General features: G+C 57.9%; 54 protein-coding genes (2 of these 54 running past the window's edge). 43 read left to right on the top strand and 11 right to left on the bottom strand.

All coding sequences use genetic code 11. The features are described from left to right. From VE23_RS08995 to VE23_RS08955, 10 genes are all read left to right on the top strand, one after another. Positions 1-26, top strand: the 3' portion of a protein-coding gene (locus VE23_RS08995) for a RelA/SpoT family protein (protein ID WP_049867815.1). The gene continues 2155 nt to the left of window position 1, outside the view; the window shows 26 of its 2181 coding nt (coding positions 2156-2181); its start codon lies off the left edge, out of view; the stop codon is at positions 24-26. Between the two features lie 20 nt (positions 27-46). Beyond that, a complete protein-coding gene (gene dtd, locus VE23_RS08990) occupies positions 47-490 on the top strand; it encodes a D-aminoacyl-tRNA deacylase (RefSeq protein ID WP_048745166.1) in 444 nt (147 codons plus the stop codon). Between the two features lie 105 nt (positions 491-595). After that, positions 596-766, top strand: coding sequence for a hypothetical protein (locus VE23_RS26430; RefSeq protein WP_157053934.1), 171 nt, complete (start codon positions 596-598; stop codon positions 764-766). A gap of 571 nt (positions 767-1337) precedes the next feature. Further along, a complete protein-coding gene (gene hisS / locus VE23_RS08985) occupies positions 1338-2585 on the top strand; it encodes a histidine--tRNA ligase (RefSeq protein WP_049867814.1) in 1248 nt (415 codons plus the stop codon). A gap of 136 nt (positions 2586-2721) precedes the next feature. Beyond that, on the top strand, positions 2722-4560 hold the full coding sequence (gene aspS / locus VE23_RS08980) for an aspartate--tRNA ligase (RefSeq protein ID WP_049867813.1): 1839 nt from the start codon (positions 2722-2724) through the stop codon (positions 4558-4560). 106 nt (positions 4561-4666) lie between these two features. Beyond that, positions 4667-5422 carry a tRNA threonylcarbamoyladenosine dehydratase gene (locus VE23_RS08975; protein WP_048745163.1) on the top strand — a complete coding sequence of 252 codons (756 nt, stop codon included), beginning with the start codon at positions 4667-4669 and terminating at the stop codon, positions 5420-5422. Between the two features lie 196 nt (positions 5423-5618). Further along, the gene (gene add / locus VE23_RS08970; RefSeq protein WP_049867812.1) at positions 5619-6662 is read left to right on the top strand and encodes an adenosine deaminase; all 1044 of its coding nucleotides are present in this window, start codon (positions 5619-5621) and stop codon (positions 6660-6662) included. Between the two features lie 389 nt (positions 6663-7051). Next, positions 7052-8359 carry a replication-associated recombination protein A gene (locus tag VE23_RS08965; protein ID WP_021878649.1) on the top strand — a complete coding sequence of 436 codons (1308 nt, stop codon included), beginning with the start codon at positions 7052-7054 and terminating at the stop codon, positions 8357-8359. A 297-nt stretch (positions 8360-8656) separates the two neighbouring features. Beyond that, a complete protein-coding gene (locus tag VE23_RS08960; RefSeq protein WP_083436296.1) occupies positions 8657-10012 on the top strand; it encodes an Nramp family divalent metal transporter in 1356 nt (451 codons plus the stop codon). Between the two features lie 298 nt (positions 10013-10310). Next, positions 10311-11699, top strand: a complete 1389-nt coding sequence (locus tag VE23_RS08955) for a hemolysin family protein (protein WP_049867811.1) — start codon at positions 10311-10313, stop codon at positions 11697-11699. Between the two features lie 72 nt (positions 11700-11771). Here the strand turns inward: VE23_RS08955 and mnmA are convergent, their stop codons facing one another. Further along, positions 11772-12905 carry a tRNA 2-thiouridine(34) synthase MnmA gene (gene mnmA / locus VE23_RS08950; protein WP_021878645.1) on the bottom strand — a complete coding sequence of 378 codons (1134 nt, stop codon included), beginning with the start codon at positions 12903-12905 and terminating at the stop codon, positions 11772-11774. Between the two features lie 391 nt (positions 12906-13296). On the opposite strand from mnmA, the gene cymR reads away from it, so the two are divergent. The 13 genes from cymR to VE23_RS08885 all read left to right on the top strand — a co-directional run bounded on the left by cymR (position 13297) and on the right by VE23_RS08885 (position 25054). Continuing rightward, complete coding sequence (cymR, locus tag VE23_RS08945) at positions 13297-13716, top strand: cysteine metabolism transcriptional regulator CymR (protein WP_048745159.1); 420 nt, start codon at positions 13297-13299, stop codon at positions 13714-13716. Between the two features lie 15 nt (positions 13717-13731). After that, positions 13732-14883: a cysteine desulfurase family protein gene (locus VE23_RS08940; protein WP_021878643.1), complete on the top strand. Its 1152-nt coding sequence runs from the start codon at positions 13732-13734 to the stop codon at positions 14881-14883. Between the two features lie 14 nt (positions 14884-14897). Further along, positions 14898-15455, top strand: a complete 558-nt coding sequence (locus VE23_RS08935) for a PRC-barrel domain-containing protein (protein WP_232316851.1) — start codon at positions 14898-14900, stop codon at positions 15453-15455. Between the two features lie 13 nt (positions 15456-15468). Further along, the gene (locus tag VE23_RS08930; protein ID WP_021878641.1) at positions 15469-15675 is read left to right on the top strand and encodes a hypothetical protein; all 207 of its coding nucleotides are present in this window, start codon (positions 15469-15471) and stop codon (positions 15673-15675) included. Positions 15676-15995: 320 nt separating this feature from the next. Beyond that, entirely contained in the window at positions 15996-17066 is a 1071-nt protein-coding gene (locus tag VE23_RS08925) for an AI-2E family transporter (RefSeq protein ID WP_048745158.1), read from the top strand. A 425-nt stretch (positions 17067-17491) separates the two neighbouring features. Continuing rightward, positions 17492-20128 carry an alanine--tRNA ligase gene (gene alaS, locus VE23_RS08920; protein ID WP_048745157.1) on the top strand — a complete coding sequence of 879 codons (2637 nt, stop codon included), beginning with the start codon at positions 17492-17494 and terminating at the stop codon, positions 20126-20128. A 141-nt stretch (positions 20129-20269) separates the two neighbouring features. Next, a complete protein-coding gene (locus VE23_RS08915) occupies positions 20270-20530 on the top strand; it encodes an IreB family regulatory phosphoprotein (protein WP_048745194.1) in 261 nt (86 codons plus the stop codon). Positions 20531-20568: 38 nt separating this feature from the next. Next, positions 20569-20982, top strand: a complete 414-nt coding sequence (ruvX, locus tag VE23_RS08910; protein WP_021878637.1) for a Holliday junction resolvase RuvX — start codon at positions 20569-20571, stop codon at positions 20980-20982. 8 nt (positions 20983-20990) lie between these two features. Further along, positions 20991-21299: a DUF1292 domain-containing protein gene (locus VE23_RS08905; RefSeq protein WP_048745156.1), complete on the top strand. Its 309-nt coding sequence runs from the start codon at positions 20991-20993 to the stop codon at positions 21297-21299. After that, the gene (locus VE23_RS08900) at positions 21299-21607 is read left to right on the top strand and encodes a DUF1292 domain-containing protein (RefSeq protein WP_049867810.1); all 309 of its coding nucleotides are present in this window, start codon (positions 21299-21301) and stop codon (positions 21605-21607) included. Before VE23_RS08905 ends, VE23_RS08900 begins: the two co-directional genes overlap by 1 nt. Positions 21608-21737: 130 nt before the next feature. Continuing rightward, on the top strand, positions 21738-22811 hold the full coding sequence (mltG, locus tag VE23_RS08895; RefSeq protein ID WP_049869671.1) for an endolytic transglycosylase MltG: 1074 nt from the start codon (positions 21738-21740) through the stop codon (positions 22809-22811). Between the two features lie 23 nt (positions 22812-22834). Next, positions 22835-23773, top strand: coding sequence for a peptidase U32 family protein (locus tag VE23_RS08890; RefSeq protein ID WP_049867809.1), 939 nt, complete (start codon positions 22835-22837; stop codon positions 23771-23773). 27 nt (positions 23774-23800) lie between these two features. Continuing rightward, positions 23801-25054, top strand: a complete 1254-nt coding sequence (locus VE23_RS08885; RefSeq protein WP_373864515.1) for a peptidase U32 family protein — start codon at positions 23801-23803, stop codon at positions 25052-25054. A 695-nt stretch (positions 25055-25749) separates the two neighbouring features. Here VE23_RS08885 and VE23_RS26975 read toward each other — a convergent pair. After that, a complete protein-coding gene (locus tag VE23_RS26975) occupies positions 25750-26079 on the bottom strand; it encodes a hypothetical protein (protein WP_164762951.1) in 330 nt (109 codons plus the stop codon). On the opposite strand from VE23_RS26975, the gene VE23_RS08880 reads away from it, so the two are divergent. The 3 genes from VE23_RS08880 (at position 26078) to VE23_RS08870 (ending at position 32353) form a co-directional block, all read left to right on the top strand. Next, positions 26078-28036, top strand: a complete 1959-nt coding sequence (locus tag VE23_RS08880; protein WP_232317064.1) for a methyl-accepting chemotaxis protein — start codon at positions 26078-26080, stop codon at positions 28034-28036. The two genes, VE23_RS26975 and VE23_RS08880, sit on opposite strands and share 2 nt — an antisense overlap. 173 nt (positions 28037-28209) lie before the next feature. Beyond that, positions 28210-30258 carry a methyl-accepting chemotaxis protein gene (locus VE23_RS08875; protein WP_069202445.1) on the top strand — a complete coding sequence of 683 codons (2049 nt, stop codon included), beginning with the start codon at positions 28210-28212 and terminating at the stop codon, positions 30256-30258. A 259-nt stretch (positions 30259-30517) separates the two neighbouring features. Then, complete coding sequence (locus VE23_RS08870; RefSeq protein WP_049867806.1) at positions 30518-32353, top strand: peptidoglycan D,D-transpeptidase FtsI family protein; 1836 nt, start codon at positions 30518-30520, stop codon at positions 32351-32353. A gap of 123 nt (positions 32354-32476) precedes the next feature. Here the strand turns inward: VE23_RS08870 and VE23_RS08865 are convergent, their stop codons facing one another. Next, positions 32477-33601: an AI-2E family transporter gene (locus tag VE23_RS08865; RefSeq protein ID WP_049867805.1), complete on the bottom strand. Its 1125-nt coding sequence runs from the start codon at positions 33599-33601 to the stop codon at positions 32477-32479. A gap of 189 nt (positions 33602-33790) precedes the next feature. Between VE23_RS08865 and VE23_RS08860 the strand changes: the two genes are divergently transcribed. The 3 genes from VE23_RS08860 (at position 33791) to VE23_RS08850 (ending at position 36908) form a co-directional block, all read left to right on the top strand. Next, positions 33791-35230, top strand: a complete 1440-nt coding sequence (locus tag VE23_RS08860; RefSeq protein WP_049867804.1) for a polysaccharide deacetylase family protein — start codon at positions 33791-33793, stop codon at positions 35228-35230. Between the two features lie 140 nt (positions 35231-35370). Further along, the gene (locus VE23_RS08855) at positions 35371-35949 is read left to right on the top strand and encodes an RNA polymerase sigma factor (RefSeq protein WP_021877850.1); all 579 of its coding nucleotides are present in this window, start codon (positions 35371-35373) and stop codon (positions 35947-35949) included. Then, on the top strand, positions 35946-36908 hold the full coding sequence (locus tag VE23_RS08850) for an anti-sigma factor domain-containing protein (protein WP_049867803.1): 963 nt from the start codon (positions 35946-35948) through the stop codon (positions 36906-36908). Before VE23_RS08855 ends, VE23_RS08850 begins: the two co-directional genes overlap by 4 nt. 75 nt (positions 36909-36983) lie before the next feature. On the opposite strand, the gene ilvD is transcribed toward VE23_RS08850, so the two are convergent. Further along, a complete protein-coding gene (ilvD, locus tag VE23_RS08845; RefSeq protein ID WP_232313321.1) occupies positions 36984-38669 on the bottom strand; it encodes a dihydroxy-acid dehydratase in 1686 nt (561 codons plus the stop codon). Between the two features lie 201 nt (positions 38670-38870). Between ilvD and VE23_RS08840 the strand changes: the two genes are divergently transcribed. The 11 genes from VE23_RS08840 to nfsA all read left to right on the top strand — a co-directional run bounded on the left by VE23_RS08840 (position 38871) and on the right by nfsA (position 48348). Beyond that, positions 38871-39377, top strand: a complete 507-nt coding sequence (locus tag VE23_RS08840) for a copper amine oxidase N-terminal domain-containing protein (RefSeq protein WP_049867802.1) — start codon at positions 38871-38873, stop codon at positions 39375-39377. Between the two features lie 183 nt (positions 39378-39560). Then, positions 39561-40271: a response regulator transcription factor gene (locus VE23_RS08835; RefSeq protein ID WP_048749621.1), complete on the top strand. Its 711-nt coding sequence runs from the start codon at positions 39561-39563 to the stop codon at positions 40269-40271. Further along, the gene (locus tag VE23_RS08830; RefSeq protein WP_021877856.1) at positions 40261-41406 is read left to right on the top strand and encodes a sensor histidine kinase; all 1146 of its coding nucleotides are present in this window, start codon (positions 40261-40263) and stop codon (positions 41404-41406) included. The genes VE23_RS08835 and VE23_RS08830 overlap by 11 nt, the downstream gene beginning before the upstream one ends. Before the next feature lie 415 nt (positions 41407-41821). After that, the gene (locus VE23_RS08825; RefSeq protein WP_048749618.1) at positions 41822-42127 is read left to right on the top strand and encodes an urease subunit gamma; all 306 of its coding nucleotides are present in this window, start codon (positions 41822-41824) and stop codon (positions 42125-42127) included. An 83-nt stretch (positions 42128-42210) separates the two neighbouring features. Then, positions 42211-42579, top strand: a complete 369-nt coding sequence (locus VE23_RS08820) for an urease subunit beta (protein WP_048749632.1) — start codon at positions 42211-42213, stop codon at positions 42577-42579. Then, positions 42576-44291, top strand: a complete 1716-nt coding sequence (ureC, locus tag VE23_RS08815; RefSeq protein WP_049867801.1) for an urease subunit alpha — start codon at positions 42576-42578, stop codon at positions 44289-44291. Before VE23_RS08820 ends, ureC begins: the two co-directional genes overlap by 4 nt. Positions 44292-44344: 53 nt before the next feature. Beyond that, the gene (locus VE23_RS08810; protein ID WP_307721775.1) at positions 44345-45013 is read left to right on the top strand and encodes an urease accessory protein UreF; all 669 of its coding nucleotides are present in this window, start codon (positions 44345-44347) and stop codon (positions 45011-45013) included. A gap of 232 nt (positions 45014-45245) precedes the next feature. Continuing rightward, positions 45246-46001: an urease accessory protein UreG gene (ureG, locus tag VE23_RS08805; protein WP_049867800.1), complete on the top strand. Its 756-nt coding sequence runs from the start codon at positions 45246-45248 to the stop codon at positions 45999-46001. Further along, complete coding sequence (locus VE23_RS08800) at positions 45998-46867, top strand: urease accessory protein UreD (RefSeq protein ID WP_048743751.1); 870 nt, start codon at positions 45998-46000, stop codon at positions 46865-46867. The genes ureG and VE23_RS08800 overlap by 4 nt, the downstream gene beginning before the upstream one ends. Before the next feature lie 183 nt (positions 46868-47050). Further along, positions 47051-47494 carry a MarR family winged helix-turn-helix transcriptional regulator gene (locus VE23_RS08795; RefSeq protein WP_048743753.1) on the top strand — a complete coding sequence of 148 codons (444 nt, stop codon included), beginning with the start codon at positions 47051-47053 and terminating at the stop codon, positions 47492-47494. Positions 47495-47598: 104 nt separating this feature from the next. Then, a complete protein-coding gene (gene nfsA, locus VE23_RS08790) occupies positions 47599-48348 on the top strand; it encodes an oxygen-insensitive NADPH nitroreductase (RefSeq protein ID WP_049867799.1) in 750 nt (249 codons plus the stop codon). Positions 48349-48428: 80 nt separating this feature from the next. Here the strand turns inward: nfsA and VE23_RS08785 are convergent, their stop codons facing one another. Continuing rightward, positions 48429-48869, bottom strand: coding sequence for a hypothetical protein (locus VE23_RS08785; protein WP_049867798.1), 441 nt, complete (start codon positions 48867-48869; stop codon positions 48429-48431). 246 nt (positions 48870-49115) lie between these two features. Here VE23_RS08785 and VE23_RS08780 point away from each other — a divergent pair, with 246 nt between their 5' ends. Beyond that, positions 49116-50072 (top strand): 3'-5' exoribonuclease YhaM family protein, encoded by a 957-nt coding sequence (locus tag VE23_RS08780; RefSeq protein WP_021877867.1) that lies wholly within the window; start codon positions 49116-49118, stop codon positions 50070-50072. 91 nt (positions 50073-50163) lie between these two features. After that, entirely contained in the window at positions 50164-50895 is a 732-nt protein-coding gene (locus VE23_RS08775; RefSeq protein ID WP_049867797.1) for an NAD-dependent protein deacylase, read from the top strand. A 97-nt stretch (positions 50896-50992) separates the two neighbouring features. On the opposite strand, the gene VE23_RS08770 is transcribed toward VE23_RS08775, so the two are convergent. Together VE23_RS08770 and VE23_RS08765 are read right to left on the bottom strand one after the other, a co-directional pair. Continuing rightward, the gene (locus VE23_RS08770; protein ID WP_021877869.1) at positions 50993-51238 is read right to left on the bottom strand and encodes a hypothetical protein; all 246 of its coding nucleotides are present in this window, start codon (positions 51236-51238) and stop codon (positions 50993-50995) included. A 13-nt stretch (positions 51239-51251) separates the two neighbouring features. After that, complete coding sequence (locus VE23_RS08765) at positions 51252-51569, bottom strand: hypothetical protein (RefSeq protein ID WP_021877870.1); 318 nt, start codon at positions 51567-51569, stop codon at positions 51252-51254. Between the two features lie 311 nt (positions 51570-51880). On the opposite strand from VE23_RS08765, the gene sigK reads away from it, so the two are divergent. Then, complete coding sequence (gene sigK / locus VE23_RS08760; RefSeq protein WP_048743760.1) at positions 51881-52582, top strand: RNA polymerase sporulation sigma factor SigK; 702 nt, start codon at positions 51881-51883, stop codon at positions 52580-52582. 209 nt (positions 52583-52791) lie between these two features. On the opposite strand, the gene VE23_RS08755 is transcribed toward sigK, so the two are convergent. The 4 genes from VE23_RS08755 to VE23_RS26425 form a co-directional block, all read right to left on the bottom strand. Continuing rightward, positions 52792-53661: an ATP-binding cassette domain-containing protein gene (locus tag VE23_RS08755; RefSeq protein ID WP_049867796.1), complete on the bottom strand. Its 870-nt coding sequence runs from the start codon at positions 53659-53661 to the stop codon at positions 52792-52794. Positions 53662-53663: 2 nt separating this feature from the next. Beyond that, positions 53664-56075: an ABC transporter permease gene (locus tag VE23_RS08750; protein ID WP_049867795.1), complete on the bottom strand. Its 2412-nt coding sequence runs from the start codon at positions 56073-56075 to the stop codon at positions 53664-53666. A gap of 11 nt (positions 56076-56086) precedes the next feature. After that, on the bottom strand, positions 56087-57295 hold the full coding sequence (locus VE23_RS08745) for a hypothetical protein (RefSeq protein WP_049867794.1): 1209 nt from the start codon (positions 57293-57295) through the stop codon (positions 56087-56089). 117 nt (positions 57296-57412) lie between these two features. Then, positions 57413-57671 carry the 3' portion of a hypothetical protein gene (locus tag VE23_RS26425; protein ID WP_127506324.1) on the bottom strand. Its footprint extends 158 nt past the window's final position, so 259 of the gene's 417 nt are visible here — the last part of the coding sequence; its start codon lies beyond the right edge, outside the window; the stop codon is at positions 57413-57415.

Raw genomic sequence — 57671 nt, 5'->3', positions numbered from 1 at the left:
ACTCGGTTCAGCGCATCATGCAATAGATAGAGGACGGTGGCCCATCGTGAAAGTCGTCGTTCAGCGCTGCTCCAGCGCATCGGTCTCTGTCGGGGGCGCAGTCGTCGGCAGCATCGGCCAGGGACTGATGCTGCTTGTCGGACTTACCCATGAGGACACCGAAGTCGATATCACCTGGATGGCGGACAAGGTCGCGAACCTGCGCATCTTCGAGGACGGGGACGGGAAGATGAACCTGAGCGTGCTCGACGCGGGCGGCGCCGTGCTTTCGGTGTCCCAGTTCACCCTGTACGGCGATTGCCGAAAGGGAAGGCGTCCCAACTTCATGTCCGCAGCCCGGCCGGAGCATGCCGAGCCGCTCTACGAAGCGTTCAACGGAGCGCTGCGCGCGCTGGGGCTCCAGGTGGAGACGGGCCGTTTCGGGGCCATGATGGATGTATCCCTCGTCAACGACGGTCCGGTTACGCTGATCGTGGACAGCCGCGATTAATCCCTGCTTCCCGGACTAACGAAGACGTTATGCGGCAACACTACTTACCGGAACCTCGACAGACGCTTCATAAGCGATTTGACGGCGAGAAAGGAAGTGGCCGCCATGCGGCAGGGACGCAAAATGCAGATGCTGAGCCGCGCTTCCAGCCGGATTCTCCAGGCGGACAGACGGGAAGCGCTGCTGCTGGACGATCTGGAGGACGATCTGGAGTTCGCGGAAGACTGGGCTGGGGGCGGACCCGCTCCCAAAAAGGAAGATCGGGAAGATAGCTGACCTTTCATGCCGGCAGAAGCGATTTTGTCATCCAATTGTAATCTGGGCAACATCATCGCTTAACACAGCCGGGCTATACTTGATCTCGACCCCCTTTTTAATATGGCAAGACTTCAGAGCCCGCTTGCCGGGCTCTTTTTTTTGTTCCTGCGAGGAGAGCGGCTTGACTTGATCCCTTTACAGCGGTAGAATGAATTTCAATTGAAACCAACCTTTGATGATGGGAAGAAGTACTCTGCGCGCACGTATCCAGAGAGGGACGCCGTTACGGCTGCAAGCGTCCTTATGGTGGCGGGAGGAATGACATCCCGGAGAACATCCGGCGAAGAAGGCTTTTGCGCGCATGACGGCGCAGCCTTTGCGTAGACGGCATGCGTGTGACGGGCGTTAACCGTTCTTTGAAGCGGATGGACCGGCCTTAGGCCTTTTGTCCGGAATCAGGGTGGCACCACGGGAGATCGAGCTCTCGTCCCTGACGACCTTACGGGGTCGTCAGCGGACGAGAGCTTTTTTTGTCGATGAACATAGGTTGGAATGCGATGATAGCGAGCAAAAGCAAGGAGGGGCGGTTATGGGATTTCAAAAAATGCCGGGAACGCAGGATCTGCTGCCCGGACAAGTCGAGAGATGGCAGTTCGTCGAAAGCAAGGCGAGGGAAATATGCCGCAGATTCAACTTTCGCGAAATTCGTACGCCGATGTTCGAGTCGACGGACTTGTTCCGGCGCGGCGTCGGGGAGACGACGGATATCGTCGAGAAGGAAATGTACACGTTCGAGGACCGCGGCGGGCGCAGCCTGACGCTGCGTCCGGAAGGAACGGCCGGCGTCGTGCGCGCTTATGTCGAAAACAAGATGTACGGCGAACCCGATCTGACGAAGCTGTATTACATCGGGCCGATGTTCCGCTATGAGCGCCAGCAGGCCGGACGTTACCGCCAGTTCCACCAATTCGGCGTGGAAGCGCTCGGGTCGGTCGATCCGGCGCTCGATGCGGAGGTCATCGCGCTTGGATATACCTTCTACACGGAGGTCGGCCTGAGAGACGTGCGCGTGGAGATCAACTCCGTCGGGACGCCCGAGGTGCGCGCGGCGTTCCGCGGCAAGCTGCTTGAGTTCCTGGAGCCCAAGCGCAGCGTTCTATGCAAGGACTGCCAGTCCCGCATGGACCGCAATCCGCTGCGGGTACTGGACTGCAAGCACGACCAGCATCACTTCGAAGGCGCTCCGTCGATTCTCGACAGCCTGGACGAAGCCAGCAGCCGGCATTTCGAAAAGGTGAAGCAGCATCTGAGCGATATGGACATCCCGTATGACATCAACTCCCGGCTCGTGCGCGGACTTGATTATTACACGAATACCGCCTTCGAGTTCAAGGCGGAGGGCATCGGCGCCATCGACACGATCGGCGGCGGAGGCCGCTACAACGGCCTCGTCGGCGAAATCGGCGGGGCGGACCCGCCCGGCGTCGGATTCGGCCTCGGAATCGAGCGCACCGTCATGATTCTGGAGCACCAGCAGGGCGGCGAGGCGGCCAAGCCGCGCATCGACGTGTATCTGGTCGCTCTCGGCGAAGCGGCGGAGCGTGAGACGGCCAAGCAGCTTCAGCTGCTTCGCCAAGCCGGCTTGTCCGCAGAACGCGACTATCAGGGACGCAAGATGAAGGCGCAGATGAAATCGGCCGACCGTTACGCCGCGCGTTATACGGCGATTCTGGGCGACGACGAGCTGGCGGCCGGCCAGATTTCCCTTAAGGAGATGGATACCGGAGAGCAGCGCATGGTTCCTCTCGCAAGCTTGGCTTCCGAAATCAAAGGCTGATCCGCATTCGGAATCCAACTGTCGACCGCATCCTTGAAAGTTCGGCCTTAGCCGCGGAATCGGAATTTCCAGCGATTTCAAGGCTCCTCAAATAGAGCATGGGAACCCGTGCCAATCATCCGAAGGAGTGACAGAAATGAGCGAACAAGCTTATCAATGCGGACGGCTGACCAAAGCCGACGTAGGCAAGACCGTGGAACTGAAAGGATGGGTGCAGCGCCGGCGCGACCTCGGCGGCGTGCTGTTCATCGACCTGCGCGACCGCACGGGCATCGTACAGATCGTCTTCAATCCGGCTTATTCGGGCGACGCGCTCGGCATCGCCGACCGCGCGCGCAGCGAGTATGTGCTCGCTGTGAAGGGAACCGTCGTTGAACGCGACGCGGAAACTCGCAATCCGAACCTGGCCACCGGCGAGATCGAAGTCCGCATCACCGAGATCGAGATTCTCAATGCCGCCAAAACGCCGCCGTTTCCGATCGAGGACGGCATCGAGGTCGACGAGCCTCTCCGCCTGAAGTACCGCTACCTGGACCTGCGCCGTCCGGAGATGCAGCGCACGCTGCTGCTCCGCTCCAAGGCGTCCAAAATCTTCCGCGACTTCCTCGACGGAGAGGAATTCGTCGAAGTGGAAACGCCGATCCTCACCAAGAGCACGCCGGAGGGAGCGCGCGACTATCTCGTGCCGAGCCGCGTGCATCCGGAGGAGTTCTACGCGCTGCCGCAATCGCCGCAGCTCTTCAAGCAGCTGCTCATGGTCGGCGGCGTCGAGCGCTACTACCAGATCGCCCGCTGCTTCCGCGATGAGGATCTTCGCGCCGACCGCCAGCCGGAATTCACCCAGGTCGACATCGAGACTTCCTTCCTGACGCAAGACCAGCTGCTCGCGATGATGGAGAAGCTGGCCCAGCGCCTGTTCAAGGAAACGGTAGGCGCCGACATAACTGCCCCGTTCCAGCGCATCACCTATGCGGATGCCATGGACAAATACGGCTCCGACAAGCCGGATCTGCGCTTCGGTCTGGAAATCGAAGATATTACGGACATCGTAAAGGACAGCGACGTGAAGGTGTTCGCGAGCGTAGCTGCTTCCGGCGGCGTCGTACGCGTCCTGAACGCCAAAGGCTGCGCAGGATGGAGCCGCAAGGAGCTTGACGACCTACAGCCGTTCGCGGCCCGCTACGGCGGCAAGGGACTTGCCTGGATTACGGTGAAGGAAGGCGAATGGCGCGGTCCGATCGTGAAATTCCTCAAGCCGGAGGAGATTCAGGCGCTGACCGGGCGTCTCGGCGTTGAAGAAGGGGATCTGCTGATGTTCTCCGCCGACAAGAAAAAGGTCGCAGCCGACGTTCTCGGCAACCTGCGGCTGAAGGTCGGACGCCAGCTGAACCTGATCGACGACTCCGTCTTCAAGTTCGCCTGGGTCGTGGACTTCCCGCTGCTCGGCTGGGACGAGGAAGCGAAGCGTTATGTCGCCGAGCATCATCCGTTCACGCGTCCGAAGGATGAGGATCTGCATCTGTTCGACACCGATCCCGGAGCGATCCGCGCTCAAGCCTACGATCTGGTGCTCAACGGATACGAGGTAGGCGGCGGTTCGATGCGGATCTACAAGCGGGATATCCAGGAGAAGATGTTCGCGGCGCTCGGCTTCAGCATGGAGGAGGCGCATGAGCAGTTCGGCTTCCTGCTGGACGCTTTCGAATACGGCACGCCTCCGCATGGCGGCATCGCTTTCGGCCTGGACCGCCTCATCATGCTGCTGGCCGGCCGCACCAACCTGCGCGAGACGATCGCCTTCCCGAAAACGGCGAGCGCGACCGACCTGCTGACGGCGGCTCCTTCTCCTGTGGATATCGCCCAGCTTCAGCAGCTGCATATCCGCACGGTTGCGAAAGCGGGCTCGAAGCCGGCTCCGGGAACGGCGCCGGCTCCGGGAACGGCGCCGGCTCCAGCCCCGGCCGTTCAATCGTAGTCGAGGGACCCCTGCAAATTACAGGCATGGAAGCAGGCCGCACCGGAACCGGTGCGGTTTTGCCCTGCCTGAAAGGATAACGAAAAGGATAAAGGAGGAAATGCCCATGCTCAATCAATTTTCCCGAACGGAGCTTGCCTTCGGGCCTGAAGGCATCGAAGCCATGAAGCGGAGCACCGTCGCCGTGCTCGGCATCGGCGGCGTCGGCTCGATCGCGGCCGAAGCTCTGGCCCGTACCGGCGTCGGCCGGATCATCCTGATCGACAAGGATGTCGTGGACATCACCAATATCAACCGGCAGATCCACGCCTTGACGACGACGGTCGGCGAGCCGAAGGCGGATCTCATGCGGGACCGCATCAAGCTGATCAATCCCGAGTGCGACGTCGTCAGCCTGAGAATGTTCTATACCGAGGAGACGTACGAGAAGCTATTCGAATACCCGCTCGATTATGTGCTCGACGCATCCGACACGATTTCCTACAAGGTCCACCTCATCAAGCAGTGCCTGGAGCGGAACATTCCGATCATCTCCAGCATGGGGGCTGCGAACAAGGTCGATCCGACCAAGTTTCAGGTGACGGATATTTCCAAGACCCATACGGATCCCGTCGCGCGCGTCGTCCGCCAGAAGCTGCGCCGCGAAGGCGTGAAGAAAGGGGTCCAGGTCGTCTTTTCGTCGGAAGAGCCTAAAAAGCCGCGCGAGGACGTCACCCAGCGGATCGTGCCGGACAACGCTCCGGAAATCCGCAAAGCCCAGCAGCCGCCTGCCAGCAATGCCTTCGTGCCGCCGGTAGCGGGACTGATCATGGTCAGCGTCGCCGTTCGGGAGCTGCTCGCCAAATCCGGAATTTCTCTGTAAGCTTTCCTGTTCAATAGACAAAGGCGGATCTCGATTAGAGGCCGCCTTTGTTTTATATCTATTCATAATATTACATATTAAGTTATGTATAGGGTAGATATACAATTGAAAAGGCCTATTTTGCGTAATCTATATTGACATAAAGCTTCAAATTGGATACCATCATCTCTAATTAATCTACGGGATGGTGCATATCATGGTCACGACGAATCTGATGAGGCGTTTGCCGAAAATCGAATTGCACTGCCATCTCGACGGAAGCGTCAGGCCGGCGACAGCCGCGGAGATCGCCGAGGAGGAAGGAATCGAGCTGAGCTGCCGCGATTTGCGGGATTTGACGGACCGCATGACCGCGCCTCCTTCCTGCAGCAGTCTGGTGGAATATTTGGAGCGGTTCGAGCTTCCGCTGCTGCTGATGCAGTCGGCATCCTCGCTGTCGCGCATCGCATTCGAGGCCGCAGAGGATGCGGCTCTGGACAACGTCCGCTACCTGGAAGTGCGCTTCGCGCCGCATCTTCATACCCGCCGGGGGCTGACGGTCGAGGAGGTCATCGAGTCCGTCGGCTCCGGCCTTCGCGCCGCGGAGCAGAAATACGGCCACTGCGTGCGCATGATTCTGATCTGCATGCGGCATCATGGACAGATGGACAACGAGGAGATCGTGAGGGCCGCCGCGCGCTATTATGGGCAAGGAGTTGTCGGGGTCGATTTGGCCGGCGACGAGGCCGGCTATCCGAACGAGCTGCATGCGGAAGTATTCGAGCTGGCCGACCGCCTCGGGCTGCCGATCACGATCCATGCCGGCGAGGCGGCGGGGGCATGCAGCATCCGCTGCGCGGTCGAGAAGCTCCGGGCGCGCCGGATCGGACACGGGGTCAGGCTGCAGGAGGATGCCGAGGTGACGGAGCTCATCCGCGTCAAGGGAATTCCCCTCGAGCTGTGCGTCATCAGCAATGTGCAGACGAAGGCGGTATCCTGCATGGAGGCGCATCCGATCCGCAGCTACCTGGACAGCGGCCTGCTGGTGACGGTCAATACGGATAATCCGACCGTCTCGGGAACGAACCAGACGCGGGAGTACGAAAATCTGACTCGCCGGTTCCGCTTCTCCGCCGGAGATATCCGCAAGGTCGCCGGCCATGCGATCAATGCGGCTTTTGTCGACGAGGACCGGAAGCGCCAGCTGCGGGAGTTGTTCGAGCGCGAATGGTCCGAGCTTGGGCTGGCGGCGGAGGCCTGAGATTGCCGGGCCGAGCCATCCGCAACCGGAGGATTTCCAGGCGAAGGAATTGATTGCCAAAGACCTGAATGGGATTGAAACAGCAGGCGTGAAGGAAAGGCAATTCCGGATTGAAAAGGGGACAGACTTTGTGTCTGTCCTTTTTCTCGTGCGTCGGAGGTTCAGCTGTCGGCCGCGCAGGGGAATCCCGGCTTCGCCGTAATGCTCCAGGAGCGGAACGGGCGGAGCCAGGTTCAGCTTCGGCTCAAGCGCGATGGATTTCATGGCGAACGTTTGTGCCCTATCCGCAGCTGTGATACACTTTTTCTAAAGGAATCCGGATGTCCGGGAACCGGCTGCGGCCTTCCCGGACATCCCTCAGTCCAGCATAGTACAGGGGATGTTGCGAGATGGACTTATTTGATTATAAAGAAGAAAAGGAGCAGCCGCGGGCGCGGCTGCTTGCGGACCGCATGCGTCCGCGGACGCTGGACGAATATATCGGCCAAGAGGATGTCGTCGGCCCCGGAACGCTGCTGAGGCGCGCGATCGAAGGCGACCAGGTCAGCTCGCTGCTCCTGTTCGGCCCTCCGGGCAGCGGCAAAACGACGCTGGCGAACATCATTTCCAACCGTACCGAGGGGGAGTTCGTGAAGCTCAATGCCGTCGATGCGTCGGTCAAGGATGTGCGGGACGTCATCGAGCGGGCAAAGAGCGCCAAGTCCCTGTACGGGCGCAAGACGATTCTCTTTCTCGACGAGGTGCACCGCTTCAACTCTTCGCGCCAGGATGCGCTGCTTCCGGCGGTCGAACAGGGAATCATCATCTTCATCGGGGCGACGACCGAGAACCCGTTCCATTCCGTCAACGGCGCCTTGCTGTCCCGCTCGACGCTGTTCCGTCTCCACGCGCTGGAGAGCAGGCATGCGCTGGAGGCGATGTCCCGGGCGATCGCGGACAAGGAGCGCGGGCTCGGATTCATGAAGCTGGATGTGGAGCACGAAGCTCTCGAGCATATCGCAGGCATGGCGGGAGGAGATATCCGCCGCGCGCTCAACGCCCTTGAGCTGGCGGCCGTGACAACCCCGTCGGAGCCGGACGGCACGGTCGTGGTCACGCTGGAGGTCGCCCAGGAATCGATCCGCAGCCGGGCGGTCCAAGCGGATGAATCGACCCAATACGACGTGCTGTCGGCTTTCCACAAAAGCATCCGGGGTTCGAGCGATGCGGCCTTGTTCTGGTTTCTGTACGCGGTGGAGAAGCTCGGGATGGACCCGATGGTGTTCATCCGCAGGCTGATCGTCGCTTGCAGCGAGGATATCGGACTTGCGAATCCGCAGGCGATGGTGCAGGCGGTGACGAGCATGGACGCCTATCACAAGATCGGCTGGCCGGAAGCCAAGTACAATGTGGCGCAGGCGATCCTTTTCGCTGTAGAGAGTCCCAAGTCCAACGCGGCCGCCATGGCGATATCCAGAGCGACGCAGAAGATCGAAGCGGTAGGAACGGCGGAGGTGCCGATGCACTTGAGGGATACCCACTACAAGGGCGCCGGGAAGCTCGGCCACGAAGGGTACAAATACCCGCATGATTTCCCCGGCCACTACGTCGTGCAGCAGTATTATCCGGATCGGCTGGCCGGCTCGTCCGTGTATGAAGCGACCCGCCAGGGCATGGAGGACAAGATCCGCCAGAACCAGGACCGGCGTCCCAAATAGACGGAGCGATATGTCCGGCAAGCGCCGTGCGGTCCGGTAAAATCAGGGCGGTTACAACGGAAAAGGAAAGATCGGAGGGACCGGTCCTTCCTTTTTTTGTTTCTTGTGTTTTGAAACGAGAAAAAAAGGCTATTCAAATAAAAAGGTTAGTGCTAAGATTTAAGCATAGGAACATTTGCGGAGATGGGTTCATATACAAGTAAGACAGGATCAAGATCGAATGGCTCTTTTTTTTGGTTCAAAAGTTTCCCTAGGTCAACATATATGGATGGATACAAGTTTAGGAGGAGAGACATCATGAACGAGGAAAGCGCCCTGATCACTACCCGGGATAAAGGCTGGAACCGCGCATCCGGCAGGCCTTCGCTCGCTGAAGTGAACGGCTCCCTGAGCGTTCCGACGAAAGGCGGATGGTTCCGGAAGCTGCTCGCCTTTATGGGACCGGGATATCTGGTTGCCGTCGGATACATGGATCCCGGCAACTGGGCGACGGATCTGGCCGGAGGCTCGCTGTTCGGCTACACGCTGCTGTCGGTCGTCCTGCTGTCCAATCTTATCGCGATCCTGCTGCAAGCGCTGGCCGGCAAGCTCGGCATCGTCACCGGCAGGGATTTGGCGCAAGCCTGCCGCGACCATTACAGCAAGCCTGTATCCGTCGCGCTGTGGGTGCTGTGCGAGCTGGCGATCGCGGCTTGCGATCTGGCGGAGCTGATCGGCACCGCCATCGCCCTCAATCTTCTATTCGGCATGCCGCTCCTGTGGGGCGTCATCCTGACGGCATTCGACGTCATCATCGTCCTGATGCTGCAGAACAAAGGCTTCCGCTACATGGAGGCGCTCGTCATCACGCTGATCGGCACGATCGGCCTCTGCTTCCTGATCGAGCTGTTGTGGGCGCAGCCGGTCATGGCCGATGTCATGAAGGGCTTCATTCCCCGGGCGGAAATCGTCTCCAACCCGGCCATGCTCTATATCGCGATCGGCATCCTCGGAGCAACCGTCATGCCGCATAATCTGTATCTGCATTCTTCCATCGTCCAGACGAGGAAATTCGAGCAGACTCCGCTCGGCAAGCGCGAAGCGATCCGCTACGCGACCTGGGATTCGACGATCGCCCTTTTTCTGGCCCTGTTCATCAATGCGGCCATCCTCATCGTAGCCGGAGCGGTCTTCCATACTTCCGGCCATACCGATATCGCGGATATCGGCGATGCGTACCATCTGCTGACGCCTCTCATGGGCGGGGCGCTCGCCAGCATCCTGTTCGGCGTCGCTCTGCTGGCGGCCGGACAGAACTCGACCTTGACGGGAACGCTGGCCGGACAGATCGTCATGGAAGGCTTTCTGAACATCCGCATGAAGGCTTGGCTGCGGAGGCTGATCACCCGTCTCATCGCAGTCGTGCCGGCCGTCATCGTGACCTTCATGTACGGGGAGAAAGGGACGACCGACCTGCTCATTTTCAGCCAGGTGGTGCTGAGCTTCCAACTGAGCTTTGCCGTATTCCCGCTCGTGCTGTTCACGGGAGACCGCAAGAAGATGGGCGAGTTCGCCAACAAGCCGGCAACCAAAGTTCTGGCTTGGACGTGCGGCTGCCTGATCGCCGTGCTCAACCTGTACCTGCTCGGCGCTACGATCTACAGCTGGATTTGAACGGAGATTCCAGGATAGGCAGGACTCTTCGCCGGACCACGGCGGAAGGGTCCTTTTTTCTTCTTCTTGCTTGTCCCAAACGAGCTTCAACTGTCATATGGGGCTTCTGAGAGCCATAGTAATGGAAATAATCAGACAAATCGTCCTCATGCCGCCGATAACGGACTTATCGTGAGCCGCAGGCGGTTTGACCGGGAATGCCGTCATGGACTACAGTACTTCTTAATAGATTTGATGCCGGGGAGGTGCGCCTGTCCTTGAGCTTGCCGAACATCGGCGCCGGGAGACAGGCAAATGAGTGAGTGACGACCCGTTACCGCTGAGTCTAAGCATTATCGTGGTTCTTGTATTGGTTTTCCTGAACGGTTTTTTCGTGGCGGCCGAATTCGCCATGGTGAAAGTCCGCGGCAGCCGGATCGGCTCCCTTGTCTCGGAGGGCAACGGCAGAGCCCGTTTCGCGATGCGCCTGACGGACAATCTCGATGCTTTCCTTTCGGCTTGCCAGCTCGGCATCACGCTTGCCTCCCTCGGTCTCGGGTGGGTCGGGGAGCCTGCCGTCGCCCGCCTGCTGGAGCCGCTTTTTTCCCGCTTCGGAATCGACGGCCTCGCCTTGAACACCGTCTCCTTCATCATCGCCTTCACCTTGATCACGCTGCTGCATATCGTCCTCGGCGAGCTGGCTCCCAAGACGATCGCCATCCGCAAGGCGGAGCAGGTGACGCTGTTGACGGCCGCTCCGCTCGTCCTGTTCCATCGGATCATGTACCCCTTTATCTGGGCGCTGAACGGCATGGCGAACCTGCTGCTGAAGTGGATCGGAATCGAGCCTGCTTCGGAGCATGAATCCGCCCATACGGAGGAAGAGATCCGCATCCTCATGAAGGAAAGCCACAAAAGCGGGCTGATCGACAACACCGAGCTGACTCTGGTCGACAACATCTTCGATTTTGCGGACACGCATGCCCATGAGATCATGATCCCCCGCACGGAGATGATCTGCCTTTCCATCCAAGCCCCCTTTGCCGAGAACAGGGACATCGCCCTGGAGCAGATGCATACCAGGTATCCCGTCTGCGACGGGGACAAGGACAACATCATCGGATTCGTCCATATCAAGGATCTGCTCAAGGCGGGTCCCGACCTTCACGATCTGCGGCAGATTCTGCGGCCCATGACGACGGTTCCGGAATCGATGCAGATCAGCTCGCTGCTGAAGCTGATGCAGAAGCGCAGAACTCAGATCGCGATTCTGATCGACGAGTACGGAGGCACTTCCGGCCTTGTGACGCTGGAGGACATCATGGAGGAGATCGTCGGAGAAATCCAGGATGAATTCGACGAGGAGAGGCCCGATGTCGAGCAGACGGGGGAGGCCGCCTATTCGCTCAGCGGGCTGATGCAGCTCGAAGAGGTCGCCGCCCGCTTCGGGCTGGAGCTGGACTCGGAGGATTACGATACGCTCGGCGGCTGGCTTTATTCCCGGATCGAGATTCCGCCGACGCGGGGACAGAGAGTCGCCATGTCGGATGAGGCTGAGTTCGTCATCGAGGAAACCGACCATTTGCGCATTTCCAGAGTGGCTCTCCGGATGCTGAGGCCCGCGGGAGCGGAAGAAGAGGCCGCTGCCGCGAAGCGTCAGACAGCTGCCAGCTCCGAGCCGAATGCCGGAGCGACCTGGCCTTCCTGAATAAGCAACGATGCGAAAAAGCCCTGCAGTGCCGGATAACCGGCGCTGCAGGGCTTTTTTGGAGGCTGCGGATCATCGGGCGGCAACGCCTTCCGGATAATCCGCCTCTCGGACGAGATGCACCTTGTCGATCGTGCCTCCGCCGAGGCAGGTGTCGCCGTCATAGAACACGACGGCTTGGCCTGGAGTGACCGCCTTCTGCGGTTCGTCGAAGACGACCTCCGCCGTCCCGTCGGCCGACAGCCTCAGCGTCACGCCTTGGTCGCGCTGGCGGTAGCGGAATTTGGCTGCGCAGCGGATCTCGCCGGCCGGCAGCTCGGGCGCGATCCAGTTGATGCCGCTTGCGGTTAGCGACGAGGAATAGAGGCGTGGATGCGATTCGCCCTGAACGACGTACAGGATATTGGATTCAAGATCCTTGTCGGCGACGAACCAAGGCTCTCCGTTGCCGGAGCCGCCGATGCCTAGTCCTTGGCGCTGACCAAGCGTGTAGTACATGAGTCCGTCATGGCGTCCTTTGGTCTCGCCGCTGCGCAGGTCGACCATCGGTCCGGGCTGCGCGGGAAGATAGCCGCTCAGGAACTGCTTGAAGTTCCGTTCGCCGATGAAGCAGACGCCGGTGCTGTCCTTTTTGCGGGCGGTCGCGAGGCCGTGCTCCTCGGCGATGCGGCGGACTTCCGGCTTCGGCAGATCGCCGATCGGGAACATCGCCGATGCCAGCTGTTCCTGGCTGAGCTGATGCAGGAAGTAGGTCTGGTCCTTGTTGGAATCGACTCCCCGCAGCAGACGGGTGACGCCGTTCCCGTCGCGCTCGACGCGGGCGTAATGGCCCGTGGCGAGATAATCCGCTCCGAGCGATTTGGCCTTGGCGAGGAATTCCCCGAACTTGATCTCGCGGTTGCACATCACGTCCGGGTTGGGCGTGCGGCCCCGGCGATACTCGTCCAGGAAATAGCTGAACACCTTGTCGAAATATTGGCGTTCAAAGTTCACCGTATAATAAGGGATTCCGATCTGCTCGCAGACCTTCCGCACATCCTCGGCGTCCTCGTCCGCGCTGCAGACGCCGTTTTCGTCGGTCTCGTCCCAATTTTTCATGAAAATGCCGATGACGTCGTATCCCTGCTGCTTGAGCAGCAGAGCCGTAACCGAGGAGTCGACTCCTCCGGACATGCCGACGACGACGCGTGCTCCCGTTTGTGCCATTTATCTCCACCACCTTGACAATCTTGCTCTTTCCCTGCTAATCTGACAACTTGTGTTCCATCCACTCAGGGCAAGGGGAGCGTAAAGCCCATTGTAGCATATTTCCTGCCCGCTTATCATGCATTCTGCGCGTATTTTAGCGGACGAATGGGGTGGAATATGTTAACATAGCAGTTAAATGGGAATACCTTGAATTAATCCACGCAGCCGTGAACCTGCAGAATAGAGATCGAGAGGCCGGAGGCCGCGGAGAAGACGGTGCTTTCCAGGCCCGTACTTTGGCAAATATCGCCTTGGACCGCATTTCAGAGGGCTAGAACGCGATATTAACGGCCATCCTGCCTCGAAGGTTAGTCTTCAACATCTGTCAAACAGGGAAAGAGGTGCAGCCTTGAAAATTTCAACCAAAGGCCGTTACGGCTTGACGATTATGATGGAGCTCGCCGCCAAATTCGGCGAAGGTCCGATTTCATTGAAGAGCATCGCGGAGAAGAACTCCCTCTCCGAGCATTATCTGGAGCAGCTGATCGCGCCCCTGCGCAACGCCGGGCTGGTCAAGAGCATCCGCGGAGCCTACGGCGGCTATATTCTGTCCAAGGATCCCGAGACGATCACCGCAGGCGACGTCATCCGCATCCTGGAGGGACCGATCTCGCCCGTCGACTTCACGGAGGAGGACGATCCGGCCAAGCGCAACCTGTGGCTGCGCATCCGCGACAGCATCGCGGAGGTGCTGGATTCCACGACGCTCCAGGATCTGATCCAGTATACGGAGAAGAGCGAGAACGACAGCTATATGTTCTATATCTGACCGGGAGAGAGGCCAATGGAACGCATCTATTACGACCATGCGGCGACGACCCCGCTGCATCCGCTTGCCGCTGAAGCGATGCTGGCCGTCATGCAGGGCCCGCCGGGCAATGCCTCCAGCATCCACAGCTTCGGCAGGGAGGCGCGGCGCCTCGTCAATGCTTCCCGCGAAGCCATCGCGGCTACGCTGGGCTGCAAGCCCGCCGAGATCGTCTTCACCTCCGGCGGCACGGAAGCCGACAATATGGCTGTCCGCGGCGTCATGGAGGCTCAGGCCGCGGCAGGCAGGCGCCATCTGATCACAAGCCGGGTGGAGCATCATGCCGTGCTCAGGGAATGCGAGCGCCTGGAGCGGACAGGCATCGAGGTGACGTATCTGCCCGTTGACGAATTCGGCCTCGTATCCGTGAACGACCTGAAGGAAGCGCTGCGGCCGGATACCGGACTCGTAAGCATCATCTATGCGAACAACGAGACGGGCACGGTGCAGCCGATCGCCGAGCTAGCCGCATTGGCGGGCGCGGCAGGAGTGCCTTTCCATACCGATGCGGTGCAAGCCTACGGCAAGCTGCCGATTGATCTGGCGGTCCTTCCCGTCCAGCTCCTCTCCGTCACGGCCCACAAGATCAACGGGCCGCATGGAGCGGGCGCCTTGTTCGTTCGCCAAGGAACCCTCATGCATCCGCTTCTCGTAGGCGGCTCGCAAGAGAAGAAGCGCCGCGGCGGCACGGAGAATCTGGCCGGCATCGCCGGGTTCGCCAAGGCCGCGAAGCTGGCTGCGGAGAAGCTGGAATCGGATGCGCTTCGTCTCGACGATCTTCGCCGGCAATGGATTTCTTTCATGGACGAGGCGGCCGAAGGGGGAGTCGTCGTCAACGGGCATGAGGAGAAGCGGGTGCCGGGAATCGTCAATCTGAGCTTTCCCGGCTTGGACAACGAAGCGCTGCTCATGAATCTCGACCTGGCGGGAATCGCCGCTTCGGCGGGCTCCGCCTGCACGGCTGGAGCGCTGGAGCCTTCCCATGTGCTGCAGGCGATGGGGCTTCCCCGGGAGCGTCTGCAGACCGCGATTAGATTCAGCTTCGGATTGGGCAATACTAAGGAGGAAATGGCGCTGGCCGCACGAAAGGTTGAAACTTTTCTGCGCCGTAATCGTAATTCTTCTTAGGAGGCGGATGCCGCATGGCGACTCCGGCCGTTCCCGTGATGAAGCTTCAGCATATCATCGGACTGCCTGTCCTGATCTCCCATACCGGCCGTATGGCCGGACGCATCAAGGATGCCTGGTTTGACGAGCATTGGAAGCTGAAGGGATTCGTCCTGGACGGCTGGTGCTGGAAGCCGCGTACCGTTCGGACCGTTCTCTGGGACGAGGTGCTGACCTGCGGTGAAGACTGCGTCTTCATCCGGGGCAAGGAATCCGTCCGCACGGCGAAAGTGTCCATCGCGCAGCGTTCATTCCTGAACGGATGCGTGAGGCTGAAGGATCTTCCGGTCGTCACGGCAGGCGGCAGCCAGCTTGGACGAGTGTCCGATGTTTATATCGACCCGTTCTTGGGTACACAGTTAGTAGGTTTTGAACTGACGGACGGTTTTGTCTCCGATCTCATGGATGGACGGAGATGGCTGAGAGCGCCCCGGGATTCCGACGTCTTCTTGCTTGGCGAAGATGCGATCATCGTCCCGACGATGGATGAGAGTTCCCTGGAGCGCGTCGCAGCTTCCGATCCGTACATGTAGGGAGAAATGACCAATGACATTGAAATGCCCCAACTGCAATTCCCGAGATATCGGCAAAATCGGCTCGCATCAGTTCTATTGCTGGAGCTGCTACATCGAGCTGACGGTGAACGGCGACAAGATGAGCGTCTACCAGGTGGAGGAAGACGGCACGCTGAGCTCGCTCGACGATCTGTTCTTCGAAGAGGATATCGCCTCCTCGGAGCTTCACGCCAACTGACGGCTGTCCAACCGGAATCCACGCCCCTGAGCGCTTTGCGCATCAGGGGCTTTTGCATTTAGGCGGCTTTCGGGAACTGCCCCAAGCTTGGAGCGGAATGCCTCGTTTCCCGCAGACGCCGGAATACGGACTGCCGACACGGGTGCAAGGTCAGGCGCGCATCCAGCCTGGGGCCGCGGAGCCGCCAAGCGGCTTGCTTGGCTGAGCGGGAAAGGTATGGAAGGCGGCAGAAGGACATATACTGTAACGACCTGCCGGGGAAGACAGGCCCTTTAGGCATCGCTCCCGGCCCGAGCAAGGCGCCAGGGGAGGACGGCAACATGGACAAGCTGAGGCAGAACCGCGTCCTGATGACGCTCATATACATCATTCTGGGGCTGCTGGCCCTGTTTTTGCTGCTTCTCATCAAGCCGATGCTGATGGATGCGTACCGGTTCGTCCGCGCGGTGCTGACCCCTTTCCTCATCGCGATGGTCATCTCGTACGTGCTTCATCCCGTCGTCAGCCTGCTCAGCGCCAGGCGGGTGCCGCGCACGATCGCCGTCCTGCTCATCTACGCCGTGTTCTGCACCGCTCTGACCGTCATCCTGATGAATCTCATCCCGATGGTGGCCGGCCAGGTGCAGGAGCTCGGAGAGCATGCGCCTGAGCTTACGATGAGAGCCAAAGGCATGATGGAGGATTTCAACAACACTTCCTTCCTGCCGGACAGCCTGCGCAGCGGCATCGAGCGCGCGCTGGTCACGATGGAGAAGAAGCTGACCGAGACGACCGCCGATTTCCTGAACAATATCGGCTCGATGCTGAATGTCGTTTTCCTGGCGTTCATCATTCCGTTTCTCGTTTTTTATATTCTGAAGGACTTCGACGTGATGGAGCGGACCGTCGTTACCTACATGCCCAAAGCGCACCGCAAACATCTGGTCCGGATGTTCAAGGACATAGACGAGGCGCTTGGAAGCTACATCCGCGGGCAGTTTCTCGTATGCGTCATCGTCGGGCTGCTGGCCTATGCCGGCTATCTGATCATCGGAATGCCCTATGCGCTGCTGCTGGCCTCGATTGTCGCCGTAACCAACATCATTCCGTATCTGGGCCCGTTCATCGGAGCGGCGCCGGCGCTGCTCATGGCATCCACCGTTTCGGTGAAAATGATGCTGCTCGTCGTCGTCGTCAACACGCTGTGCCAAATTCTGGAGGGCAACGTCATCTCTCCCCAGGTCGTGGGCAGGACGCTCCACATGCACCCGCTGTCGATTATTTTCGCCCTGCTGGTCGGAGGGGAGCTTGCCGGCATCGTCGGCATGATTTTGGCCGTTCCCGTCTTCGCTGCGCTGAAGGTCATCCTCCAGCATTTGTTCGCTTATTACATTCGGCGGCGCACCGTCTGAATCGAGGGGCGTCAATTTGACAAAAGGCTGTTTTTTTCTTATAATGCATGGCATATAGGTCTATTTTCAGCTTCCATACACACAGCGTTGATGAGATAACAAGTAAGCCGCAGCCCGGCATTCAGAGAGAGGATTCCTTCCGGCCTTGCGCCGGTCGGCTGCAAGAATCCCCGTGCCGAAGAGCGTGCCGAAGCTGGTCTCGGAGCGTGGATGAACTCCACCGGCAGCGGATCCGTTATCTTCCGCATCGAGGAGATTGCCCCCTTCGGTAGCCCAAGCGGCGGCTGGAGAGCGGCAGTAACCAGGGTGGTACCGCGATATGAATCGTCCCTGTCGGCTGACAGGGGCGTTTTTTACGTTTTTTCAGGCTTATCGACAAGCAAGACGAGTAGACCAAAATCCCTAGTGGAAGGCTGGAATTTTCGATGAAAGCTGCAGAAATCCGTTCCAAATGGCTGAAATTCTTTGAAAGCAAAGGCCACAAGGTCGAGCCGAGCGCTTCGCTCGTGCCGCATAACGATCCTTCCCTGCTGTGGATCAACGCGGGCATCGCTCCGCTCAAGCCTTACCTTGACGGACGCCAGATTCCGGACAATCCGCGCATCACGAACGCGCAGAAATGCATCCGTACGAACGATATCGAGAATGTCGGCAAAACCCGCCGCCACCATACGTTCTTCGAGATGCTCGGCAACTTCTCGATCGGCGACTACTTCAAGGACGAGGTCATCGTCTGGGCGTGGGAATTCCTGACCTCCAAGGAATGGATCGGCTTCGATCCGGAGCGTCTGTCGGTGACGGTCCATCCGGAGGATGAGGAAGCGTTCAAGCTCTGGAACGAAACCGTCGGACTGCCTGCCGAGCGCATCATCAAGCTGGAAGGAAACTTCTGGGAGATCGGCGAGGGGCCATGCGGACCTTGCACGGAGATCTTCTACGACCGCGGCGAGAAATACGGCAGCGATCCGTCCGATCCCGAGCTTTACCCCGGCGGCGAGAACGAGCGCTACCTGGAGGTTTGGAACCTCGTGTTCACCCAGTACAACCTGAACAAGGACGGCAGCTACACGCCGCTGCCGAACAAGAACATCGATACCGGAGCCGGGCTGGAGCGCTTCGCTTCCATCCTTCAGGATGTCGACTCCAACTTCGACACCGACCTGTTCGTGCCGATCATCGAGAAGGCCTGCTCCATCGCCGGCGTCAAATACAAGGAAAAAGAAGATACGGACGTTGCCCTCAAGGTCATCGCCGACCATGTCCGCACCGTCGTCTTCGCAGCCGGAGACGGCGTGCTGCCGTCCAATGAAGGACGCGGCTACGTCATCCGCCGCCTGCTCCGCCGCGCGGTGCGCTACGGCAAGTCGCTCGGCGTGGACCAGCCGTTCCTGTACCGCCTGACGGAGACGGTCGGTGACGTCATGGGCGTCTATTATCCGGAGATCGAGGCCAAGCGCGAATTCATCGAGAAGGTCATCCGCGGCGAGGAGGAGCAGTTCCACCGCACGCTCGACAGCGGCCTCGGCCTGCTCGGTCAGCTCGTGGAAGCGGCCAAAAAGGACGGACGCGCCGAAATCGGCGGCGAGGATGCCTTCAAGCTGTACGACACGTACGGCTTCCCGTTCGACCTTACGGAAGACTTTGCAGCCGAGAACGGCCTGTCGGTCGATCGAGGCGGCTTCGACCAGGCGATGGACGCCCAGCGCCAGCGCGCTCGCGCCGCGCGTCATGAAACGGGCGGAATGAGCGTTCAGGGCGGCGCTCTGTCCGAGTTCACCGAGCCGAGCAGCTTCATCGGCTATGACAGCCTGTCCGCTGAAGCGGTCGTGACGGGCATCTTCGTGGACGGAGAGACGGCGGACATCGCCGGCGAAGGCAGCCGCGTGCTGGTCGTTCTCGACCGCACGCCGTTTTACGCTGAAAGCGGCGGCCAGATCGGAGACAAGGGAATCATCAGCGCTCCGGGAATGAAGCTTGAGGTGGAGGATGTCACCAAAGCTCCTCACGGCCAATCGGTCCATCATGCCCTCGTCGTAGAGGGAACGCTCCATAAGGGCGCCAAGGTCCAGGCCGAAGTATCCGGAACGTCGCGCGGCGATACGGTGAAAAACCATACCGCGACCCATCTTCTGCACAAAGCGCTCAAAGACGTGCTCGGCGGCCATGTCAACCAGGCGGGCTCGCTGGTCGAGCCGGAGCGTCTGCGCTTCGACTTCTCCCATATCGGCTCCATTTCCGCGGAAGAGCTGGCCGATATCGAGCGCCGCGTCAACGAGCAGATCTGGAAGGGAACGGACGTCGTCATCGAAAGCAAGCCGATCGCCGAAGCGAAGGCGATGGGCGCGATGGCTCTCTTCGGAGAGAAATACGGCGACGTCGTGCGCGTCGTCCAGGTCGGCGACTACAGCCTTGAGCTGTGCGGCGGCTGCCATGTAGAGAACACGTCCCGGATCGGGCTGTTCAAGATCACCGGCGAGACGGGCATCGGCTCCGGCGTGCGCCGGATCGAGGCGGTCACCGGCCGGTTTGCCTACGCGTATACGGAAGGCCGGCTGGAGCTGCTGGAGCAGGCGGCCGGGCTCGTGAAGGCCGGCGTATCCGAGCTGCCGCGGCGCATCGAGGCGCTGCTCGGCCAGGTGCGCGAGCTGCAGCGGGACAACGAGTCGCTTCAAAGCAAGCTGTCCCGCATCGAGGCAGGCTCGCTGGAGAGCAAGGCCGTATCGGTCGGCGGCGTGACTGTGCTGGCCGCTCAGGTCAGCGCTCCGTCCATGGATGCGCTGCGCGGCATCGCCGACGAGCTGAAGCTCAAGCTGCCGGAAGCGGTCATCGCGCTCGGCGCGGCGGCCGAAGGCAAGGTCAATCTGGTCGTATCCGTGTCTCAGGATCTCGTGAAAAAGGGCTTCCATGCGGGCAAGCTCATCAAGGAAGCGGCGGCTGTATGCGGCGGCGGAGGCGGCGGAAGGCCCGATATGGCTCAAGCCGGCGGCAAGGATCCTTCCAAGCTGGAGGAAGCGCTCAAACTTGTCGAAGAACTGGTTCTCGCGCAGTCAAATGTGATATAGTAAGGATGTATCTCAAGCGGAGCCGGCTGTTCTGTCGAAGGACGGCCGGCGCTTGCGCAGGGAAGTAGAGAATTTCATTTAATTCTATACGACTCCGAAGAGCCTCCTGAGCGGGGGCGAGAGGAAAGCGAGGTGCTGGCGGTGAGCTCCATGGACAAGACAATGAAGTTTGACGTGGTTGCGGACGGTCCTGAGGCTTCCTCGAAGGATATCCTGCTGACGGTGTACGACGCGCTGGTGGACAAGGACTACAATCCGATCAACCAGATCGTCGGGTATCTCCTGTCCGGAGATCCCGCTTACATCCCGAGGCACAACAACGCAAGAAGCCTGATCCGCAAGAAGGAACGAGACGAGCTCATTGAGGAATTGGTGCGCTCCTATCTGGCCAATCACCGCTGATTGAACGGCAGGCTGGCGACTGGAGAGGGTAGCGGCAGATGAGATTGATGGGCTTGGATTACGGCGACCGCCGAATCGGCGTTGCCCTCAGCGACCCGATGGGCTGGACTGCCCAGGGGCTCGAAGTGGTGCAGCGCAGGGACGGCAGCGAGATGCAGCGTCTCGCCGCGCTTGCGGCTGAGCACGAAGTGGTTGGAATCGTTGTCGGGCTGCCCAAGAACATGAACGGCAGCATCGGTCCGCGTGGCGAAATTTGCATCGCATTTGCCGAGGAATTGGGGCAAGTACTGAACTTACCTGTACACCTATGGGACGAAAGACTTACGACGGTATCCGCAGAGCGGACGCTCATCGAGGCGGATGTCAGCCGCAAGAAACGAAAGCAGGTCGTGGATAAGATGGCGGCCGCGCTTATTTTGCAAAACTATCTCGACTCTAAGATGAAAAGGTGAGGGTAACGATGGCAAATGACGACATGCAGTACGAAGAGCCGGAAATCATCTATATTCCGGACGAAGACGGCAACGAAGAGGAATTCGAGGTAATCATGAAGTTCGAGGTTGACGGCTCGGACCAGAAATATATGATGGTCGTTCCCCTGAACTCCGAAGGCGGAGAAGAGGATGAAGAGGACGAGGTGTACGCCTTCCGTTACGAGGAGGATGGCGACGATCTCAAGCTGTACACGATCGAAGACGAAGAAGAGTGGAGCATGGTAGAGGAAACGTTCAATACCCTGCTCGGCGAACTGGAGGAAGAACAAGGTTAATGAGCACATCGCAGCCGGAGCGCATCACGCTCCTTAAAGAAACTTTCGGCCGGGAAGTTCTGCTCGTCGACGACAGCGGGCAGGAAATTCCTTATACGGTCCAAGCGGAATTCAGCCTCGGCGACCGCAGCTATGCGGCTCTCCAATCTCCTGCCCTGCGCAAGGAGGGCGAAGTGGAGATGTTCCTGATCGTGCTTGGCGAGGATGGAACTCCAGAGCTGGAGACGATCGAGGATGACGAAGAGTGGGAGCTTGCGGCCGAATCCTATGACGCCCTGCTTTTCGAAGGGTCGGACAACGAGGAATAGCAGTTGACGCAGGGGCGGCTGACACCGCCCCTTTTGGTTGTGTCATGAAAGCGCCGATGAAAGCGGAGTGCCGGCGACACTTGCGAAGCGGGGGACAGGGATAGAGATGCGGAACGAAGAAATGAGCGGCATGCCGGGCGGGCAGCCGTCCGGGCCGGCGAGAAGCCGGATTACGCTTTGGGTAGTACTTACGCTGCTTACCCTGCTGCTCGTGACGGCTGCAGGAATCGCAGGATATATATGGAACGGCCTGCGGCCTGCGGCTGCGGGCGATATGAAGCAAGTGCAGATCGCCCGGGGCATGTCGCCGTTTCAGGTGGCCGACCTTCTGGAGCGCGAAGGCATTATTCGGAATGCCTTCATTTTCAAATATTACCTGAAATTCAAGGAACAGGGCGGCAGCTTCCAGGCTGGAACCTATGAGCTCGCGCCGGGCATGGAGCATGAAGCGATCATCCAGAAGCTGAACAGCGGCTCCACGGTGAAGGAAGCGGTCATCCGGTTCACGATTCCGGAAGGCTATACGCTGCTGCAGATTGCGGACAAGCTGTCGAAGGAAGGCATCATCGACAAGAACCGCTTCCTTGAACGGGCCGATTCCAGTAGTACCTGGGGCGACGCCGAAGCCGTCAAGACGATTCCGGAGGATTCCCGGATCCGCCATCGTCTGGAAGGCTATTTGTTCCCGGATACGTACGAGCTCAAGAAGGGCAGCATCGAGGAGGATATCCTCACCCGCATGGTGGAGGAGACCGATCGCAAGCTTGCCGAGCTGCCTGACCTCGACGAGACGCTGCAGGAGCGGGGAATGTCGCTGCATGAGCTGCTTACCGTCGCCTCTCTGGTCGAGCGCGAGGTCGTCGTCGACGCGGAGCGGGCTGCCGTCGCCGGCGTCATCTACAACCGTCTGGCCAAGCCGATGCGGCTGCAGATCGACGCCACCGTGCAATACTTGCTGGACAAGCCCAAGGAAAGGCTCTACGAGAAGGATCTCGAGGTCGAGAGCCCCTACAACACGTACCGGAGCGACGGCCTGCCGCCGGGACCGATCAGCAGTCCGAGCTTGAAGTCCATCGAAGCTGCGCTGCATCCGGAGAAGAACGAATACTACTATTATGTGACGAAGAAGGACGGCAGCAGCCGTCACCTGTTCGCCGTCACCTACGAGCAGCATCTGAACAACATCAAGCAAAGCGAGAAGTAAAAGGCAAGGAGGAACGACGCAACTTGAATACCAAACCGGAACTATTGACAACAGCTGCTTCCTTGGGCGAGCTCCGCAAGCTCATGGAAGCCGGAGCGGATGCGTTCATTATCGGAGAATCCAAATACGGAGCGAGGCTGCCGGGCGAATTCGGACTTCAGGAGATGGCCGAGGCCGTCGAGGCGGCGCATGGCTTCGTCCGCCCCGTGCGGATCTATGCCGCCGTCAACAACCTGATGGACAATGCGGCCGCAGACTCATTGCCGGAGTATCTCGGCTCTCTGGCGCAAATCGGCGTGGATGCGATCGTCTTCGGCGATCCGTCCGTTCTCGTGACCGCGCGCGAGGCGGCACCGGGCGTGGCGCTGCACTGGAACGCCGAGATGACCTCGACAAGCTACGCCCAAGCCGATTACTGGGGCCGCAGGGGAGCGTCGCGCATCGTGCTCGCGCGCGAGCTGAACATGGAGCAGATCATCGAGATCAAGCAGCGGACCTCTCTGGAGGTTCAGGTGCAGGTGCATGGCATGACGAACATCTACCATTCCAAGCGCTCTCTGGTCGACAGCTATATGGGCCATCTCGGCAAGGAGCCTTCGGAGCTTGACAGCCGTCTCGGCCAAGGGCTCTATCTGATGGAGGAGGAGCGCAGGGACGAGCGCTATCCGATCTACCAGGATGCCCATGGGACTTACATGATGAGCTCCGATGACGTCTGCATGATCGAGAACCTGCATGAGCTGATGGAAGCGGGAATCGACAGCCTGCGGGTCGAAGGCTTGATGAAAACGACGGCGTACAACGAGACCGTCATCCGCGCTTACCGGGCAGCGATCGACGCCTATGCGGCCGACCCGGCCGGCTACGAGTTCAAGGAAGAATGGCTGGACGCCATCCGCGCGCTTCAGGATCCCAGCCGGGAGCTGAGCTACGGCTTCTTCTTCAAAGAGCAAGTCTATTAATCCAAGCAAGCAGGAGGTGAATACATCATGTCTATGACTTCAATTAAACCCCTTCTCAAAGGAAAAAGGCATCGCCTGGACAGGCCCGAGCTGCTGGCTCCGGCCGGCAACCTGGAGAAGCTCAAGTTCGCCGTCCATTACGGCGCCGACGCCGTTTATATCGGTGGACAGAAGTACGGGCTCCGCTCGGGAGCGGACAACTTCAGCTTCGAGGAAATGCGCGAAGGCGTCGAATTTGCCGCCCGTTACGGAGCGAAGGTATTCGTCGCGACCAATATCTATGCCCACAACGAAGATATTGAAGGCCTGGAGGACTATTTGCGCGGACTCGAAGCGGCCGGCATAGCCGCGATCATCGCGGCTGATCCCGCCATCGTCGAGACCGCCCAGCGGGTCGCGCCTGGACTGGAAGTCCATCTCAGCACCCAGCAGTCGGTGCTCAACTGGCGTACGGTCAAGTTCTGGAAGGACGAAGGGCTGCCGCGAGTCGTGCTTGCGCGGGAGACGAGCCTCGAGGAAATCGCGGAGATGAAAGCCCATGTCGACATCGAGATCGAGGCGTTCATCCACGGCGCGATGTGCTCCTCGTTCTCGGGCCGCTGCGTGCTCTCCAACCACTTCACCGACCGGGATTCCAACCGCGGCGGCTGCTGCCAGTCCTGCCGGTGGAAGTACGATCTGTACGTGGACGGCGATTCCGTCAACACCGAGCAGGACAGCCAGTTCACGATGGGCTCCAAGGATCTGTGCATGATCTCGCATCTGCCGGAGCTTATCGAGGTCGGGGTGGACAGCTTCAAGATCGAGGGCCGGATGAAAAGCCTTCATTATGTGGCTACCGTCGTCAACGCTTACCGCCAAGCCATCGACGCTTACTTTGCCGATCCCGAAGGGTATGAGCTGAAGCCGGAATGGGTGGATGAGATCAACAAGTCCGCCAACCGGCCGCTCAATACGGGCTTCTTCTTCGATACGCCGGGTACGGAAGACCATATTTACGAGCCGGAGCAAAAAGCCGCTCCGTACGACTTCGCCGGCGTTGTCCTCTCCTATGACGAGGCGACAGGCGAGGCGGTCATTCAGCAGCGCAACCATTTCAAGCCCGGAACCGAGGTGGAGTTCTTCGGGCCGGGAGGTACCTTCTTCAAACAGACGGTCGAGGAGATCCGCGACTTGGAAGGACAGCTGCTCGATGCCGCGCGGCATCCGCTGCAGCAGGTGCGGATCCGGACGGCTCAGCCTGTCCATCCGATGGATATGATGCGCAAGCGCATCCGCTAAAGCAATCGGCAAAAGCCTTCCATGAGCGTTTGGCGCCTGCGGCTGCCAATCTTTTCCGCAACATGGTTAAACGATATGAATTTAATCCCCCACTGGCCTCGGCTGGCGGGGGATTTTTTTGACATAAAAAACATAGTGCTCGAGTACAACCATAGTCCGAAAGACCCTCTGAAAGGCATGGTAAGGAGATCCTACCACTCGTTCCGCAAAGAGGTAAACATGGATTGTTTTCTTCCATATAGTTGATGCCAGAGGTCATCGAGTGAAGGTGGGCCATGTGATGCGGCGAACTGCTTGTTTGTGCCAAACGTCGCGGTCCTTTTTGCGGGAGCTTCGAATTCAGTCAGATCGTGAGCAAATCCATTGATGCCTGTTACTGGTTCAGGAGGTCCGTGAAGAAATCGAATATCTGCTTCTGCGGCAGAGTCTCAGGGAGAGCTCTGCTTCGCGGCTTATCGAGGAGGCGGACACGGTCTGCTTATGCGTTGAGACGGGTCCAAGACATTCTTGCGGATGGCAACAAAATCGGCTCGAATCATGAGAGATTGCGCCATGAAAAGGATAAAGGAGAAGCTAAAGAAGACTGAAAAGGCAATTTTAGTTTCATGTTGTTTTTTTGACAAAACGTCATTCCTTTCCATTGCGATTCAAATATCTTCCATAAACTGACTATTCTATTCTCAAATTTTGATTATTCAAGAGCTTAAAACGAATCGAATCGATCGATAAGCATTGTAAAGAAAATATTTATCTGACATGAGACTAAAGACCCGTGCCCAGCATTCCGATAAGGATAAGAAAGAGATTGCGACCACAGGATGGTGAACGGTGATGGGGAATCGTTTGGCACAATGGAAAGAAAAGCGGAAAAACAAGGACAACGCCAACAGCGGCGACACAGGCGGTGAACAAGCCGCAGCAAAGGCCGGGAGAACCGGCAGGCTCTCCTTGAACATCGTAAGATCGGTCGGATTAAAGCTCTTTCTTACTTTTTTTGCAGGCATTTTGGCATGCGTGCTGCTCATGGGGTATTTCTCCTACCAAATTTCAAAGAGCGTCATCGAGAGCAAGGTGTCGGAATCCTCACAGGCGACGCTCAAGCAGCTCTCGGACAAGCTTGATCTCGTCTTCGACAAATTCAATGATTTCTCGCTGCAGTTCGTCGCGGACGTTACGCTGCAGAACATGATCGGCTCTACGATGTACGCCTCGGATGACAGCGCCCGGACCAATGCGGAGCGCGAGCTGAACAACAAGCTTCAGAGCATGGTGCTCGGCACATCGGGAGTGGAGAACCTCAATCTGATTCCGGTCAGCTCCAAGCTGAGCGAGCGGGTTCTTGGAACGGGCAAGCTGGAGCTGGAGAAGGTTCAACAGGCTGCCTGGTATCAGGAAGCGCTGAAAGACCTCAATCAAGGCGTCTGGATCCCCACACAGCCGACAGGATTCCAGAATGGGGGAAATCCGACGCTGGGGTTGGCGCGTGCGCTCCGAGAGCCCGGGGGGACGGATCCGATCTATGTCGTGCTCATCGAGATCCAGGACCGGGCCATCCAGGACCAGCTACAGGGCGCCCAGCTTGGCGAAGGCGGCACGGTATCGATCCTCGACAGCCAGGACGGAATTCTGCTGGATGCTTCCGGCAGGGATATGATCGGAGGTAGGTCGGCGGTAGCCTTCAGCACCCAAGCCAAGGACGGCGATTCAGGCATGTTCGTCACAGACGAGAGCGGAACGAAGTCGCTTGCGATCTACAACCGATTCAAGTCCAACCCATGGATGGCGGCGGGAACGATACCGGTGGGCGAGCTGGTGAAGGACGCGCGGAAAATCTACAATCTGACCGTATATGTTTCCATCGGCGCGATTGTGGTGGCGATTCTGCTTGGGTTTATCGTCATGAGGATGGTCGGAATACCGCTGCGCCGTCTCCGCAATCTGATGAACGAAGGAAAAAAAGGCAATCTGACGATACGCTCTCACCATCGTTCGCAGGACGAGATCGGACAGCTGTCTTCAAGCTTCAATGAGATGATGGAGCAGATCACCGGCCTCGTGCAGCAGGCGAGGGAAAGCGCGGAGCATGTGCTGTCGACTGCGGGAGAGGTCGGGCAGTCGTCCCGCCGGACGGCCGGAGCGGCGCGGGAAATCGCGGCGGCGACGGAGGAGATCGCGGGCGGGGCGACCAGCCTGGCGATGGAGGCGGAGAAGGGCAGCGACCTGACGACCGGCATGGACGAGAGCATGCGCCGGGTGAAGCTGTCCAATGACGGCATGATCGCGGCTGCCGGCGAGATGGAGGCAGCCGGTGCGCAGGGAACCGGCCATATGGCGGCGCTGATCGACCAGACCGGCCTGGCGGAGAGCATGGTGCGCGGGATGGCGGAGAAGGTCGACCGGCTGAAGGACAGCACGCGCTCGATCCGCAAAATACTGGACGTGCTTGGAAGCGTGGCGAAGCAGACGAACATCCTGTCGCTGAACGCATCGATCGAGGCGGCGCGCGCGGGAGCGGCAGGCAAAGGGTTCATGGTCGTAGCCGGGGAAATTCGGCAGCTGGCCGAGCAGTCGCGGGAATCGATCAGCGTGGTGGAAGGCATCACCGATACGATCCAGCGCGAGATCGACGAGACGGTGTCGGTGCTGTCGGAGGCGCAGCCGATCTTCCAGGAGCAGATCGGATCGGTGCGGGAAGCGAACGGAATCTTCCTGGACGTGCAGACGAGGATGGCGGATCTGGCGAGAAGCCTGGACGGCGTGACGGAGGCGATCATGACGCTGGACGAGACGCAGGCGCAGCTGAGCGAGGCGATGGGCAGCGTAAGCGCCGTGGCGGAGCAGTCTTCGGCGACGTCGGAGGAGGTCGCGTCTTTGAGCAGCGAGCAGCTCGGCGTAAGCGAAGGGCTTGTGAACCTATCCTCCGAGCTGGAGGAAGTGTCGCGTTCGCTGCAGAAGGCTTTGGAGCGGTTCCGAATCGAATAATCGGCATGAGGCGGGTTTCCATCGGAAGCCCGCCTTTTGTTTACCTGAACGACGAAAAATAAGCTGTCAAGGTGCGCAGGGCACAGGTATTTATTTTAAATGTAAACTTCTCCGCATCAGAATCCGATATTAAGGAAACAAAACAACCGCTAAGCTGGAGGATGGAAAATGCCATGAAGCTGAACCCGCTGCGTTATGTAAGCGCCAAGCTGTTTTTGATCGTTTTTGTCAGTATTCTCGTTTGCGTTCTGTCCGTAGGTCAAATCTCTTACGGCATTTCCAAGAATGTGATCGAAAAAAAGGTTAGCGCTTCCACAGAAGAGACGGTCAGTCAGATCGCCGGCAAGCTGGATTTGATTTTGGACAACTACCTCAATTACTCGGTCCAATTCCTTACGGACAAGGAAATTCAGTCCAATGTAGGGGAATTCTTCAGCTCGACGGTCGATGAGTATGGAGTGTTCTCCGCTCAACGCGTCCTTACGGACAAGCTCTCGGGGATGGCCATGTCCAACAAGGGCGTGCTCAATGTCAACTTCGTCCCGATCGATCCCCATGCCAAGACGCAGGTTCTAGGCACAGGCAATCTCAACTACGAGAAGGTCAAGGAATCGGCCTGGGTCAAAGCGGCGATCGAGCAGAACGGACTTCCGATCTGGATTCCGACGCAGCCAAAGGGCTTCCAGGAAAATGGCGACAAGCCTTCGATCGGGCTCGCGCGCGTCATCAAATCTCCTTCGGGCACGAACGCTTTCGTCATGCTGATCGAGCTGCGGGAGTCGCTGATCTCGGATCAGCTCAATGCGATCAATCTCGGCAGCGACAGCCGGGTAGCCCTGTTGGGAGCGGACAAGGCCGTGCTCTCGGATTCGATGGCGGCAGAGGACGGCACAGAAGGCGGCGAAGCCAAAACCTTCAATTTCAATGCGCCATCGGACGCTGAAAGCGGTAGCTTCCGCGCGGATAGTCCGGCGGGTCAAGTGCTGACGATCTACAACAAGCTTCAAGTGAACGACTGGAAGGTCGTCGCGATGCTGCCTACCGCAGAGCTGGTGAAGGACGCCAAGCAAATATCGCGCACGACCTGGATTATTGCTGCAGCTGCAGCCGTTCTCGCCATGCTTGTCGGATTCTATGTCATCTTCTCCGTCGGACGTCCGCTGCGGCTGATGCGCAACCTGATGAACGAAGGGAAGAAGGGCAATCTGGCGATACGCTCTCACCATCGCTCGCAGGATGAGATCGGACAGCTGTCTTCAAGCTTCAACGAGATGATGGAGCAGATCACCGGCCTTGTGCAGCAGGCGAGGGAAAGCGCGGAGCTGGTGCTGTCAACCGCGGGAGAGGTCGGGCAGTCGTCCCGCCGGACGGCCGGAGCGGCGCGGGAAATCGCGGCGGCGACGGAGGAGATCGCGGGCGGGGCGACCAGCCTGGCGATGGAGGCGGAGAAGGGCAGCGACCTGACGACCGGCATGGACGAGAGCATGCGCCGGGTGAAGCTGTCCAATGACGGCATGATCGCGGCTGCCGGCGAGATGGAGGCAGCCGGTGCGCAGGGAACCGGCCATATGGCGGCGCTGATCGACCAGACCGGCCTGGCGGAGAGCATGGTGCGCGGGATGGCGGAGAAGGTCGACCGGCTGAAGGACAGCACGCGCTCGATCCGCAAAATACTGGACGTGCTTGGAAGCGTGGCGAAGCAGACGAACATCCTGTCGCTGAACGCATCGATCGAGGCGGCGCGCGCGGGAGCGGCAGGCAAAGGGTTCATGGTCGTAGCCGGGGAAATCCGGCAGCTGGCCGAGCAGTCGCGGGAATCGATCAGCGTGGTGGAAGGCATCACCGATACGATCCAGCGCGAGATCGACGAGACGGTGTCGGTGCTGTCGGAGGCGCAGCCGATCTTCCAGGAGCAGATCGGATCGGTGCGGGAAGCGAACGGAATCTTCCTGGACGTGCAGACGAGGATGGCGGATCTGGCGAGAAGCCTGGACGGCGTGACGGAGGCGATCATGACGCTGGACGAGACGCAGGCGCAGCTGAGCGAGGCGATGGGCAGCGTAAGCGCCGTGGCGGAGCAGTCTTCGGCGACGTCGGAGGAGGTCGCGTCTCTGAGCAGCGAGCAGCTCGGCGTAAGCGAAGGGCTTGTGAATCTATCCTCCAAGCTGGAGGAAGTGTCGCGTTCGCTGCAGAAATCTCTGGAGAGGTTCCGGACGGAATAGGAACACGGCCAAGCAAGAAGCAGAAGCAAGAAAGAAAAAGAAGCAAGAAGCAGAAGCAGAAGAAGCAGAAGCAGAAGCAGAAGCAGAAGCAGAAGCAGAAGCAGAAGCAGAAGCAGAAGCAGAAGCAAGAAAGAACATGAAGCCCCTTTGCCGAGAGCAAAGGGGCTTTGGCTTTGTTCGTTTTCCTGCTGTTAGCCGAACGGTCGATGGGGAATGCTGGAATACAGAATCAATCGATTTGATATTCGGAGGTCATCCTATGTCCGTACGCCGCTTGAGAACCGCTGCTTGCTTGATTACGTTCGTCATGCTTGTATGCATGGCCCGCCTTGCCTGGATTGATCTCCTTCCTTCCCGACACGCTTCCGGCAGTCCGGCTGGCGGGCAGCGCCGGCCCGCCGGCCCGCTGCAGCTGCACAGCCAAAGCCTCCGGCTTGATTCCGGGAGGGGAGACTTTCGCGACCGTTCGGGGCTGCCGCTGACGGGCTTCTCCTACCGCTCGCTTGCGCTGTTCCCCTTGCCTTCATCGGCGAGCAGAGGAACGGGCAGAGATCTCTCCGTCCTCGCGCGGATCATGGGCATCGGGAGGGAGGAGCTGACGAAGAAGCTGTCCGCCCTGAAGTCGCCTGAATTCTGGCAGGATGCCGGGTCGGGAATTCCGCGCCGGCTAAGCGCTGCGCAGGAGCGGGAGCTGGCCGGCCTGCGGATCGAAGGGGTGGCGGTGCTGCCGTTTCGGGCGCGGTATCCGGAAGGGGAAAGCGGAATCCAGGCGATCGGTTATGTCAGCGAAAATCCAGATCGGATTCGGGAATTGTACGCCAAGCAGCTGCAAAAGGGCAAGGCGGCCCTTTCCGATGTAACGGGTGGAGCGGGTCTGGAGCTGTCGCTGGATAAAGTGCTGAGAGGAACGGGTCCGTCCTACGCCCGATATTTCACGGACGGAGGAGGGGCTCCGCTCAAGGGGCTGGACATGACGCTCACGCGCCCGTCTACGCCTCTCTATCCGCTTCAAGCCGTTACCACCATCAGCCTTCCCTTGCAGCGGGAGCTGGAAAGGATGGCCCGTCTGGAAGGGCTCGCCAAAGGGGCTGTCGTCGTGCTGGATGTCCGCAATGCCGACATCGTTGCGATGGTATCGATGCCTTCCTTTAACCCGCTCAAGCTGGACGGCTCCCTGTCCGGGACGGAAAATCACGGTGTCAAAGCGTTCACGCCGGGCTCGATCTTCAAATTGGTTACGGAAGCGGCGGCGCTGGAGGCAGGCGTGACGAGCGAGGGAGAGAGGTTTTTCTGTCCCGGCCAATATGGCCGTTACGGACTGTCCTGCTGGAAAGAGGGTGGCCATGGACTCGTTACGCTGCGGCAAGGACTGGCGCAATCCTGCAATATCGTTTTTGCCGGGCTCGCCGAGCGGCTGACCCCCTCCCAGATCCGGATCACCGCAGACCGGCTCGGACTTGGCAAGAGGGTAGGCTGGAGCCTGGAGAACGGAGAAGCCGCAGGGCCCCTCAAGGGTCCGCTGCGGCTTCTGTGGGAAGAAGAATCGGGCCAAGTGTTCCGCCAAGGGGGAACGCCGGGCGAACGGTCGAGAGGCGAGCTTGCCCGGACGGGAATCGGCCAGCAGGATGTGCTGGCGTCCCCGCTTCAGGCGGCCAATCTGATGGTCACTCTTCTGCATGGCGGTCAGGTCCTCGAGCCGAGGCTGCTCCGGGAAATCCGATATGCGGACGGGCAGCTGCTGGCCCGGATGCCGGCCCATGAGCTGGAGTCGCCGTACGGACGCATAACCCCGGCTACGGCGGCAGCTCTGCGCAAAGGCATGGAGGCGGTCGTAAGCGGAGGGACGGGACGTTCCCTGCAGCGCAGGTCCTGGCAGCTGGCCGGCAAGTCCGGGACAGCGGAGACAGGACGGCCCGGACAGGGCAACCATCAATGGTTCGCCGGCTACGGCCCTGTCCGCAGCCCCCGGTATGCCGTCGCGGTGCTGGCCGAGAACCGGCCGGAGGGCAGTCCGAATCAGGCGGCGAGGCTGTTCGGCAGCGTCATGGATGCGCTGGCTGCCTGGGAAGCCTCCGGCGCGGAGCGGCTGCCTTGACGGGAATCGCTTGATATCGAGCCGAATTTCAATGGCCGAGCAAGGCCAAGCTAAGGCCAAGCTAAGAGCTTAACTTTAGGCCGAACTTTTTTTCCGGCGATTGTCGGGACTTCCCCGATAGTTTCACGCCTCTGCAGGCGGATCGGGCCTTCCATAGTCGGGCAGATCATATTCATCCTTGGGCGGAGTGATCCATCGCCTCAGATAGCCCTGATCGTACAACGCTTTGACAAGAATGAGAAGCACGGGCGAGAGGATGACGCCGGCGACGCCGAACAGCGACAGGGAGATGACCATGAACGCCAGCATCGTGAAGGCGGAGACGCCGAGCGTATCTCCGGTAATGAGCGGCTCCAGAATCTGCCGGGCAAGCACGATGACGAGGAACAGGACGGTCAGCCAGATGGCCAGATTGAAATCCCCGACAGCCAGCAGATAGATGATCCAGGGAATGAATACCGTTCCGACTCCGAGGAGCGGCAGAATGTCGAACACAGCGGCAAGCACCGATATCGTGAGCGCGTTGTCGACTCCGAGCAGAAGGAGGGACACGAATACGACGAGGAAGGTGATGGAGATCAGCTTCATCTGCGCTTTCAAGTAAGCCGTAATGCCCGAGAAGACGTTGAGGCGCAGAAATTCGAACGCTTTCTTGAACGTCCGGGGCGTTTTGTCCCGGGCGATTTTTTTCCAGTCGCCGATCTCGATGCTGAGGAAATAAGCGAGTATGATTCCGACGATAAAGTTAAACATAAAGGCGGAGACCGAGGACAGGTATCCCGCCGCGCTGAAGAGGAAGCCTTTGGCTACTTTTTGTCCCCACAGGGTAAGGGAGTCGACGTATTCCTGCAGCTTGTCGACCGATCCCGGAGGCAGGGCTCCTACCTGCTCCTTGAGCCAATCCGATCCGGCATTGACCTTGGCGACGAGCATGCTCTGGTACTCCGGAAGCTTGTCCGCAAGCGCGGTGGCTTCCTTGACGACGATATAGCCGGCTCCAAAGAACAGGCCGAGAACGAGCGCGGAGAAAATCAGGATGGAAACGGCCGAGGCCAGAGACTTTTTGATGCCGATCCGGTTCAAGGCTTTGGCCAATGGCTCGATGATGACGAAGATGAGCAGCGAGAGGAAGATCGGGGCTGCGATGGAATACAAAAAGCTGAATAATAGCATGATCAGGTAAACCGTGAGGACGATCAGGCCGATGTCGAAAGCCGTCCTCCAGTACTTGCGGTAAAAGGTCAGCATGCTGTCTAGTTCTCCTTCTCCAGATATCGGTGTACGAGCATATTTCTGTCTGTATTGTACTATAGTTTTAGAGATGATAGGCTTTTTTTGCCCGTGGACTATGGTACAATGGATGTTGACTTCAATGGACTTCCGGAGGGCTTGTGTCCGGAATCGACAGAATACAGAGAATATGGTGGGGAAAAGAACATGGAGAATTTGCTTGTCTGGGGATTCTACTTTTTGACGCTGTATGCTTTTCTCCCGGGGCTGGTCAGCCGCATGTTCGGATTCCGAGTGTTCAAAAAAGGCCTCACGGAACGGGAGATCGCCTTGACGTTCGATGACGGGCCCGATCCCGTTTATACGCCCAAGCTTCTCGATTTGCTCGCCAGGCACGGAGCCAAGGCGACTTTTTTTGTCGTCGGATCCCATGCGGAGAGACACCCAGAGCTTCTTCAGCGCATGCGGGACGAAGGGCATACGATCGGAATCCACAACTATGTGCACAAGACCAACTGGCTGATGAGGCCTGCTACGGTGAGAAAGCAGATACAACGGACGGCGGAGATCATCGAAGCGGCAGCCGGGCTGAAGCCGGCCTACTACCGCCCGCCGTGGGGAATTGTGAACCTGTTCGATTTCTCCAAAAAAGGCCAGTATAAAATCGTGCTCTGGTCCGGCATCTTCGGCGACTGGAAAGCCCACGATAATGCCGATCGGCTCACGGAACGGCTGCTCAAGAAGCTGAGGCCGGGCGAGGTGGTGCTGCTGCACGACTGCGGGCTCACTCTAGGCGCGGATGCGGAAGCCCCGGCGCAAATGCTGGAGGCGCTGACCGTTTACCTGGAGGAAGGAAGCCGTCGAGGCTTCCGATTTGTCGGAATCGAGGAGATGATGGCGATCACGGACAAGGCCAAGGAAGCGAGGCCGGGCCTGATCGGACGGGCGGCGGCATGGACATGGCTGCAGTACGAGAAGCTGTTCCACCTCGCATTCCGGCTGAAGGCCGTTCGGGGCTCGGGAGACAGGACGGTCTTCTACTACCGCAAGACGACGTACAACGGTCCCGAGGTGGAGTTGAAGGAAGGCGCGGTCATCCGCAAAGGCGACTCCGTCGCCGAGATTCATCTCGACAACGACATGCTGCGCAGGGTATCGGGACGCTCGGCCTCCCCCATGGCCGTCATCATCCACTTGATCCGAGAGATGGAGACGGCGCTTCCCGCCTTGTCGAGGCAGGTTCTGAACGATCCTGAAACGAGCTCCGTCAAGGCTATTTATGGCGTCACCATGATCCATAGGGGAACCGACAGGCTCGGGTTCCAGGTATTCGACCTTCCTGAGAATTTATTTGCCAAAGCATCCCGAATTTATCTTCGTATTCTGTTCCGGGTTCTCACGGCAAGGCCGAAGAAAAAAGCCGCCGGCCGCAAAGGCAAGGCAAGAGACAAAAAGCCGATGACACCGCGCATGCTGCTGATGTCGCGCGAGGATATACTGCGGCATGCCGCCCGGACGCCATCCTCTTCCCGCGATGCGGACAGCCCGCAAACGGCCAGGCAGCCGAAGGGCTCCGCGGCTGTTCCGGCCGCCGAGCCGGGAGCCTCGGTCGAGCCGGTCGCGAGCGGAAGCCCGAGCGCTTCCTGAAGCTCGGCTCATTGGGCCGGCAAGACTGCTTTTCGGAGCGCAGCTCTCTCCGTGAAGCAGTCTTTTTTTGTGTCCTTAATCCATTGGACTTTCGGGCGGGAAAGGCTCTATGATGGGAGAAGCGGGAAGGAGAGGAAACAATGAGCGAAACGGCTTGGGAGGAGCAGCTCCTCCAACGGATAGCGGCGAAGGACAGCGATGCTCTCGAGCAGCTGTATGATCGATACGAGCGGCCCGTATACTCCTTTGTCTACCGCATCGTCGGAGACGTCATGGCGGCGGAGGAGATCGTGCAGGAGCTTTTTTTCAAAGTATGGAATCATGCCGATTCATTTGACATGAACCAGCGCACCGGCAAAGTGAGCACCTGGATATTCACGCTGGCCCGCAACCTCTCCATCGACTGGATCCGCAAGCGCGACCGCCGTCCGGCGGCGTCGGGGTCCGAGGAGGACTGGCAGGGGGTCAAGGACCCGGAGACGACGGAGCAGGCCGCGATGGACAGGCTCATGGCGGAGCATGTGAAGGAAGCGCTGGCGGAGCTGAACGAGGAGCAGAAGCGGGTGCTGGAGTGGGTTTATTACGGGGGATACACGCAGCAGGAAATTTCCGAGCTGCATCATATTCCGCTGGGCACCGTCAAAAGCCGGGTCCGGCTTGCGCTTAGGCAGCTGCGCAAAAGTCTCGGGGAAGTCTGGAGAGAGGGGGTTCGATCATGACAAGCCAGCCATATCAGCCGCATGGCAAAAACACGGAATGCGACAATGTGGAGCTGTACGCGGCAGGAGCGCTTGACGCCGCCGAGCGCGCCGCATTCGAAGAGCATCTGGAACAGTGCGCTGAATGCGGCGCGGAGCTGCAGGAGCTGCGGAAGCTGATGAATCTGCTGCCGCTGGCGGTCGATCCGGTCGAGCCTCCCGAGGGAATGAAGAAACGAGTGCTGGGAGCGGTGCTCGGCCGAAGCGGCGCTCAGGAGCCGGGCTTGGGAAGGCAAGTCGATGCAGCCAGGGCGGAGGTCGATAGTCCTGATGAGGAGGCTTCCGGGCGCCGGCGGACTGAAGCTGGTTCCGCAAGCAAGAGGAGCGCGGACGCAGGCTCAGCGGCCTGGACTTCGAACGCCGGAAGCGGCAGAAGGACCGCTGCAGCCGGCGGACGCAGGCCGCGCCTGGTGGCGCTTCTGGCCGGAGCGGCAGCGGTCATGCTGCTTGTCTGCGGCACCCTCGCCCAGCGCATGGACAGCCTCAGCAAAAGGAATGAGCTGCTTTCGGGCGAACTTGAGGCGGCCAAGCAGAATCTGGTGCAGGCCCAGTCGGAGCTGCAGGAAGTGATGAAGCCGTCGGCCGACGCGGCGGTGAGCCAGATCATCTCGCTCAAGCCGGTCAAGAATATGGTCGCCAAAGGGCAGGCCTACATCGTCGTGGATGCCAAGGGCACGCACTTGATCGTGCAGGCCAGCAAGCTTCCGGCGCTTAAGGACAGCCAGGCTTTCCAGGTATGGCTCATCAAGGGCGACAAGCCTGTGAATGCGGGCACGTTCAAGCCGGTGAACGGCTCCGGCGCCATTACGTTCACCTTCCAGCCGGATTCCTTCGATCAGGTGGCGATCACGCTGGAGCCGGATGCGTTCGGCACCGCGCCGCGCGGCACGATGGTCATGGCCGGAGGCTTGAAAGCTTGATCTGCACCATGGAAACGGAACGAAAAACAATCCCCCTGCGGCAAGCGCAGGGGGATTGTTCGGTTATGGCTTGAATTAGATTCTCATGACGCCGCCGGTGCTGGCGGAAGTAACCAGATGGGAGTAGCGGGCGAGGTAGCCGCGCTTGATCTTCGGCTCGAAGCCGGCCCATTCGGCGCGGCGCTTGGCCATTTCCTCGTCGCTGATCTCCAGCTGGATCGTCCGGTTGTTCATGTCCAGCTCGATGATGTCGCCGTCGTTGACGAAGGCGAGCGGGCCGCCGTCGGCTGCTTCAGGCGAGATATGGCCGATGCTGATGCCGCGCGAAGCGCCGGAGAAGCGGCCGTCGGTGATGAGGCCGACCTTGGCTCCGAGTCCCATGCCCACGATCTGGGATGTAGGGGCGAGCATTTCCGGCATGCCGGGACCGCCCTTCGGTCCTTCGTAGCGGATGACCACGACATGGCCTTCCTTGACGAGACCTTTGCTCAGCCCTTCCAGAACCGCGTCCTGGGAGTCGAAGCAGATGGCCGGTCCGCGGTGGTAGCCGCCGACGGATTTGTCTACGGCGCCGACCTTGATGATCGCGCCGTCCGGCGCCAGGTTGCCGAAGAGGACGGCCAGGCCGCCGCGCTCGGAATGCGGGTCGTCGATCGGACGGACGACGTCGCGGCGCTTCACTTCCGTATTCTCGACGTTCTCGCGGATCGTCTTGCCGGTGACGGTGATGCATTCCGTGTGAAGCGCGCCTTCCTTCTTGAGCAGCTCGTTCAGAACGGCGCTTACGCCGCCGGCGTCATGCACGTCCTCCATGTGGAGGTCGGAGGCAGGGGCCAGCTTGGACAGATGCGGCACGCGGTTGGCGACCTCGTTGATGCGGGCGATCGGGTAGTCGATGCCGGCTTCATGGGCGATGGCGAGCGTGTGCAGAACGGTGTTGGTGGAGCCCCCCATGGCCATATCCAGCGCGAAGGCGTTGTCGATGGCTTCGGCGGTTACGATATCGCGCGGACGCAGATCGAGCTCGATCAGCTTCATGAGCTGGCGGGCGGATTCGCGGACGAAATCCTTGCGCTCCGGCGAGACGGCGAGAATGGAGCCGTTGCCTGGAAGAGCGATTCCGAGCGCCTCGGCGAGGCAGTTCATGGAGTTGGCCGTGAACATGCCGGAACAGGAGCCGCATGTCGGACAGCCGAACTGCTCCAGCTCGGTCAGGCCGACCTCGTCGATCTTGCCGGCCATGAACTGGCCGACTCCCTCGAATACGCTCGTCAGGGAAATCGCGCGTCCATCGCTGGTGCGTCCGGCCTTCATCGGGCCGCCGCTCACCATGATGGACGGGATGTTGACGCGCAGCATGCCCATCATCATGCCGGGGGTGATCTTGTCGCAGTTGGGGATGCATACCATGCCGTCGAACCAGTGCGCGTTGACGACCGTCTCGACGGAGTCGGCGATGATCTCGCGGCTGGCGAGCGAGTAGCGCATGCCGATGTGGCCCATAGCGATGCCGTCGTCGACGCCGATCGTGTTGAACTCGAACGGCACGCCGCCGGCTTCGCGGATCGCTTCCTTGACGACTTTGCCGAATTCTTGGAGATGCACGTGGCCTGGAATAATATCGATGTAGGAATTGCAGACGGCGATGAACGGCTTGTCGAAATCTTCTTCCTTGACGCCGGCGGCGCGCAGCAGGCTGCGGTGCGGAGCGCGGTCGAAGCCCTTCTTGATCATATCGGAACGCATTTTCTTCGGTGCCATGACTGTCCCTCCCAGGAATAACATCGTTCTATGATTCTACCATAGTAGGGAAGGCTTGACTACAGATTGCCGCATTGATGCTTCGCTTCGATGATGCGGCCGCAAAATGAAGAACATGCCTCGGTTTTTACCGGCCGAAAGCGGTTTAATATCAATCAGAGCCTTTCATTCCGTCCATTGCCAAAGGAGGCAAACCCATCCATGAGTCCCATTCACCGTTTCTTCGTCCGTCCAGCATCCCCCGGCGTCCGCAAGCTGAAGCCAGCCGCCGCAATCGCAGCGGCCGCTCTTGTTGCCGGAGCAGGACTGCTGGCTCCCGCTCAAGCCGAGGCGGCAAAGGATCTGCCGAAAATTTTAATTAATGGCATCAGCTACGACATGAACCATGATCCGGTCATCGAGAAAGGCAGAACTCTCGTCCCGCTCCGCGGCGTGTTCGAAGCGATGGGCGCTCAGGTGGAATGGAACCAGTTCGACCAGAGCATCAAGGCGACGAAAGGGACGATGACGATCGAGCTGACCGTCAACAAGACGGCGGCCTCCATCAACGGCAACAAGGTCGAGCTGGACGTGCCGGCGCGCAACCTGAGCGGGGCGACGATGGTGCCGCTGCGGTTCGTATCCGAGTCGCTTGGCGCCTATTGCTGGTACAACCCGGACCAGAATCTGATCAATATTACGGATAAGGCGGCCAGCGACAAGAGCTGATCTCCTTCCCCGCATCCGCGGCCGTATGGAGAACCCCGTCCCTGCATGGCGCAGGAGCGGGGTCTTTCTGCTGCATGTTAAAGGAAACCTAAAGGAAAACTTAAACCTGTCTGACGATTGGCCGCCATGCCTTTCAAGCCGCCCGGCTCTGCGGTATAGTGGCTGTAAGGGGTGGTATCGGTTGTGAAAAAGCTGCTGATCGTCGACGACGACCGTGAAATTGCAGAATTGATCCAAATTTATCTATCCAATGAAGGCTACCAGACGGCAACCGCCCATGACGGCGAGGAAGCGCTCGCGCTGCTTGCGGACGGGTCCTACCATCTGGTCGTTCTCGATATCATGATGCCGAAGCTGAGCGGCCTCGAGGTATGCCGAAGAATCCGCAAGGACCACGAAGTTCCCGTTCCGATCCTCATGCTGAGCGCCAAGGCCGAGGACATGGACAAGATCATGGGACTCATGACGGGAGCGGATGACTACATGGTCAAGCCGTTCAATCCGCTGGAGCTGGTCGCAAGGGTGAAATCGCTGCTCAGGCGGGCTTATCAGTATCCGAAGTCCTCGCAGGCCGGAGGCGCGGATGCGGAGGAGGCGGTCGACCTCGGGCCGCTGCGCATCGACAAGAGCACCCATGCCGTCGTCCTGCGCGCGGACGGCAGGCAGATGCATCTGACGAGCACCGAGTTCGCCATTCTTCATCTGCTCGCCTCGCATCCGGGGCGGGTATTCAGCGCGGAGGACATCTTCCAGCAAGTATGGAAAGAGAAGTTCTACGAGTCCAACAATACGGTTATGGTCCATATCAGCAAGCTGAGGGACAAGCTCGAGCAGGAAACCGGAGACAAGTTCATCGTGACCGTATGGGGGGTAGGCTACAAAATTGAAGGATGACAATATCGTCAAGGACATGACGGTCCGCCTGCTCGTCCATCTGGCGGCAAGCGCAGCTCTGGCGGTCATCACCTCCGCGCTCGTGGTCATCGCCGCCGAGAGGCTGGCGGTGACGTTCCCGTCGCTGCGCTCCTTCGCCCATCTGATGATCGACCAGCTGGGCGATTTTACGCTCGTCATACTGGCTCTGATCCTGTTCCTCGTTTATTTGCTGCTGCTGCAGCAGCGGCAGTTCCGGTATTTCCGCGACGTCAGCCGCAGCGTCCGCTATATCGCCGACGGGCATTTCGGCTACAAGGTTCCCGTCCGGCAGAAGAACGAGCTGGGAGATCTCGCTTCCTACATCAACTATCTCGTCCACAAGCTGCAATTATCGCTGGACGAGGAGCGCAGGGCGGAGCAGACCAAGAGCGAGCTCATCACGAACGTCTCCCATGACCTGCGCACGCCGCTCACCTCCATCATCGGGTACCTCGGGCTGATCCAGCAGGACCGGTGCAGGGATGAAGTGGAGCTGCGCCATTATGTCAGCATCGCTTACGAGAAGTCCAAGCGGCTTCATGTGCTGATCAACGATCTGTTCGACTACACGAAGATGAGGTATGAGACCGCGCCGCAGCGCAAGCTGACCTTCAATCTGACGGAGCTGCTCCGTCAGCTGCTGCTGCAGTACCGGGTGCCGCTGGAGGAGGCGGGCCTGGACACGGAGCTGAGGGCGCCTGCCGACAAGCTGATGGTGACGGGAGATTCCGACAAAATGGTGCGCGTATTCGAGAATCTGCTCGCCAACGCGATCCGATACGGCAAGGATGGCGGCAGAGTCGATCTGATCGCTTCGGCATCCGGAGGCGAAGCCGTGGTCGAAGTGGTCAATTACGGGGAAATGATTCCGTCCATCGATCTGCCGCACTTGTTCGACCGGTTCTACCGGGTCGACAAGGCGAGAGGCGACGGCAGCGGCGGCACCGGACTCGGTCTGGCGATCGCCAAAGGCATAGTAGAGCAGCATGGAGGAACCATATCCGCGGCAAGCGATCCCTTCATGACGAGCTTCCAGGTCAGGCTCCCGCTGGCCGGCGCCGCTGTCCCGCAGGCGGAAAAGGGACGCGAAACGACAGCATTAGACGCTCTTTAGGATTTCTTAAGAAATTTTTAGGATTACGTTACGGTATGCCTCTCCCGGCTCGGCTACAATAGGAGCAGACAACGACGCTGAGGAGGGGACGTCCTTGAGGCATCTGTGGATGATGGTCATGGCATGCGCGGTTATCTTGATGGCCGTTCTGCTGGTAGGCGGAGACGGCGGCAAAAACGTGGGATTGGTCGATATTCTGCTGCGGATCTGGTAGGGATGCAGCCGTTCGCGAGTGTCGATAGATCGAAGGGAACAGCATAGCGGCATGAAATCGGGAAGCTTCGCTTAAGGCGCAAGCTTCTTTTTTTGCATGGAGCGAAAGGTTTAATGATGTTAACTTTCCTTACATAACATGTTTACTTCCGCCGCCGGCGTGACTATAATGGAACTAATTCTGGCATAAGGGGTGAAAGGGATGCAGTTGACCGAGCGGGAAAAAGAGAAGCTGCTCATTACCATGGCCGCCGACGTGGCTCGCAGGCGGCTTGACCGGGGGGTCAAGCTCAATTATCCCGAGAGCATCGCGCTCATTACTTCCGAGATCATGGAGGGTGCCCGAGACGGCCTTACGGTGGCGCGCCTGATGGAATACGGCACGCGGATCCTGCGCCGGGACCAGGTGATGGCAGGCATACCGGAGATGATCCATGAGGTTCAGGTCGAAGCGACCTTCCCTGACGGGACGAAGCTCGTGACGGTGCACCAGCCCATATCGGGCTGATCGTCCGGCAGCAGCCGAAGGGCGGATCGAGGACGGCTGCCGCTGCTGCAGGCGCCATGCTTTTGAAAGAAAGGGGAATGCCCGTGATACCAGGGGAATACCGGACATTGCCGGGAGAGATCAAGCTCAACGAAGGCCGGCGGACCGCAGAGCTGTTTGTCGTCAACCAAGGAGACCGGCCGGTCCAGGTCGGCTCGCATTACCATTTCTTCGAAGTGAATCGCGGGCTGAGCTTCGACCGCGAGCAGGCTTTCGGCATGAGGCTCAATATTCCTGCCGGCACGGCCGTGCGGTTCGAGCCGGGCGAGGAGAAGCCGGTCGAGCTCGTCGAGCTCGGCGGAAGCCGGCTCGGCTTCGGGCTGAGCGGCATAACCGGAGGTCCGGCGGTCGCCGGCGCCATGCCGGATGAGGTGCGGGCCCGCCTCAAGGCTTGGGAGGGGGAGCAGGCATGAAATCGATGGACCGCAAAAGCTACGCGGACATGTTCGGCCCTACCGCCGGAGATGCCGTAAGGCTGGCCGATACGGAGCTGTGGGCTGTCATCGAGAAGGATTACACGGTGTACGGCGACGAATGCAAGTTCGGCGGCGGCAAGGTCATCCGGGACGGCATGGGCCAGTCCAGCGGGGCGCTTCGCAGCGAGGGGGTGCTGGACACGCTGATAACGAATGCCGTCATCATTGACCATTGGGGCATCGTCAAAGCCGACATCGGCATTCGGGACGGACATATCGTCGCAATCGGCAAGGCCGGCAACCCGGATATCATGGACGGCGTCACGCCGGGCATGACGGTCGGAGCGAGCACGGAGGTCATAGCCGCCGAAGGCAAGATCGTCACGGCGGGCGGCATCGACGCCCACATCCATTACATTTGTCCCCAGCAGATCGAGACGGCGCTCTCCTCCGGGGTCACGACGATGATCGGCGGCGGGACGGGACCGGCAACGGGCACCAACGCCACGACCTGCACGCCTGGCGCCTGGCATATGCGGCGCATGCTGGAGGCCGCCGAAGCTTTCCCGATGAATCTCGGCTTCACCGGCAAGGGCAACGCCAGCTTCACGGGTCCGCTGATCGAGCAGATCGAAGCGGGAGCGATCGGCCTCAAGCTGCATGAGGACTGGGGCACGACTCCCGCCGCCATCGACGCCTGCCTCAAGGCGGCCGACCAATACGATGTGCAGGTTGCGATCCATACCGATACGCTGAACGAATCCGGCTTTCTGGAGGATACGCTTGCCGCCATCGGCGGCAGGACGATCCATACCTACCATACCGAAGGCGCGGGAGGAGGGCATGCTCCCGACATCATCCGCGCGGCGGGCGAGCTCAACGTGCTGCCCAGCTCCACGAATCCGACCCGTCCATTCACGGTCAACACGATCGAGGAGCATCTGGATATGCTGATGGTCTGCCACCATCTGGATTCGCGCATCCCCGAGGATGTGGCGTTCGCCGACTCGCGCATCCGTCCCGAGACGATCGCCGCCGAGGATATTCTGCACGATATGGGGGTATTCAGCATGCTGAGCTCCGATTCCCAGGCGATGGGACGCGTCGGGGAAGTGATTATCCGCACCTGGCAGACGGCGGACAAGATGAAGAAGCAGCGCGGGCCGCTGGCTCCGGACGATGAGCATGGCGACAACTTCCGGATCAAGCGGTATGTGGCGAAATACACGATCAATCCGGCCATTACCCATGGCGTTTCCCATCTCGTCGGCTCCATCGAACCGGGAAAGTTCGCCGATCTTGCGCTTTGGAGCCCGATGTTCTTCGGAGTGAAGCCCGATCTCGTGCTGAAGGGCGGAATGATCGCCTTCGCCCAGATGGGCGATCCCAACGCCTCGATTCCGACGCCTCAGCCGGTATTCGGCCGCCCGATGTTCGCCGCTTACGGCCGGGCGGTATACGGCAGCTGCATCACCTTCGTCTCCCAAGCGGCCCATGACAGCGGCATCGCGGAGCGGCTCGGCCTGCAGAAGCGGGTGGAGCCGGTCAAGGGCTGCCGGACAGTATCCAAAAAAGACATGATCCACAACGACGCCACCCCCGTCATCGAGGTCGACCCGGAAACCTACAAGGTGACGGTGGACGGTATCCATGCGGCCTGCGAGCCTGCGGAAAGCGTGCCGATGGCGCAAAGGTACTTCTTATTCTGACCTCTGGCGCCGGAAGCCGCGGGGCTTCTTCCAGTCCTCCGGCCAACTGGCTCGTGCTGCAGCAGCTGCTGGACTCGGCGCTGCCGATCGGAGGCTTCTCGCACAGCTTCGGCTTGGAGACGCTGATCCAGGAAGGCGGCATCCGCAGCGCTGCCGATCTGGAGCAGTATTTGCGCGCCATGCTGGAGCAGAGCTGGGCGACGACGGATGCGCTGGTCGTCTCCGCCGTCTATCGGGATGCGCCGGCAGGGGAGTATCGGCGGTTATGGGCGGCTGAGCGCATCGTGCATGTCCAGCGCATCGGAACCGAGACCCGCTCCGGGATGGAGAAGATGGGACGGCGCCTGCTGGCGCTGGCGGCGTCGATCTATCCGGGATGCCGCATGGAAGAGCTGGAGAAGGCATACCGGGAAGGGGAATGCCTGCTGACCCATCCGCTCGTATTCGGCTGGATCTGCTGGCAGAGCGGCATCGGGCGGGAGCAGGCCGTGCAGGGGTGGCTGTACGGCAGCATCAGCAATGCGGTGAACAGCGCTCTGCGCCTGATGGCCATCGGACAGACGGAAGCCCAGCGCATGCTGGCCTTGCTGTCGGCGGATGCCGGACGGGCCGCCGGAATAACGCTCGGCATGGAGCCGGAAGAGGCTTGGAGCAACATGCCTTTCGCCGAGCTGGCCATGATCCGCCACGAGACGCTGTACTCGCGATTGTTCATGTCCTGAACCTGTTCAACGGCCGGTTTCCTGCCATCCCATACCGAGAGGAAGAACGAGGGATGAGTTCGGCACAGGATGACGAGTGGACGCGGAAGACGGCCGGATTGGCCGGACGATGGGCGGCGGGGCCTCATTTCCCCGACCCGCACCGTCACCCTCAAGATTAGCGGCAAGGAATGAGCTTGATGGAAGACATGGATTGAATCCAAACCAACTTATTGCCTGGGAGGCGTACATTATGTGCCAAGGACAAGGACATACGCATGTGGAATGGGAAACGAATCCGATTCCGGCGGGGAGGCCGATCCGGATCGGCATCGGCGGACCGGTCGGCTCCGGCAAGACCAAGCTGGTGGAGCGCCTGGCGGAAGCGCTGAAGGATAAATACAGCCTGGCGGTCATTACCAACGACATCTATACCAAGGAGGATGCGCGGATATTGGCGGCGACAGGCGTTCTTCCGGAAGAGCGGATCATCGGCGTGGAGACGGGCGGCTGCCCGCATACGGCTGTGCGCGAGGATGCTTCGATGAATTTCGAGGCGATCGAAGAGCTGCAGAGCCGGTTCTCTCCGCTCGAGCTTATCTTCATCGAGAGCGGCGGCGACAATCTGGCTGCCGCGTTCAGCCCCGAGCTGGCGGACCGGTTCATCTACATCATCGACGTTGCCCAAGGGGAAAAAATACCGCGCAAGGGCGGCCCGGGCATCATGCGATCCGACCTGCTCGTCATCAACAAGACCGACCTTGCTCCTCATGTAGGAGCGAGCCTCGAGGTGATGGAGGCGGACTCGCGCCGCATGCGCGGCGACCGGCCGTTCGTCTTCTCCAATCTGTTCGGAGGCGAAGGGACGGCGGAGATCGCCGCTTGGCTGGAGCATGAAATCGCCCATGCCCAGGGCAGAAGCCATACCCATCACGAGCATGGCCATGCTCATGGCGAGAGCGCCGCGGCCTCCGAAGCGGCGGCCGGCGGAGACGGACACTCCCATTGAGCACGGTCCCGGAAGCGGGAGCGCCGAACGGCATCCGGGTATCCGAGCTTCGGGCGACATTCGAGCATCGATCCGGCGCAACGCGGCTGCAGGAGCGCTATCATACTTCGCCCATCAAGATCGCCAAAAGCTTTCCGCTCGGCAGCGGAGCGGGCATTCTCGTCATGGATGTGTCGCCGGGCATGCTGGAAGGCGACGCGTACCGGATGGACTGGACGGCCGGCAGCGATACGATGGTCCAGATATCCAACCAGTCGTTCCTCAAGGTGCATCCGTGTCCGGGAGGCGGCGGCGCATCGCTGCGGCAGCGGTTCAGCATCGGCGAGAATGCGGTCATGGAACATATGCCCGAACCGGTCATGCTGTTCGGAGATGCGTCTTTCGCCTCGGATACGGAAGTGATGCTCGCTCCCGGCGCCTGCTGGATGCAGGCCGAGGCGCTCTGTCCGGGCCGGACGCTGCGCGGAGAAGTATTCCGCTACCGCCGCCTGGACAGCAAGCTTGCCGTATACGAGGATGGAGAATTGATCTATCGCCAGCACCAGCGCATTATTCCCGGCGAGCAGCTGCTCGGCGCGCCGGGAAGCTGGCAGGGGATGACCCATTGGGGAACCTTCTGCGTGTTCTCGTCGCTGGTGGACCGCCGGCTGGAGGAGAAGCTGCGCGAAGCGATGGATTCTCTCCAGCCGGTGCCCGGGCGCGAGGTCGTCAGCGGCGTCTCGCTGACATGGAGAAGCGGCCTCGTGGTGCAGGCCGGAGCCCGCAGCGCGTGGACGCTGCAGCGGGCATTGGAGCATGCCTGGCTGACGGCAAGAAAGCTGTTGAGGCCGGATTTGCCGGACCCGCTCCGTAAAGCTTTGAACTAAACTTTTTGAAACCTGACCGTCCTGCTCTGCGTAGTTCAAGGATTGAGGCAGCCTTTGCCCATCTTGAACGAACGGGGCTGCGTCGTGTCAGGTTTCTTTTTTAGCTTTACATTGAAGATTTTTAGAGGAAAAGGATATAATAACCCCAACTTACTTCCAAAGGGGTCTGGAGGTGAAAGAAGCATGGTCAATGAAGCGGTATCGCAAGAGCTGATCAGACAGCTGGATGACCGGTTCAGACTCGTCCGCAAGCTCATCAACTCCGAATGGAACCGGGATAACGAACATGGACTTGGCCTTACGCATGTCCGCATTCTCAGCCTGTTGTCCTCCGAAGGCCCGCAGAAGGCATCGGTGCTGGCGGATCGGCTCCAGATTACTTCCGGCGCGGTAACCGGACTGGCCGACCGTCTGGTCGAGCTTGGCTATATTTCTAGAGAGCGCGGGGAGCAGGACCGCAGAGTCGTGCTGCTCGATATCGAAGCGAACGGCAAGCAGCTGCTCGAGCAGGTGAGCAAGACCAAGCAGAAGCTGATGTACAAGCTGTACGAGGGGATGGACGGGACGGATATGGAGCAGATGCTTCGGTATTTCGACCGGATGATCGCCAATCTGCAGTCGGAGTGACGGATTCCGCTCAGGCCTGATGGTTTGGACGGCTGCTGGCAGCCCGGCCTCCTGTCCCTTATAATGGACAGGAGGTTTTTTGTCCCCGAAAGGAGGCTGGCATCATGCAAGCCGGCAACAGCAACGAGACCATCAAGCTGCTCATGAACCACCGCTCCATCCGGCGCTACAAAAACGAGCCGGTCACGGGCGAACAGCTGGACGCGATTCTGGCTTGCGCCCGTCAAGCTTCTTCTTCCAGCCATATGCAGGCTTACAGCGTCATCGGGATAACCGATTCCGAGCTGAGGAATCAGATCGCCGATGTCGCCGGCAGCCAGCGCCATGTCCGGGAAGCGCCTGTCTTCCTCGTCTGGTGCGCCGATCTCAGCCGCTTCGGAGAAGCGGTCGCCATGCATGGAGGAAGCTTCGACGCGACGACGGAGTATTTCCTTGTGGCGACGGTCGATGCCTCGCTTGCGGCTCAGAACGCGGCGGCGGCAGCCGAGTCTCTGGGACTCGGCATCGTGTACATTGGCGGAATCCGCAACGACATGAGGAAGATGTCGGAGCTGCTCGGACTGCCGCCTCTCGTCTATCCCGTATTCGGGATGTGCATCGGCGTTCCCGACGAGCAGCCGGATCACCGGCCGCGGCTGCCGCTGGAAAGCATGTATGCCGAGAACCGGTATAGGGAAAATGGTTATGCCGAAGACCTGGAGCGTTACGACAGCCTCTATGCGGATTACATCCGCAACCGGTCCGGCGGAGGCAGGGAATCGTCGTGGACGCGCGAGATGAAAGGGCGCACCGATTATCCGTCGCGCAGCTACGGTGATTTCTTGCGGGAACAGGGATTTTCGTTCGAGGATTGAACCGGACAGGCAAAGAAGGGGGCCGCACGGCATACAGCCATGCAGCCCCTGCTTTATTTATGCGCCGGTTACCGGTATCGTCATTCCCGGTCTTCTTCCTCCGGGTGCGCCCCGACTCCGTTCAGCAGATCGGTGCCGTGGAATTCGTCGGGCGGAGCAGCGGGATCGACGGGCGTATCGTCTGCGAGATCCAGAAGGTCCGGATCGGCGTTCACGGTACGCACGCCGACAGGAACCTCCTCGGCATAGTCGCCGCCGTCGCGCTGCTTGGCGTATTGATCCGGACTCGGCGCTTCCGCCCCGTCGACATCATCCGCCAGCGCGGCGTTCGCCTGGGAGGAGGACACGGTGTAGCTGTCGACCTGAACGGTTCCATAGGTGCCTTCTCCGGAAGGATACGTGCGGAGAAGCTCTTCCTCGGCGCCCTGCACCCGGCTTCCTTCGCGCTGGTCCTCGAACAGGCCGAATCGAGGATCGATGTCTTTTTCCGTCGCGAGACCTTCTTTGTTCTTGTCTTCCATGCTTGTCCCCTCCTGGTTGATGGATCTTCCTTCTGCTGCAGCGTTCGATTGCCTTGATAGGCAGTTTATACCCTGTTGCAAGGGTTTCCAATCGCTCGGCTGTCCATACGCTTCCTGGCGGAGAGGGGGCTGCAAGCGGGAACGGGCGCGCCGAATAGCCTGTCACAGTAAAGCGATGACGAGCCTGGAAGGGCCGTTCCGTAGTATACTGGAGACAGGAATGAACACCCGGAAGGAGCCTGCTGCATGACGTTGATTAGCAGTCTGAACGACAAGGACGAATTTACAGGGTTCTATCTGGTCAAGGAACTCGATGTCAAGCTGACCAATGCGACGCCTCCCAAGGATTATTGGGATCTCGTGCTCTCGGACTCCAGCGGCCAGCTTACGGCCAAGTACTGGGATTTGAAGCCGCATGAGAAAGATACGCTGAAGCCGATGATGCTGGCCAAAGTACAGGGAACCGTACAGCTGTACAGGGAACGCCTGCAGATGAAGGTATCCCGGATCCGGCCTGCGGCGCCGGAGGACAATCTGCAGCTGACGGACTTCATCCGTGCCGCTCCCGCCGCCCCCGACGCTTTGATGGAAAACATACGCAGCAAGGTCGACTCCATTCAAGACGTGCAGATTCGTGAAATAACCGCTTATTGCGTCGTGAAGGCGGGAGATCGGCTGGAGCATTACCCTGCGGCCAAAAGCCATCATCATGCCTACTATGCGGGCCTTGCCTACCACATGGTTCGGATGCTGGAGATCGGGGAGTTCCTCTGCCTGCAGAGGCCGTTCCTGAACCGGGATCTCTTGGTTGCGGGCATCATCCTGCATGATCTGGCCAAGCCGGAGGAAATGAACGCGCAGCTCGGCATCGTCTCCGAATACAGCGACCGCGGCCGGCTGATCGGCCATCTGGCGCTCATATCCGGCTGGATTACGGAAGCGGCGCTGAAGCTGGGCATCGAGCTGGAATCCGCCAAGGTAACAGCGCTTCAGCATCTTGTGCTGTCCCATCACAACCTCGGGGAATGGGGAAGTCCCGTGCAGCCGCAAATGGCCGAGGCGGTCGCGCTCCATTTCATCGATTCGCTCGACGCCAAGCTGCAGATGGTCGAGGACGCGCTCGGCTCTACGCCGGAAGCCGACAGCTGGACGCCGATGATCCGCGGATTGGAAAACAAGGCGATTTTCAAAACCAGCCTGTAGAAGCCGGCCGCAGCTAATTTGGCTGCATCGGCGTCAGTCTCAGCCGAAGCGGGGTAAAGGTGGGAAATGAACCTGAAGAGGGAGTGGCCGCATGGAGCAGGCGGATCTGCAGACGATTCTGTCCGACAGCCGGCGCATCGTATTTTTCGGCGGGGCGGGAACCTCCACGGAAAGCGGGATTCCCGATTTCCGCTCGGCGGACGGGTTGTACGAGCAGCGTACGAGCAAAACGTATTTGCCGGAAGAGATTTTGAGCCGGGACTTTTTCATGGAGCATCCGGCTGATTTCTATGCCTTTTACCGGACCCATATGGTCTATCCCGAAGCGCTTCCCAATGCCGCGCATCGAGCGCTGGCTAGGCTGGAGCAGGAGGGCCGGCTGACGGCGGTCGTCACCCAGAATATCGACGGCCTGCATCAGCTTGCCGGCAGCCGCAGCGTGCTGGAGCTGCACGGATCGGTTCACCGCAACTATTGCATGGACTGCGGGCTCAAGTATCCGTTGTCCGCCGTCCTGCGCGATCCGCGCCCGGTTCCTCTCTGCACGGCCTGCGAAGGCATCGTCAAGCCGGATGTCGTGCTGTATCAGGAGAACCTCGATACGGATCTCCTGGATCGCGCGGCATTCGAGATCGAGCAGGCCGACACGCTCATCGTAGGAGGCACGTCGCTGACGGTGCATCCGGCTGCGGGCCTCGTGAGCCTGTACCGCGGCGATAAGCTTATTATCGTCAACCGGACTCCGACTCCGCTCGATGATTATGCGAACTATATTTCGGACGGAAATGTCGGCGACGTGCTGGGTTCCCTGTACCCTCGATGATGATTTCGGCGTCCGTCCTGTACATGAAGGCGAAAAGCCCAGGCAGATCATATCTGCCTGGGCTTTTTTTGGGTTAAAAGATGGCGGCAGTCGTCGATTATTGACCCGATGCCGCTGCGAGAGACAACAGGAAGAAGAGCAGCGAGATCCCCATTACAATCAGGATAAGGATCAGGTAAGCCCGGCTCAGATTGCGCTTGTTGAGATTGACGCCGGAGCCGAACGCCCATACGAACAGCATGATGATATTGACGATCGGAATAGCGAGCAGCAGCATCGTCACCATCCAGGAGCTGGTGCGGATGACTTGGGAGCTGCCGGTCGGAATCGGTTGATAGGACATAGGGGTTCTCCTTTTAAACGTTCATATCGTTCATGGATTTGAAGGCACTGAACATGACAGCTCCGAAAACAGCCAGCAAGATGATGTAGAGGACGATGCCGATCAGCGCCCATAAAAGATACGCCCGCGCAAAGTACTTCCGGTTCAGGTTCGCGCTGTCGCCGAACGCCCAGACGAACAGGAAGATGATGTTGACGATGGGAATCATGAGAATGACAAGCGAGCCGAGCCAGGATTTGACGCTGACGACTTCGTCGCTTGCATAGGGCGGCGCGTATCCCGGCGGTACCGGGGGCTGCTGCCCTGCCGGCGGTTGGAAGGTGGATTCCATACTTTTTAACTCTCCCCTTAACTATGGTCAGAACGATGATTTTATCGACAGGAAGATTTGGAAAGTTAATACCATTTACTTAAATACTGGGAAATCAACGATTTTATTTATATTAATCGGCTTCTTGCTTCTGCGGCGGTGAAGATGTACCCGATTCAGGCGATTTTGAACCATTTAATTTGAATGCGGCCTATTTTGCGTGTGTCTGCTCCGTACAGGCACGTATGGGCGGCAGCCCACATAAACTGTCAGTACACTTGCACCGGTGCCCTCGGCAGGGCCGGTAATACTGCATGGGGGTGGCTCGAAAAATGCCTGGATTATTTGCCGCAATCGCCCTGTTCATCAAGCAGCTCAGCCTGCTCGTATCCTATGTCAAAAACAACGCCTTTCCGCAGCCGCTGCAGGAGGAAGAGGAGCTGCGCCATCTGAAGCTGATGGCCGAGGGCAATCCCGTATCCAGGAACTTGCTGATCGAGCATAATCTGAGGCTTGTCGCCCATATCGTCAAAAAATTCGACAACACCGGCGAGGATGCCGAGGATCTCATCTCCATCGGCACAATCGGGCTGATCAAGGCGATCGAGAGCTTCCAGACCGGCAAGGGGACAAAGCTGGCGACATTCGCGGCCCGATGCATCGAGAACGAAATTCTGATGCATCTCCGCTCGCTGAAGAAAACGCGCAAGGACGTCTCCCTGCACGATCCCATCGGTACGGATAAGGAAGGCAACGAAATCACGCTTATCGATATCCTGGGCTCGGAGCATGACGATGTCGTGGAGAAGGTGCAGCTCAAAATCGAGAAGTCGAAGATCTACAAAAATCTGGACATTCTCGACGAGCGGGAGCGGGAAGTGGTGATGGCCCGGTTCGGGCTGGAGCATGGCGGCGAGGAGCGGACGCAGCGGGAAATCGCCAAGGAGCTGGGCATCAGCCGAAGCTATGTGTCGCGGATCGAGAAGCGGGCGCTCATGAAGCTTTATCATGAGTTTTATAAGGCGAAGAAATAAATCTCTGGCCGTAAATTTAATGAATCATGATGGCAACATCTGAGTTGAACGAATAAATCTGGACAAGGAAGGTTTTATCATTTCTAAGACGCCTGCAAGGGTGTCTTTCTTTTTATCCTCTTAGGGATTCCATTCCTTGATGAGCTACAGCAATATCCTGCGTAGGCTTCTCGGCCATATCTCTAGCTTTGATGGAATAAGGAGGGGGATTAATCCTGGAAATAATGAAGATACACGTCTTCCAAGTTGGGCTTGACCGCTCTAGTCTCCAAGTTCAGCAGAGGCTGATCGTGAACAATTCTTGCCCATATCCCCTCACGATCACTTAATATATTGCTTACCTTGAAACGTGCTTGGAGCAGGGGGAGTTCCGCTTCCGATGTATGTACTTCGTGTACATGACCCTCCATGCAAGAAAGCAAGTTCACCGGATCATCCTGCAAGATTAGCGCCCCTTCCTTCATGAGCAATATTTCCTTTGATATAAATTCAATATCTGAAACCACGTGGGTTGCAATGACCACGATTTTATTGAGAGCAATGGTAGAAATAAAATTGCGAATGCGTATTCTTTCTTTTGGATCAAGTCCTGCTGTAGGTTCATCCATAATAAGCAGATCGGGATCGTTCAACAATGCCTGGGCAATGAGGATGCGCTGTTTCATCCCCCCGGAATACGCAGCAAGTTTCGTGTCCGCATCTTGCGTTAAATTTACAATCGACAACAACTCATCAATTCTAGTTTTCGCTTGGGCCGTCGGCAGCCCCTTAAGAGCAGCCATATACCATAAGAAGCGCCGGCCTGTAAATTCACGATAAATGCCTTGTTGTTGCGGCATATAACCTAATAATTCTCGATAGTTTTCGCCAAGTCTACTAATATGCTGCCCATTGAATAGAATTTCTCCTTCATCGGGTTGAATTTGATCCGTAATCAGATTCATTAAGGTTGACTTACCCGCTCCATTTGGCCCCAATACACCATATATACCGGGAGTCAGATGTGACGTGAACTGATGCAGGGCTGCTTTACGTCCACGATCATAGCGTTTTGAAATGGAGTTGATGGACAATTGCATGTTCAGTTTTCCCTCCATTTGAATCTGTTTATAATAGACCAAGCCGCTCGGAATGCTGCCATGCCGACCACAACCAATCCGCCAAAGTACAAGCTTATCCCCGTTCCATAAGATACCGAATTAAATTTGCCGTAGAGCTCAAATGCGAAATTAAAACTATACTTGTCGATTACCGACAGGCCCATGTATTGAAGACAAAGCGGAAGCACGGCTAATGAGGTAGCTGTCAGGAGTAGAAAAGACTGCTTCTTCAGACTTACAGCAATGAACAAAATAACATGAGCCAGCATCAGTACACCAAGCAATTGCAGCAAGCTTGTCACTATCACATAGGTTAAAATGCTAATCGGCCAGTTCACATTTCCCAGAACTTCAATGCTTTGGACAGGCGCGCTCCAATCAAGGCGGGGATAATGAACAATGACATTATAGAATTTAGGTATTTGAACAAGCACCAACAACCATATAGCGAATGCATATGCAATAGCATGTTTCATGGCGAACAAACGCCATCTTCCCCTTGGACTGCTCCAAATGACCCTCATCATCTCATTTTTATAATCCAATGCAAACAAAGGGCCAAGGCCGACAATCAACAGAAGGACGTAAATAATTCCATCAAGAAGGCGATCTTGCTGGCTGTTAAATAAGGCATCACTGGATATTGTATTTACAAAGTTGCCCGTAATTCCTTGCTTCTGCTTTAATTGGAGCAAATAATCTCGTTGTTTCTCGACAAATCGGAATGCTTTGTCTTGCTTCGCATATTCATCGATTTTGAATTTTTCCTGATTGTAAGTAATTAAGTCAATCTCCTTATTTTTTAATTTCAGTTTCAAAGCATCGAGCTCCTGAGGCATTGCTGTGAATTTATCTCTTTCCTCACTAAGAAATAAAAGCTTCTCTTGCGTCAATTCTCCATGCAGAGATAATATGTAGCGGTTATATGTGCCTGAATCCAGATCAAACGGACGTTCATTCTGATCTATTCGGTTATACATTAGAATAACGGCGAAAATAAGAACCAGAACAGATTTCCCAACGATCAGAAGTTTATACCATTCATGTAAAAAGAGAGAATTCATTCTCCTGTGCTTCCATAACGAAGCTTTCCATTTCACAATCCAACGCAGCGGTGCTGGACTTGTTATGGAAACAGGCTGCTTCACAAATAGCCAAGCACAAGCCAAGGGCAAGATCGCCGTCATTATTGCCCATACCCATAAGGTTAATGTATCCTTCCGAACAGGATAGCCCAATATATTCAAGTTGCGATAATCGGAGATGAAATGGAAGGCATCATAAAAAGCCAGAATGTTGATATACTTTAGTACATTCAAATAAGAATTCGGATGAATAAGCGAGTAACACAAATAGCTGGCGCCTAGCAAGAGGGATGTCGCGACATAAATTTTGGAGATATGGCCAAGACCGAGAAATAACGCAGCCATCAGCCAGCCCAATAGTATATTGACCATGATCTTCAACAACACATATACCAAAAGGTACTGTTCCACTGTCAACGGTTGAACGGCATGATAAAAAGAACTCATGGACTGAATATATCGGGAGAGACTGCCAAACCCATATAATCGCTCTGCAAGAAGTAGAATCGAACCATAGTAAATCAAAGAGAGAAAAATGGTAATAAGCGTCAAGGCAGTCAACTTCGCTCCGAATGTACGCAGTTTACCGTGACGAGTAGAGCGAATGAGGGATGTTAGTCCCTCCTCTTTCTCCACATAAAATAGGATGGTGATAAGCAGGAAGATCAACATAGCCAAGCAGAAATCAGTCGACCAAGTATTCGTCCCAGATACAATCCCTTCCTCCAGCCCTAATTGGAAAGGCAAGCCGCGTAAAGGCTTAAAATCCTCGACTGTCTTTACAATATTCCGATAAGAGAAGGAATCTTTCTTGTTGAAGATGGAGACGGATTTCATTTCATTTGCTTGTTCTTCCATCGAGCTTATTTTGTCATCAAAATGGTCAGCATTTTCAAATTGAAGTCTCAACATATTTAAAAGATAAGAATCCCGTATTATCGCTTGCTCTTGGTTAAAGTAAGGACTTGTTTCATATTGCTCGTATGCTTGTTGATTATCCCTTTTCAAATCAGCGACAATTTTCTGCCAAGGACTATCCTTTGGACTCAAATAGGCTTGTATGAATTGCCCATAAAGAATGAACTGTTGAACTTGTAGGGTTGTTAATCTCTTCCCATCCACAGGGGGTAATCCTTTATAGGATTGCTCTACCTGTTTGTACTGGTCACGATTTTGAATGAGAAAATGATGATCTTTGCGTTGTTCATTGACGAAGAAAACACTATTTATAAGGAGGAGGATGATGGCTAGCAGCATCACAATTCGCTTGTGTACGATTTTATTCAGCTCGTAACCGATCAGTTTCATCGACACGCCCCTCAGTCAACAAGGGATTCATTCTCAACTTTGCTTTCCAGCAAAGGCTTAAATGAGGCTTGTTTTGTCTCGAATTGACTTTTATCTATGTAGTAATATCCAGCCTTCGTGTCATCACTGTATCTGATAAACATATAACGGTCATCACCGACATAAAGTTGAAAAAATTTCGTTAAAGGCGTTAAGTCAAGCGAATCAATCTTTACATTATCTTTCAAAATGGCTAATTCATACGGGACTCCTTTAGGCAGATGATCCTTGTAAGCATCATTTGGACGAATATACGAATAGTTATTATCTTTAAGAAAATAGGAAATGACGGGTGGATGTTCGATAGGCAATTCTTTTATGTCTCTTCCTTGTAGATCAGATGAATACTTTTTAAGCGTTCTTGGGTCAGCCGGGTCACCATAGAAGTAACTGAAATATAGCCTTTGATCTGAAATACTCAAGATTGAGCTATATCCGCCATCACCACGATCCCACAATGTAGTGACCTTTCCCGTACTGAAATCATATCTTTGCTCTGCATATCCTTTATTTCCAAGACCTACCCAATACAGTTGATTGCCGAACGGGATCATGGCTGATAAGTCTGTAATACCATCTGTGCCCGTATAAATAATCTCTTCTTTATTAGGGTCCTTAAGCTTGGATCGCTTGATCTCAAGCTGCTCAACATTGTCTTTTGTAACGCTAACCGTGGCGTAATATATATAGCCCCGATGGATGGCAATTGTTTTCGGTGATAGTTTAAAAGTCTTGATTTCGTGTCGGTTTTTACCGTCGCTATCCATGCGAGATAATTTCATATACCAACCAAATTTTGATATTTTAGGATCGAATAAGCTTTCTGCTATGTACAAATGAGAATGGTAATATTGCAGCAAGCTTGTCATTTGCTCTTCATTCTTAACAAAAGCATAACAGTTCTTGCTGTCGGGTTTATTCAAGCAGTTGTTGTCTGGCCGATTATCCAGAATTACGGGCTTCATCTTCTCCTTGTCCATATAATAAATTAGATTGTTATGCAGAAGATAATATCCTGTCTCCGAACTAGTCATCCCCAAACCCATAAAACCATCACGGAACTGATAGGGAAAATCCACCTCTGAATGATACTCATTATCGCTGGGCATAACAAAGCGATTACATCCCGCAGATAAGAATGACATCGCTAAAATCATCCCTAAGAAGATTTTTTTCCTCATTTCATGATGCCCCTTTTACTCTGAATTAGGTATGAACTGAACATAGAAGAAGTGCCTTAGAAAAGAGTTTAGGTCTTTTCTAAGGCACTAAATCCTTACATGGCGCATCTTATTTAGTTAAATATTTGTAGATCCAGACCAGGTGAAGTTTTGATTCGAATTATTCGTATAAGAAATACTATGAGACCCTGTGGCGGATTTGAAAACGACAGGGGCATCTTTTGAGTAAGCGGTTGCATAAGCTGAAACCGTATTTGAAGCCGAAGCAGATGAATGCTTGATGTCGTTCACATCACCAAATACATAATTATAAGTAACCGATGCGTAAGAGGTGCAGAGAGTAGATCCACACGTAGTGCTTGCTGTAGCGCCGTAA

Source organism: Paenibacillus sp. D9 (genome assembly GCF_001188365.1).
Lineage (GTDB): Bacteria > Bacillota > Bacilli > Paenibacillales > Paenibacillaceae > Paenibacillus_O > Paenibacillus_O humicus.
This window is presented reverse-complemented; position numbering and strand designations above follow the sequence as displayed.

Coding starts and splice junctions, on each gene's coding strand:
- VE23_RS26430 (WP_157053934.1), top strand. CDS start 596: ATGCGGCAGGGACGCAAAATGCAGATGCTGAGCCGCGCTTCCAGCCGG.
- hisS (WP_049867814.1), top strand. CDS start 1,338: ATGGGATTTCAAAAAATGCCGGGAACGCAGGATCTGCTGCCCGGACAA.
- aspS (WP_049867813.1), top strand. CDS start 2,722: ATGAGCGAACAAGCTTATCAATGCGGACGGCTGACCAAAGCCGACGTA.
- VE23_RS08975 (WP_048745163.1), top strand. CDS start 4,667: ATGCTCAATCAATTTTCCCGAACGGAGCTTGCCTTCGGGCCTGAAGGC.
- add (WP_049867812.1), top strand. CDS start 5,619: ATGGTCACGACGAATCTGATGAGGCGTTTGCCGAAAATCGAATTGCAC.
- VE23_RS08965 (WP_021878649.1), top strand. CDS start 7,052: ATGGACTTATTTGATTATAAAGAAGAAAAGGAGCAGCCGCGGGCGCGG.
- VE23_RS08960 (WP_083436296.1), top strand. CDS start 8,657: ATGAACGAGGAAAGCGCCCTGATCACTACCCGGGATAAAGGCTGGAAC.
- mnmA (WP_021878645.1), bottom strand. CDS start 12,905: ATGGCACAAACGGGAGCACGCGTCGTCGTCGGCATGTCCGGAGGAGTC.
- VE23_RS08940 (WP_021878643.1), top strand. CDS start 13,732: ATGGAACGCATCTATTACGACCATGCGGCGACGACCCCGCTGCATCCG.
- VE23_RS08935 (WP_232316851.1), top strand. CDS start 14,898: ATGGCGACTCCGGCCGTTCCCGTGATGAAGCTTCAGCATATCATCGGA.
- VE23_RS08930 (WP_021878641.1), top strand. CDS start 15,469: ATGACATTGAAATGCCCCAACTGCAATTCCCGAGATATCGGCAAAATC.
- VE23_RS08925 (WP_048745158.1), top strand. CDS start 15,996: ATGGACAAGCTGAGGCAGAACCGCGTCCTGATGACGCTCATATACATC.
- alaS (WP_048745157.1), top strand. CDS start 17,492: ATGAAAGCTGCAGAAATCCGTTCCAAATGGCTGAAATTCTTTGAAAGC.
- ruvX (WP_021878637.1), top strand. CDS start 20,569: ATGAGATTGATGGGCTTGGATTACGGCGACCGCCGAATCGGCGTTGCC.
- VE23_RS08905 (WP_048745156.1), top strand. CDS start 20,991: ATGGCAAATGACGACATGCAGTACGAAGAGCCGGAAATCATCTATATT.
- VE23_RS08900 (WP_049867810.1), top strand. CDS start 21,299: ATGAGCACATCGCAGCCGGAGCGCATCACGCTCCTTAAAGAAACTTTC.
- mltG (WP_049869671.1), top strand. CDS start 21,738: ATGCCGGGCGGGCAGCCGTCCGGGCCGGCGAGAAGCCGGATTACGCTT.
- VE23_RS08885 (WP_373864515.1), top strand. CDS start 23,801: ATGTCTATGACTTCAATTAAACCCCTTCTCAAAGGAAAAAGGCATCGC.
- VE23_RS08880 (WP_232317064.1), top strand. CDS start 26,078: ATGGGGTATTTCTCCTACCAAATTTCAAAGAGCGTCATCGAGAGCAAG.
- VE23_RS26975 (WP_164762951.1), bottom strand. CDS start 26,079: ATGAGCAGCACGCATGCCAAAATGCCTGCAAAAAAAGTAAGAAAGAGC.
- VE23_RS08875 (WP_069202445.1), top strand. CDS start 28,210: ATGAAGCTGAACCCGCTGCGTTATGTAAGCGCCAAGCTGTTTTTGATC.
- VE23_RS08870 (WP_049867806.1), top strand. CDS start 30,518: ATGTCCGTACGCCGCTTGAGAACCGCTGCTTGCTTGATTACGTTCGTC.
- VE23_RS08865 (WP_049867805.1), bottom strand. CDS start 33,601: ATGCTGACCTTTTACCGCAAGTACTGGAGGACGGCTTTCGACATCGGC.
- VE23_RS08860 (WP_049867804.1), top strand. CDS start 33,791: ATGGAGAATTTGCTTGTCTGGGGATTCTACTTTTTGACGCTGTATGCT.
- VE23_RS08855 (WP_021877850.1), top strand. CDS start 35,371: ATGAGCGAAACGGCTTGGGAGGAGCAGCTCCTCCAACGGATAGCGGCG.
- VE23_RS08850 (WP_049867803.1), top strand. CDS start 35,946: ATGACAAGCCAGCCATATCAGCCGCATGGCAAAAACACGGAATGCGAC.
- ilvD (WP_232313321.1), bottom strand. CDS start 38,669: ATGGCACCGAAGAAAATGCGTTCCGATATGATCAAGAAGGGCTTCGAC.
- VE23_RS08840 (WP_049867802.1), top strand. CDS start 38,871: ATGAGTCCCATTCACCGTTTCTTCGTCCGTCCAGCATCCCCCGGCGTC.
- VE23_RS08825 (WP_048749618.1), top strand. CDS start 41,822: ATGCAGTTGACCGAGCGGGAAAAAGAGAAGCTGCTCATTACCATGGCC.
- ureC (WP_049867801.1), top strand. CDS start 42,576: ATGAAATCGATGGACCGCAAAAGCTACGCGGACATGTTCGGCCCTACC.
- ureG (WP_049867800.1), top strand. CDS start 45,246: ATGTGCCAAGGACAAGGACATACGCATGTGGAATGGGAAACGAATCCG.
- VE23_RS08795 (WP_048743753.1), top strand. CDS start 47,051: ATGGTCAATGAAGCGGTATCGCAAGAGCTGATCAGACAGCTGGATGAC.
- nfsA (WP_049867799.1), top strand. CDS start 47,599: ATGCAAGCCGGCAACAGCAACGAGACCATCAAGCTGCTCATGAACCAC.
- VE23_RS08785 (WP_049867798.1), bottom strand. CDS start 48,869: ATGGAAGACAAGAACAAAGAAGGTCTCGCGACGGAAAAAGACATCGAT.
- VE23_RS08780 (WP_021877867.1), top strand. CDS start 49,116: ATGACGTTGATTAGCAGTCTGAACGACAAGGACGAATTTACAGGGTTC.
- VE23_RS08775 (WP_049867797.1), top strand. CDS start 50,164: ATGGAGCAGGCGGATCTGCAGACGATTCTGTCCGACAGCCGGCGCATC.
- VE23_RS08770 (WP_021877869.1), bottom strand. CDS start 51,238: ATGTCCTATCAACCGATTCCGACCGGCAGCTCCCAAGTCATCCGCACC.
- VE23_RS08765 (WP_021877870.1), bottom strand. CDS start 51,569: ATGGAATCCACCTTCCAACCGCCGGCAGGGCAGCAGCCCCCGGTACCG.
- sigK (WP_048743760.1), top strand. CDS start 51,881: ATGCCTGGATTATTTGCCGCAATCGCCCTGTTCATCAAGCAGCTCAGC.
- VE23_RS08755 (WP_049867796.1), bottom strand. CDS start 53,661: ATGCAATTGTCCATCAACTCCATTTCAAAACGCTATGATCGTGGACGT.
- VE23_RS08750 (WP_049867795.1), bottom strand. CDS start 56,075: ATGAAACTGATCGGTTACGAGCTGAATAAAATCGTACACAAGCGAATT.
- VE23_RS08745 (WP_049867794.1), bottom strand. CDS start 57,295: ATGAGGAAAAAAATCTTCTTAGGGATGATTTTAGCGATGTCATTCTTA.